Below are 57,671 nucleotides of genomic sequence, written 5' to 3'. Positions count from 1 at the left end.
GCAGTCAGCCTATCTTCCAATCGGGGAACGGTTTGTATGGTCCGGGTCATCATTCCTTTACGAAATCGCCTGACGGGACTGAGGACTGGATCATGTACCACACAGCGAAATCCAATAATTCCGGATGGAATCGTGAGATTCGCTTACAGAAGTTCACCTGGAATGCCGACAATACCCCGAACTTGGGTGCGCCGGTGAATCCCAACGCACCTATTGCTCTACCTTCGGGAGAAAAGTCAATCGTTCGATATGAAGGAGAGGAGGGAACCTTTGGTGGGATCGCTTATGCATCCCAGAGTCCTTCTGGTTCAGGCGGCATGAAAGCTGGTCATATCGATACGGCGGACAGCTATGTAGAATTTAACGTCAATGCAACAGCTGCAGGGCAATATATTCTCCTGGCAAGGACGGCGAATGGTACAGCAGGTGGGAATTGGTCCAACCTGCTGCTGAGTGTGAATGGAGGTACAGCCAGCCCATTCTACATTACGAACAAGGGATGGGAGAACTGGGGACTGTCTACAGCAAGAGTTCAGCTAAAGGCTGGTGTGAACAAAATTCGTTTCTCCAAAGGGGAAGGATATGGAGAACTGGACTTCTTTGATATCAAACCTGCAAATTAGAGAATGATAAATCCGATACGAACCCTGCTGGTGTCCATTTGGACCTTGGCGGGGTTTTGTGATTTGAAATTGAAAACTTTCCGATTCCATTCATATTCAGTTCATAAAAGTACGATATTCTTCCCCTATAAACGATATGGGAGGAACCACAATTGACAAACATACAGCAAAAAACAACAGGTAATGAACTTGGAGATTGGGCCATTGAAGCAGAGGGGCTTGTAAAAATCTTTGGAGATAAGCGTGCAGTGGATGGTGTGAATCTAAACGTGAAGGCAGGTACAATCTACGGTGTACTGGGCCCGAATGGAGCAGGGAAAACAACAACAATTCGGATGCTGGGTACACTGCTACGGTCCGATGGAGGATCAGCCAAAATATTTGGGCATGATGTGGTGAAGGAGTCACATATTGTACGCCAGCTGATTGGACTTACAGGACAATACGCATCGGTTGACGAGTCACTTAGTGCCAACGAAAATTTGATGATATTTTCACGGCTCCTGGGTCTAGGCCGCGCAGAATCGAAACGCAAGACCGCTGAGCTGCTCGAAGAATTCGGCTTGACGGAGGCGGCGAAACGTCCGATCAAAGGGTTCTCGGGAGGCATGCGCCGCCGTCTGGATCTGGCAGCAAGCCTTATTGCTCAGCCGCCGCTGATCTTTTTGGATGAACCGACAACTGGACTTGACCCACGGACACGTGCACAGATGTGGAATACGATCCGCCAATTGGTCAAGACTGGTTCAACAGTGCTTCTGACCACACAATATCTTGATGAAGCGGATCAACTGGCAGACCGCGTTGCCGTAATTGATCAGGGTCATGTTGTGGCCGAAGGTACGGTAGATGATTTGAAAGCTTCCGTTGGCACTGCCTCCCTTCAACTGCGCATCCAGGAACCGACACGGATTGAACACGCCCGTCAGATTGTGGAGCAGATCCTTCGGACAGATTCCAGCGTATCAGCGGAAGCAGGGAAGATTACTGCGCCGATGGCTAATGCGAATATTGCAGCAGATCTGCTGATTGCCTTTCGTTCCGCAGGCATTGATCTGGCAGAGATGAGTGTACAGAAACCTACACTTGATGAAGTATTTCTTACCATTACGGGCCAAGATGCGAGTGGCAATACGTCTCATACGTCTCAAGAATCAAAAGCAGTGGAGGAGTTGCAAGTATGAACAGTACAATAGCGAAACAAAACCCAAGCCGTAAGCTGAGAAAATACACAAGCTTTGGGCAAACCGTCCGGAATTCCTTAACGATGGCTTATCGCGGGATCTTGAAGGTTAGACGAACACCAGAGCAATTATTCGATGTTACCCTACAGCCGATCATTTTCACATTGATGTTTACGTACATTTTTGGCGGTGCAGTCTCGGGAAACATTCAAGCTTATTTGTTGGTCATTATTCCGGGTATACTTGTGCAGACGGTAATTACAAGCTCAGTCGTTACTGGCGTGCAATTGCGTGAGGATATGGATAAAGGGGTATTCGACCGATTCAAATCATTGCCTATAGCACGTATTGCGCCATTGGCCGGAGCATTGCTGGCGGACACGATCCGATATACCATTGCAACAATCCTTACCTTTGCGATTGGATATCTATTGGGATATAGCCCTGCAGGTGGATTGGGTCATGTCGCCTTGGCAGGATTGCTGGTTATTGTGTGCGCTTGGGCGATCAGTTGGATTTTTGCTTTTCTCGGTGTTATTGCACGTACAGCGTCCAGTGTACAAGGGATTTCCATGCTCGTATTGTTTCCGCTCACCTTTGCTTCGAACGCTTTTGTTCCGGTAGATACGATGCCAAATTGGCTTCAGTGGATTGTTAATGTCAATCCGATATCCCATTTGGTCTCAGCTGTACGGGATTTGGCGAATCAAGGGACAATGGGCACAGATTTGGTGACTAGCCTTGCTGGAGCGGCAGTTATTGTAGCCATTTTTGCACCATTAACAGTACGGGCATATATGCGCAGAACGTAATTGGAAATCATAAAATTTTCTAAAAATGTGGAGTTATCAGGAAAGAGACGTTATGCCAGGTCTTCTTCTTGACAGAATGTGGAGTATAAGGCAAGGTTGAAAAAAATGGAGGTGGTCACGTTGACAAGCATATTGGTCGTTGATGACGACCCGCATATCCGAGAGCTGGTAGGACATTTTTTACAGCAGGAGGGTTTGCATGTAATTGAGGCTGTTGACGGTTTGGATGCACTGCGATTACTCGCTGACCATAAGGTCGACCTCGTCGTTCTCGATATTATGATGCCAGGCATGGACGGATGGGAATTGTGCCGCCAGTTGCGGCAGCAGACGGATCTGCCGCTCCTGATGTTAACAGCCAAAGGGGAAACCTCGCAGATCATCAAAGGTTTTACCCTTGGGACGGATGATTATCTGGTGAAGCCTTTTGATCCGCTGGTGCTGGTTGCACGAGTGAAGGCTTTATTGAAACGATATCGGATTATGACTTCACAAGTGATCCTGCTTGGTGAACTGGTCCTGCGGGGGGATACGTTTGAGTGCAAGAAAGGCGATCAGGATATTGTGTTGCCACGTAAGGAATTTGAACTGCTTTTCACCCTTGCGAGTTACCCTGGCAAGACCTTTACACGTGATCAGTTAATCGAAAAGATCTGGGGTTATGATTACGAAGGGGACGAGAGGACAATTGATGTGCATATCAAGAGGCTTCGTGAACGGTTTCCGGAGGAAGAGCATGCTTTTGTCATTCGTACTATGCGAGGTTTAGGCTATCGCCTGGAGGTACGGCAATGAAGCAGGAGGCTGGATTTCTTCATATTGCCAGAAACGTCATTCTGGTATCTCTGGCCCTGTTTGCCTGCTGGACAGCAGCTTTCTACCTTACGAGATATGTGTATTCCTTTGTCCCCTGGGAACCGCATGAATTGCTTGCTTTTCTGATCAATGCCATGCTTGGGTTCATTTTCTTCGGGATATGCATTTCAATCATCGGTCCGCTGGTTAAAGGCAGGCAGTATGAATTTTTTAATGAGATGATTCAAGCATTGAAAAGCATTTCCCGGGGGGATTTTCGTGTGAATCTGGATGCGGAATTTGCCAATAGAAACGGGAGACAGAGAAATCCCCATCCATTTGTGCAGTTAGTTGAAAGCATCAATGACATGGCGGCAAATCTCAAAGTGATGGAAGATTTGCGTCAAGAATTCATATCGAATGTATCACATGAGATCGGATCGCCGCTCACGTCAATCAGCGGGTTCGCCAGAGCGTTGAAAAATAAAGATATGGACCAGGAGAAACGGGAAAAGTATCTGACGATCATTGAGACGGAATGTGTTCGTTTGTCCAGACTGAGTGATAATTTGATGAAGCTCGCTGTTCTGGATTCATCCGAGCATGCATCACATAAAACATTTTACCGATTGGATCGGCAGTTGGTAACTCTGGTTCTGGCCTGCGAACCCCAATGGGATGACAAAAAAATAGATATGAACGTAGAGCTGGAAGAAGTTGAAATCTTTGCTGATGAGGACTTGATGATTCAGTTATGGATCAACCTGATTCATAATGCGATCAAGTTCACGCCAGAAGGCGGCAAAATTGATGTTTTCCTTACGCAAGGTGAAGGCAAGGTCAGTGTGCGTATTACTGACAGTGGACCTGGCATCACCAAGCAGGATCAACTCCGTATATTTGAACGCTTCTACAAAGCAGATCAATCCCGTACACGTGCCTTGGGCGGCAGTGGGTTGGGTCTGTCCATCGTGCATAAAATTGTGGAGATGCATGGGGGTACTGTCTCCGTGTTCAGTGAACCAGGAGAAGGTGCGACATTTACTGTACAGTTACCTGTCCATTCAGAATAATAAAAAGGGTAATTGATGGACGTTGTCCTCAATTACCCTTTTTATTTCAATTAATTCGGCTGTTATTGTACAAAATAAGGTATATAATCGATAAGCTACAGGGTAGCCAATACATAAGGCCGTAAGGAGTGTGCAGTCTGCTGATATCTTCCACTCACCAACAACGTCTGATTGATGTGATGAATTCATTACCGGTACAACCAAAGTACTCCAAAGCAGAGCTGCTGATTAATGATCTGAAATTAAGCTCAGCGGGAGAGGTGGAGATGTTCTACTCTCCACATAATGAATATATCAATCCTTCTGCAAAAGTCATGCTTGTGGGCATCACACCAGGTTGGCAGCAAATGGAGATTGCATATAGAACGGCTATCCAGGCTTTGAAAGCACACAAATCATATGAGCAAGCCTGTAAAGAAGCCAAAATAGCAGCAAGAATGGCCGGCTCCATGCGTAGCAATTTGATTCAGATGCTCCAGGAAATAAGCTTGCATGAATATTTAAAAGTGCCCCATGTGCAAAGGCTGTTTGAAGCAGATTGTATATTGTTACATACAACTTCTCTGGTTCGATATCCGGTCTTGGTGAATAAGCAAAATTACAATGGACATCAGCCTTCTATTACTCAAAATAAATTTTTGTATCAAGATGTACTTGAATCATTTCTGCCTGAAGTTGAACAGTTAAAGCATCCTCTTATTATTCCATTAGGAAAGTCGGTGGAGGCTGTACTCCATCAATTGCTAGATGAACATCGGTTAGTTGAAGGGAAAATTTTATGGGGGTTCCCTCATCCATCTGGTGCCAACGGCTCTCGTGTGAAACAGTTTCTTCATAACAAAGCGGGGATGCAGAGCATTCTGAGGGGATGGCGTGATTAAATTTCTTGCGTGTTTCTTGCTTTTTACAAATTCAATAATAGTATAATGATTACGACTACATGACATGGAAACAGGAAAAGAGGAAACAAATGCCTACAATACTAGTTGCTGACGATGATCCGAACATTCGTGAACTCGTCTGTTTATTTTTGAGAAATGACGGATTTGAAACGGCTGAAGCTGCGGATGGGAAGGAGGCACTGACCGTTTACGGCTCAACACATGTCGATCTTGTTGTGCTTGATATCATGATGCCTATCATGGATGGTTGGACGTTATGCAAGGAGCTACGAAGAGCCAATCCTGATCTTCCGTTGCTCATGCTGACGGCGAGAGGGGAGACCTGGGAGAAAGTGAAGGGATTCGAACTGGGAACCGATGATTATCTGACGAAACCGTTTGATCCGTTGGAGCTCACGGCTCGTGTTCGAGCATTACTGAAACGATACAAAATCGGCTCCACGCAGACGATCCATTTCGGCAACGTCATCCTGGATCGACAAACCTACAAGGTGACGAGCGGAACAGAGTCGCTTACGTTGCCGCTGAAGGAGTTCGAATTGCTCTATAAACTCGCTGGAACACCCGGACAAGTCTATACACGTGAGCAATTGATCGATCAGATCTGGGGCATTGATTACGCCGGTGATGATCGAACAGTAGACGTACATATTAAACGCCTGCGTGAACGATTCGCAACAACACCCGATTTTCGGATTGAAACGGTGCGAGGTCTGGGGTACCGGCTTGAGGTTTACGAATGATTAGATCGTTATATATCCGTGTGGTCCTGACATTTCTAATCTCCGTCATCGCCGGCACGGTCATTTCTTTTTTTGTGTCCACGATGATATTCGAAGATCAATTGAATGAAAATGCTCAAATTAACATACGTAACTTCGGCCAGGATATCGTGCAGATTTACAAGACCCTTCCATTAAGTGAAGCAGAATCGTACGTTAGTGGAATGAAGCTACTGAATTCATATCATATTCGAATTTACGATGCAACGGGTCAGTTCCAGTCGTATGGAAAGCTTAACGGACATAAATCGGCCACGGTGACGAAAGAGCAACTAAAGAAAGTGCTAGATGGAGGCGTAGTTCAGGACAATCCGAATGGTATTGCAACAGTTCTTTTAGGTTTGCCGGTGAAAACGGAAATGGGAGCGAAAGCCATGTTTTTTGAGACACTCACTCCCCCTTCTTCCTTGTTTGTCGTCCAATGGGCTTCGATCTTTGCAACCTGTTCATTGATTGCGGGAAGTATTATCATTCTGATTGCTTCCATATTTTTGGTTAGACCGATCAAAAAACTGACAAAAGCAACGAAGCGGATCGCTGCTGGAGATTTCAACGTCAAGTTGAATATTAAGCAAACCGGAGAACTGGGCACACTGGCGCGCAGTTTTGAAGAAATGATTCATGATTTGCAGCAGTTGGAGCAGATGCGCAGGGAATTTGTAACGAATGTGTCACACGAGGTTCAATCTCCGCTGACTTCGATATCCGGTTATGCTCAAGCACTGAAACAAGTAAATCTCTCAGAGCAAGAACGAAGCCGATATCTTGAGATTATCATCGCTGAGGCGAAGCGGATGTCCAAAATGAGTGATAATCTGCTCAAGCTAAGTATGCTTGAATCGCAGTCGCAGCAACCACGACTTAGCACACTTAGCCTGGATGAACAGATCAGGCGGGTCATTGTAACTCTCCAGCCGCAATGGTCTGCTCGCAACATTCACTTTGAGCTCGATCTCCAAGCTGTTAAAGTATTGGCTGATCACGACCAGCTGAACCAGGTATGGACAAATATTCTCAGCAACGGTATTAAATTTTCCAAAGATGGCGGCGTAATTCACGTCAGCACCAAGCAGGATATCAAGAACGTGACTATTCGAATCTCCGACACAGGTATCGGTATCCCCCTTGAAGACCAGAAGCGCATATTCGAACGATTTTTCAAGTCGGATCGTTCTCACAGTCGCAAGTATGATGGCAGTGGTATGGGACTTGCTATCGTTAAACAGATTGTATCGCTTCATCAAGGGGACATACGAGTAGAAAGTGAACCTAGTCAAGGAACGACCTTTATTGTCACGTTGCCCATCACTCCACCAACGGAATAGTTAGGCTTATAGGATAAGGTGAATGTGTAGAATATTCATCCGATTGTCTAAATCATATTTTCAGGCCACGTTTCACATGCAAGCTCCCTCGCATGTGAAACGTGGTCTTTTTTTGTTAGTTCATATTCCGTTCATATTGTCGTCATGATGAGGACATCTTTGTTGGTTAGTCTTGAATTAAAGGCTTGTTACAGCCATTAAACAGATGAGGACAGGAGCAGATGAGTGTGACACAAGAAACCGAGAAGAAACAGTCGGGTCGATCCAAAACAAAGAAAGTATTAAACATTTTGCTTAAAGTATTTGGTGCAATCGTTATAGTCATCCTACTTTTCGTGGCCACCGTGTATAGCGTTAACAAAATCAGCAGTCATTCGGAGCAAAAAAGAATGGAAACGTATGGACAGCGCGTATCTGTAGATGGAAAACAGATGAATGTCAGCATTCAAGGAAAAGGAGAAGAAACGATCGTCCTTTTACCAGGGTTTGGAACAGCGTCACCCGCACTTGATTTTAAGCCACTTATTTCAGAACTATCCCCCTATTATAAAGTCGTCGTGGTTGAACCTTTTGGTTATGGATTGAGTGATCAGACCGAAAGGGAGCGCAGTACAGCAAATATCGTAAGTGAAATCCACGAAGCGCTGCAAAGTCTTCATATTGATCGGTATATTCTCATGGGTCATTCCATTTCCGGGATCTATAGCCTGGATTATGTGAACAAATATCCAAACGAAGTAAGTGCATTTGTCGGACTGGATAGCAGTGTTCCAACGCTTAGTGAACAAAAGATTGATTCGTCAGATACACAACCGATTAAATGGTTCCGTAACTTAGGTTTCGCGCGATTACAATTAAAACTGAGTGCTGACCCTTATGATGGACTGCCTTATGATGAGCAGACTAAAGAACAATTGAACATTTTGATCCGAAAAAATATGTATAATACCACTCAATTAAATGAGGCAGAGAGTATGTATTCCAACTTTAAAGCAGCTGAACAGCTAACGTTCCCTGTTAATCTGCCGGTGCTTTTCTTTGTTCAAAAGAATCATCCGGCAGCGGAGAATTGGATTCCCGAGCATGAGAAGCTAATAGAGAACACTGTGCATAGTGAAGTGGTGCTGCTGGAAGCGAATCATTATTTGTATCGTTCCCATGCCAAAGAAATTGCGGAAAACTTTATGGGATTTATGAAGGAAATCCAATAATGTGTTCACGGAAATTTATCCGACAATGACGTCTCCGTAAATTTATTAATTTATTTGCTTGTTCATATTCAGTTCATATTGATGTCACGGGGAGTACATTTTCATTGGTTAAGATTTCATTAGCAGCAAAGAAGAAAGCCGAACTAACAGTTCAAGACAGGAGAAGATGAGAGTGACACAACCAGAGGAAAAGAAAGCGAAGAATGGATCGAGGGCCAAGAAAGTACGGAATATTATACTTAAAATACTAGGAGCAATCGTAATCGCCATTATTTTGTTTCTAGGTATTGTTTATATCACGAATGTGATCAGTAGCAATTCCGAAGCGAAAAAGATTGAGCCTTATGGTCAGCACGTATCTGTAGACGGGAAAAATATGAATGTGCTCATTCAAGGTGAAGGCAAGGAAACGATTGTGCTTCTGCCTGGTTTTGGAACAGCAACACCAGCGCTTGATTTCAAGTTGCTTATTGATGAATTATCTCCATATTACAAAGTTGTTGCAGTTGAGCCTTTCGGTTACGGATTAAGTGATGGAACAGAAAAAGAAAGAACCACAGAAAATATCGTAAGTGAAGTTCATGAAGCTCTGCAGCAACTTGATATTCATCAGTACATGCTCATGGGTCACTCTATTGCAGGCATTTACGGCATTGATTATGTGAACAAATATCCGGATGAGGTAACTGCCTTCGTCGGTATTGACAGTAGTGTTTCCACCCAACCAAGTATTACAGATGCGAAGTTCCCATTAAAAACGTTTGCTCTTCTCAGAAATACAGGTCTCTTAAGATTAATGATGAAAGTGAGTGCAGACCCCTATGAGGGACTTGCATTTAATGGTCAGACGGTTGAGCAGATGAAAATGATCTCGAATAAAAACATGTATAATCCCACGTCATTAAACGAGATGGATCATATTTATTCCAATTTTAAAGGTGCTCAAGGTTTAACCTTCCCTACAGACCTTCCACTTCTTCTCTTTGTACAAGCAAATAATGAAGGTGTAGAAGGATGGATACCGCTGCATGAAGGGCAGATCAAAGATTCGGTACATGGGAAAGTAATCACAATGGATGGTTCACATTATTTACACCATACTCAATTCAAAAAAATTGCTGAAGACGTTAGAGCTTTTATGAACGAAGCAAAATAAATATGGTGTAAACGTACACGCTTTGACTTAACAGGTGTGTATGAACGAATATGAAAACCGTCCTGCGGGGCGGTTTTTCCATAGTTAGTAAATCCAATTCGGATGATGTCCGTGATGAAAGAGAGGATTCAAATGAGATTATTTGAAATACTTTTAGTTTTATCCTGTTTCGCTTTACTGGTAGATCTATTGTTTATTAAAAGAAGTGCAAAGAAAATAGGCTTGGGTTTGGGTATAGGAAGCAGCGTTATATTATTAGTTCAATTGTTTGTTGAGGGATACAGATGGCAGCTACTTTTGGTATATTTCATGACGACGCTGTTCATACTCATCGTTTTATTCAGACATTCCGAAAAGATGGTGAATCTAAAAATAGGGAAGTTTTTGAAATATAGTTTATCTTCATTGATCGTCATTTTACTTGTGATATCTACTGCCTTGTCTGTATACTTACCTGTCTTTAATTTGCCGAAGCCTGATGGTCCAGAGAAAGTGGGTACTCAAACCTTTCATTTTACAGACCAGAATAGAGCTGAAGTCTTAACTGAAGATCAAAGCGACAAGAGGGAGTTAATGGTCCAATTCTGGTATCCTACTGAGAACATGAATAACAACAAGCGTGACACGCTGTTTCCAAATGATAAAGAAATGTTCAAAACGTATATTAAGAGCTTCTCTGCTTCTTTAAAACTGCCCGAATTTTTGCTCGACTACTTGAAGTATAGTCAAACCAACTCTTATGAAAATGTAGAAATATTACCTTCCACAAGTCCTTATCCCGTGGTACTGCTATCTCATGGTATGGGAACCAGTAGACTCCTACAAGCATCACAGGCAGAGAATCTGGCCAGTCATGGGTTTATCGTTGTGACAATCGATCATACGTATAGCACCTTTGCGACCCTTTTTCCGGATGGCCGTGTAACGGGCTATACAACAAAGATGACAACCATAGATGACCGCAGAGAAATTGGGGATATATGGACAAAAGACGTGGAGTTTGTAATCAATCAAATCGAAAAGCTGAATTCAGGTGTAATTGAAAGTCAATTCAAAGGGAAAATGGATTTAAATAACATCGGTGCGATGGGGCATTCTTTTGGGGGGGCCACGGCGTTTAATGCAACGTATTTGGATCCTCGAATCAAGGCCGGGGTTAATATGGACGGGTCACTGAATGAAGTAGAAAATAGAGATGATATAAACAAGCCGTTTATGTTTATCAGATCGGGAAATTTTGAAGACTGGTTAGCCAATTTTGAAAGTGATAGAAATTCGGATGACGAAGTAACTAAGTTTCTTTCAGATGAGCTGCACATTATGAAAACGGTTATCAATCAGGGGGGAAATGTGATTTATATAGAAGGAACCCAGCACTTCAATTTCACGGATCTTCAATTCTATTCGGAGCTGATTAAACTGTCCGGAATTACAGGAGACATCAATGGTAAAAGAGGGTCAAACATCGTAAATCAATATGTGCTTGATTTCTTTAATAAGCAATTGAAAGGAACGGGCGGAACTCTAATTCAGGGGCCGAGCGACTTGTATCCAGAGGTGAAATTTATAGATCCAAAAGAACTCTAATCAACCAAAACATTTAAATCAGGAGATGATGTGAATGGGACGACAAAAGGGAAAAAGAACTTCAATCACCGCCTTAACTCTGGCGTTAATGATGTTATCTCCAATGTCAGTACTGGCCGCACCAGCTACGAGTAACAACAGCGATCTGACGTATGAACCAACCAAGAAAACAGTAGCGGAGAAAGCCAAGATCCTTACCGAGACGTACGGTACGACCAGTGTACAATATGCATTAATCGATGGTGGAGAGATTGTGGTGTCCGGTCAAACGGGCAAAAACGATATCAATAACAAGGTGCCTCTTACTTCGAACACGATCTATGGCATTGGTTCAACCAGTAAAATGGTACTTACCACTGCTGTAATGAAACTGGTTGACGATGGCGAGATTGATTTGGATGTGCCTGTTGTGAACTATATCCCTGACTTTAAAATGAAAGATAATCGCTACAAACAAATCACACCACGCATGCTGTTAAATCATTCTTCCGGTCTGTTGGGCAGCTCCGGCAGCAATGCCACATTGTACGGGGATAATGACACGTATTCACATGACACTTTTCTAGATCAATTGGCGATACAGACTCTAAAAGCCGATCCAGGAGAATACTCCGTATATTGTAACGATGGTTTTACATTAGCGGAGATTCTAGTCGAAAGAGTTAGTGGCATGGGCTTTACTGCATTTATACACAAATATATTACAGAGCCTCTGGACATGAATCACACCAAAACACCACAGGATGTGGTTGAACCAGTAGAAATGGCGGGAATCTATTCCCCTTTGTATGATGGCCAGCTCCCGCAAGAAAATTATAATATCATCGCTACTGGAGGTATTTACTCTACCGCTGAAGATCTAGTGAAATTTTCACAAATCTTCACGGGAGAGGTTGAAGGCATTCTTTCCAGTAAGTCGGTAGAGGCCATGGAGCAAGAAGAATACAAAAGAGGCATATGGCCGGAGGATAGCGATACGTCTATATCTTACGGGCTAGGGTGGGATAGTGTAAATTTGTACCCATTCAGTGAGTACGGCATCAAAGCAGTAACGAAAGGTGGAGATACCATATCGTATCACTCATCATTAGTCGTACTGCCGGAATACAATCTGGCTGCAGCCGTTACTTCATCTGGTGGGACAAGTGCCAAAGATCAGTTCATTGCGAGTGAATTATTACTCAGCGCACTTGAGGAAAAGGGTATCATTACAGAACGGAAGCCAGAAAAGTCATTTGGGGTACCCGTGAAGGCAGATATACCTAAAGAAATATCCACGTATGCGGGTATGTATGGCGCCAATAATTCGGTTAATAAGATTGAAATGAATCAAGCTGGACTAATGACTGTATCCACTCTCGCAGCTCCGAGTGATTCGGCTCAAAAGTACACATATACAGCAGATGGCACGTTTGTTAACGATAAAGGCACAGAAAAGTTGAAATTCGTTACGGAGCAGAATGGAAGTACTTATCTGTGGTCTCGATCTTATGTATCCTTGCCAGGACTTGGGCAGTTGGCTTTCTCAGAATACACCGCAGAGAAGATGGAAGCCAATGAATTATCCCGAGATATTACGGCTTCGTGGGAGAAGCGTGAAGGTAAAAGATATTACGTGGTGAATGAGAAATATACATCAACGGTTTATCTCAATTCATCACCAATCCTCCCTATTATCTCTAATAAAGAGACACCAGGGTATATATCCAATAATAAGATTATTGGAGCAAACGAAGCAGTCACTGATCTGCAAATCCCTGGCATGGCTGGACGTGATACCAAGGAGATTTATTTCGCCGAGAAGAACGGAGTGGAGTACATTACAACCGTAGGTAGCGTATTCGCCAGTGAGGAACTTGTAAAACCACTCTATTCGGGTAAACAATCCGCTACAACCATTCAAGCAGACGGATATGCCAAATGGTTTTCGGTACCCGCAACTGTGAAAGGAAAAGTTATGACGGTTAAGATGCCTGCAAATGGAGCCTTTGCAGTATATGACCAGACGGGTATTTGCATTAATCACACCGTGGTCAGCGGTAAGAATGAGGTTGTTTTACCAGAAAACGGCCGCATTGTATTTGCAGGTGAGGTCGGTTCTATATTTGAAATTTCATTGAAATAATGAACTTCAGGAAGTTTATGAACGAAGTAAAATAAACTTAGAACAAACGTAGTATCTTTCAGAATTGATTTCGGAAAGAATGAAACGCCCGTTCCCCAGTAGAACACCGGGGAACGGGCGTATTTTCCATGCTCATTATTATTGATTTGTTAACGAAATTTCGAACCTTGAATCAGCTTCACCAGCAAATACAATCGTACCGTTTTCAGGTAAGGTAACTTCATTCTCGCCACTAACCACGGTATGGTTCGTACTGATACCTGTCTGGTCATATACAGTGAAAGCGCCTTTCGAAGGCATCTTCACTGTCATCACTTTACCTGCGGCTGCTGCCGGTATCGAGTACCATGTCGCATAACCGTTTGTTTGAATCGTTGTCTTCGATTGTTTCCCTGAATAGAGTGGTCTCACAAGTTCTTGACTGACGTAGACCTTTCCTCCTGCTGAGACGTATTCCACGCCGTCTTTCTCAAAGAACTTATACTCCATCGTGTCGCGCCCAGCCAAGCCTGGAATTTGCAGTTGGTTCACAGCCGAATTTGCATCAATAATTTTATTGGTATACACATACCCTGGTGCTTCATCGAACATATGAATAGGGATGATCGGCGTTGCACTGTCATATACCGTTGAGGTGTATTTTTCATTCACCAGGTAATAAATGTTGCCTTCACGCTTCTGCCAAGCGGCTGTTACATCTTCGGGTAATGTATTGGTTTCGAGCTTTTCTGCCTTGTATTCCGAGGAGGCGATCTGTCCAAGCCCTGGCACAGACTGATACGAACGGGACCACAAGTATGTATTCCCGTTATCTCCTTGGGCGAATTTCAATTTTTCTGTACCTTGCTCGTTCACGAAAGAGCCATCTTCAGTATACGTATACTTTTGTTCGGTACTGTTCGGCGACAATAGCTGGGACATCGTCAACTGTCCTTCATCATTCACTTCCAACTTCAATAACGAGCTGCCAACAGCCCCATAAATGCCAGCATACTGCGTTAGTTCCTTCGGCATGGTTGTTATTACAGGTACGCCAAATGATTTTTCCGGCTTGCGTTCTTCAATCATATCTTTTTCCTCAAGTGCGCTAAGCAACAGTTCGCTCGCAATCAATTGGTCGGTTGTGCTTGACCCACCTGAAGAAGTAACGGCTGCAGCCATATTGTATTCCGGGAGCACAATTAATGACGAATGATAGGCAATCGTATTCCCGCCTTTGGTAACTGCCTTGATGCCGTATTCGTTAAATGGGAACAAGTTCACACTATCCCAACCTAACCCGTACGAAATCGATGAATCGCTGTCCTCTGGCCACAGGCCACTTTTGTATTCTTCCTGCGTCATGGCTTCTGCTGACTCACTGGAAAGAATACCTGTGACCTCTCCCGTAAAGATTTGCGAAAATTTGGCCAGGTCTTCTGCAGTAGAGTAAATGCCTCCAGAGCCAATCATATTCGTGTTCTCTAGTGGAAGTTGTTCCTTATTCAGCTGCGAATAAGTTACCGCCATTTGGTCAGGATCAACCAGATCCTGCGGCGTTTTGGTATGGCTCATACCCAAGGGTTCGGTGAAATTCTGTTGGATGAAATGGCTAAAGCTCATGCCACTGACCTTTTCAACCAGAATCTCCGCTAACGTAAAGCTATCGTTACTATACACCGAGTAGGCTCCCGGATCTGCCTTCAAATTTTGCTCGGCCAATTGATCCAAAAATGTATCATGTGCATAGGTATCATTGTCCCCATACAGTATGGCACTACCGCTTGAGGTTCCAAGAATCCCAGATGAATGATTCAGCAACATCCGGGGTGTGATCTGTTTGTAACGGTTATCTTTCATTCTAAAGTCAGGGATATAGTTCACAACTGGCACATCCAGATCGATCTTGTCTTCGTCAACCAGCTTCATCACAGCGGCTGTGAGCACCATTTTACTGGTTGAACCGATGCCGTACATTGTATTAGAAGAAAGGGGGATACGGCCCTCCGGGTCGTTTTTGCCTACTTGTCCGGAGATCACGATCTCTCCCTCATCCATGAGTGCGTACTGCACACTTGTTGTACCATAAGTTTCGGTAAGGAGCTTGGCCTTCTCCATCACCGCTTTTTGGGTCATATCATACGTAAGGTTAGTGCTGTTACTGGTTGCCGGTGCGGCGAGAGCAGTCATTGGGGCTAACATCGTTAAAACCAGGGTTACGGCGGCGAATGAAGTTCGTTTTTTCAGTGTCAATCTCATCTTCTCCTGTCTTATCTGTGAATTGGGGATCTCTGTGGTGGTACGTATGTTAGTGTACTCTAGGACGGTGAACTGAATATGAATTGACCCGGATAAAATGGAAAAATACGGGTTGACAGAAAAATCCCTTACGTATACAATCGTATACATAAACAATTTGTATACATATGTATACGAAAATGGAGGTGCTTCACAAATGAGAGAAAGACATATAAATGTGAACGAACAACCTGATCGCCATGGAGAGCAGTCCAGACGCGGTCGTGGAGAAGATGAGCAACAAGGTGAACGTTCAAGACGTGGGAGAGGGCATGGAGAGCATCACGGAAAACGGGGTAATGGGGCACAAACGTTTCGTCGTGGAAGAATTCTAGTCTTTTTGGAACAAATGCAGAATCGAAGAGCTACGTTGGCTAGACAGCTTGGTCAGGAGGAGTTCCGTAATATACATCAGATGATCAGTGGTGAGTTGAAAGCGATTGATCAGGTCATTGATGAATACATCCAACTTTTTGAATTACAACATGAAGAAGAAAGCCCTAATCAGGATCTGGAGAGTGAATAAGAATGGTTCGTCGTTTTTTCTCGTATTATCGTCCTTACAAAAAACTGTTTTTAATTGATTTTGGTTGTGCCGTAATAGCTGGTTTACTAGAGCTGGCATTTCCACTTGCTGTAAGCAAGTTCATTAATGAGTTGCTGCCAGGTCAAGATTGGCCACTCATTATCCTCGCATGTATTGTATTGCTGTCGATCTATGCGCTGAATACCGTCTTGAATTATGTCGTGACCTACTGGGGACATATGCTTGGCATTAACATTGAGACCAACATGCGTTCGAAGATGTTTGCTCATTTGCAAAAGTTATCCTTCCGGTTTTTCGATAATCGTAAAACGGGTCATCTGATCGGTCATCTTACGAATGACCTTAACGATATTGGCGAGGTGGCTCACCATGGACCAGAGGATGTTTTCATCGCAGTGATGACATTAATTGGATCTTTCTGGCTCATGGCGAACATTAATTTAGAGCTTGCACTGATTACCTTTATCATTATTCCTATCATGGCCTGGGTCATTATCGTGTTCGGTGGGCGCATGACGAAGACCTATCGGCGCCTCTTCGGAGATGTGGGGAATTTCAATTCCCGTATTGAAGACAACGTAGGCGGAATTCGTGTCGTTCAATCATTCGCTAACGAAGAGCATGAGAAAAAACTATTTTCCGTAGACAACGAGAACTTCCGTAAAACAAAGCTGCTTGCTTACAAAACGATGGCGAAGAGTATATCGGTCAGCTACATGATGATGCGTCTGGTTACTGTGTTCGTTATGATTAGCGGTGCCTGGTTCTTTATCGATGGCAGAATTGATATGGGTGATTTCATGGCATTCCTGCTGTTATCCAACATCTTCTTCCGTCCGATTGAGAAAATTAACGCCGTAATCGAAAGCTATCCTAAGGGCATAGCAGGATTCAAGCGTTATCTGGAAATCATTGATACTGAACCGGAAATCGCTGATGTGAAAAATGCCGTTGAACTAAAAAGCGTCCGTGGAGATATTCGCTTCGAAAATGTCTCATTCGGTTATGAGGAAAATCGACGCATTCTGAATAATATCAGTTTGTCCATCAATCCAGGGGAAACCGTTGCATTTGTGGGTCCTTCCGGTGCAGGTAAAACGACCATTTGCAGTCTGCTTCCACGATTCTATGAAGTAGAGGAAGGTCGGATCACCGTTGATGGAGTTGATATTCGTGAGGTTCAGCTGGAATCATTGCGTAGACATATCGGTATTGTTCAACAAGATGTATTTCTCTTCTCAGGCACAATTAAGGAGAATATCGCTTATGGCGATTTAACGGCTACAGACGAACAAATCTGGGATGCAGCCCGTCGTGCCTCTTTGGAAGAGTTGCTTCTTACTTTGCCAGAAGGTATCGATACGATCATTGGTGAGCGTGGTGTCAAACTTTCCGGAGGTCAGAAACAGCGCCTGTCCATTGCTCGTATGTTCCTGAAAAATCCACCGATTCTCATCCTGGACGAAGCAACGTCCGCTCTGGATACCGAAACCGAAGCATTAATCCAGAAGTCCTTGGCGGAACTGTCAGTGGGTAGAACAACACTTGTAATTGCACACCGACTGACAACCATCAAAAATGCAGATCGCATCCTTGTAGTCAACGCGGATGGCATCGCTGAGCAGGGGAACCATGAGGAACTGGTCGCTGCCGGAGGCATATACAGCAGACTTCATCAGGTGCAATACAGCCATTCCTAATAGCCAAAAAACAAACCGTGCATTTGCGCGGTTTGTTTTTTTGTTTTTAAATAAAGTGGGCATTCATTTAAACTATAAAGCTCATCGATATTATATTGTTGACAACGTCCACTAAACTGATTAATATAATGTTGACAATGTCCACTAAAAGGGAGGGTTCCACATCGACTCTCAACAAATAAATGCAGATATGTTGACTGAAATGCGGCGTTTTAACCGTTTTTATACCAATATACTCGGTGTACTCGATAAGCATATCCTGGGAACGGGTTACTCCTTCGCTGAAGCAAGGGTCATTATTGAAATTGGCATTCAAGGGGAGAGCATTGCGAACAATCTGGTGGATACACTGACCATTGATCGCAGCTACATGAGCCGAATTGTAAGTAAACTGACCAGAGAAGGGCTGCTGATGAAAGTGGATTCAGCTGCTGACAGCCGGGTTAGTTTGATTCGCCTGACTGAAAAAGGGCAGGAGCTTTACGGTGAGTTGAATGAACGTTCAGATCAGCAGATTGTGAAGTTAATGCAAGGTTTGGAAGAGGAAGAGATCAGAGAAGTTTACGCTTCAATGATGAATATTCAGGATAAGTTGAACAAAAGAGCAGGAGAGACAAGACGATGATACGATTCGAATGTGATTACAACGAAGGCGCGCATGAGCGCATTTTGCAAAGACTGATTTCAACGAACATGGAACAAACGAGCGGTTACGGTAAAGATGCCCATTGTGATCGGGCGAGAAGCCTTATTCGACAAGCTTGTGAAAATGAAAAGGCAGATGTGCATTTTTTGGTTGGGGGTACACAGACCAATACAACGGTTATCGCCTCCATTTTACGTCCGTACCAAGGCGTGATTGCAGCGACTTCGGGCCACATCGCAGTCCATGAGACGGGAGCAATCGAAGCCACAGGTCACAAAGTAATCACGGTACCAAGCGAAGATGGGAAGATCACGTCAGATCAGGTCAAAGCGGTCTATGATGCCCATTGGAATGATGCAGCACCTGAACATTGTGTCCAGCCCGGAATGGTTTACATATCCCAGCCTACTGAGAACGGTACGATGTACAGCAAGGCAGAGCTGCAAGCATTGTTTGATGTGAGCCAACAGTGTGGTCTCCCGTTATTTATTGATGGGGCACGTCTTGGTTATGCTCTTGCTTCCCGGAATTGTGATATGACTCTCGCTGATCTCGCTCGCCTATGTGATGTATTCTATATTGGCGGAACCAAGATCGGAGCAATGATGGGGGAAGCAGTAGTCATTTTGAATGAAAAACTCAAGCCAGATTTTCGTTATATGATCAAACAAAAAGGCGGCCTGCTTGCCAAAGGAAGATTGCTGGGAATTCAATTTGAAACGCTATTTGAAGATGGTCTGTATCTTGAAATTTCCCAGCATGCGGTGGACATGGCCATGTTGATTCATGATTCGCTTGTGGAGCAAGGTATTACTTTCCTATATGATTCACCAACCAATCAGCAATTTCCGATTCTGCCAGATGATCTGCTTCAGGATTTACGCAGCCGTTACTCGTTCACATTCTGGGAAAAGGTGTCCGATACACACAGCGTCGTTCGTTTTTGTACCAGTTGGGCAACCCAGCGGGAAAATGTGGACTCACTGATTCGGGATATTTCCCAGGCTCTGAACAAATTGAAAGCTTGTGTGTAATCATTAATCCCTAAAGATAGTACATCGGCGGAGTAAAACGCCAAAGAAGAAGTCGCCATGTTAATGGCGACTTCTTTTTTTGTTTACTGCTAAATGCTTCATGAATGTACTTCTAAAATTGAATCACGACCATTTGATGACAGGACCACTCCGGTATCGTGTAGGTCACAAGGCCGTTCACCTGACTGAATGGGAGACTAAGGTTCTGCGGCGCCAGATAGACATCTTGTACTTGTTCGGCAGCCGCAACCGTTACCTCTGTATTGATAAGTGGAGGGATATCCTCGATAACTTCCACACCTTGTCCTCTACGTACTGGAGAGGCATACAGTAGATGATTCACCCAACGGTTCGAGTTCTTCTGAATCTGCAGCGTGGTAACCCCTTGGGCAGGTAGGTTGGTTATCAGCGACTTATTGTTACTCAGTAAACGGTCCAACGCGTAACAGATGATTTCCTTGACAGCCAAGCTCCCCTTCGTCGCATAATCTTCAAAAACATTCCACGCGATATAGATTCCATCCTGACCTTCAGCCATGCCAGTTCCCGATTCCTGCAGATCAGAAGGGGTATGCTGGTGAGAGCAGAACGTGAACAAGTCACGGTTAAAATATGAATTTTCCTTACTGCCAAGTACGATGCCGTCTGTCGTGGGCACTGTGTTCTGTCCTTCGGTGTACATGACGAAAGAGGCTGTACGCAGCGAAGGAAGCTCGAAATTCGGACGGAAATAGGAGGGACGGAATGGGGAGACATCCTGATATTCTACGCCCAAATCGAATTCAAAGCCCGTTCCATCCGGTGAGAGACCGGAACGTCCAGTGGCCAGAATTTTGCCGCCCCCTGCAAGAAAGGCTGTCAGTTTGGTTTTGATTAACTCTGTAATGCTAATGGCATCCGGCAAAATAACAACTTTATATTTGGACAGATCAGCCAGCAGATCGACCACATCGAAGAGAAAGTGGCCTTCCAGCAAAACTCTTACAGCTCCGGTATCGTGGTGGTGCATGTGCTGGTTATGAGGATCGCCTCCGGTTTCCCATAAGGCTGCCTCCACTGACAGCAATGCGATATCAGCCATAGCGGTAGTATCTCGACACCATTCTTCCTTCGCTTCTACCTCACGATAAGCTTCCCCGATCAACGAATACGTGGCATGATCCATCTGACCGCCCGGATGCAGCTGATCTCCAATGGAGCAGCGTGCCCCGTTCGCAATGCTCAGTGCAGTTTCATAGCGCAGCGCGTTGGGGTGCTTGTATCCGCCGAATTCGCCCCAGGAGGTATGGAATTTTCCGGTCATGCCGAGGAAATCCATGCCCAATGTCTGCGCATAACGTGCAGAGAGCGGGAAGTGGTCGTACCCCCAGCCGCCCGTTGGTAGCGATTCCAATTCCAAATGGGTATTCACATGAGCGAGATCCCGCCGCCCACGGTCGACGTGACTGCTGTTGTGGAACACTGGTAGTCCGGGTTTCACTGCATGCACAGTCTCATTCATTCGATTAGCATAACGAGCATACGTCTGTTCCCACAGTTTTTTCATATCTTGAATGTTTCGTGGATCGGAGCCCTGTGAGCGAATCTCGGCAACACAATATTGACAATAACATTCCCGAACACCAACGATATCGAGGAAGATGCCGTCCACATCATATTTCTTTACGACTTCCTCTACCTGTAGGGTGAGAACGTCAAGATAAGGGGTATTCATGCAAAATTGATGATAGCCTGGCGTCATGAAGTCGGCTGTCCAACTGATCTGCTCCTGCTGATTGCGGATGAGCCATTGTGGATGTTTGCGGGCGAGTCGCTCATCCAGGCCAGCGGAGAGATAGACCGGAGTCTTCACACTTATCTCATGAGCAGCCTCAATCTGGGCACCCAGAAGATCGAAATTCAGATGTGGATGCATTTGATTGGCGGTAGTCGGATGATAGGCCCAGCCATGATGGCACTTGGAGAATATGGTGATGGAATCGACATGCCCGGTTTTGAGCATCTCCTGAAATTGCAGCTTCGAAAAATCACGGCCAATGCCTTCAATGGCTTCTGACGTATGAAAATCGAGATGAACCTGACGAAATTTCATGCTTGCTTCCCCCTGGTCATTAAATGATAGAATCATATTATATCTACCACTCTAATCGATCATTAGCTTCGATACAGCTGACAATCACGACTATATATAGCACATTATCTACATTTTGAACAAAGGAGGGATCTTATGCTTGTACTTGAACTTCAAGTTCCGCCGTTTCCGCTATTAGCAGCCATTGGGCACACCGAATGGCAGCCAGGGATGCAGCATGCCCAGCGTAGCTTTGATGTGTTCGATCTTATTATTTGCGCCAAAGGAGCGCTGTACATGGAGGAAGATAGCCTCCGTTACGAGATTGCGGAAGGTATGATGCTGGTTCTTGAACCTGGCAAAGACCACCGTGGCTATAGACCAACGGATGTGCAGACGGAAGTATACTGGATTCATTTCCAGCTTCCCTCTGTGCAAAAGATGATTTTGAAAGAAAAGACGACTTGGGAGCAGCCTTTGCTTCAACAAACAGACCAGGATATTGAGGCTCCCCCAGGAGTCATTGAAATTCCCAAATTCGCCGCGGTGGATCTACGTAACCTGGAGCCGATACTGAAAGAAATGCTTGAGCTGCACCATGTACTCACCCGTCAGCGTTCCTTCGAGCTTCATGTTCTGTTGGGCCAATTCCTGCTGCAATTACAGAAGGGAATGAGACAGAACAGCCCGCAGGCTCGCTCCTATTTTCTAAGCGAGAAGGTGGCAACTTATCTTGGTCAACGCCTCGAGCAGCCGTTTGATTCCGGACAGATGGAGCGTGATCTGCTTTATCATTTTGATTACCTGGCTCGCTGTCTGAAGCAGTATACGGGGATGAGCCCGCTTCAATACAGGCATCACCTGCAAATGGAGAAGGCCAAGCGGTTATTGGCACATTCGGAGCTTCCGCTGAAGCGTATCGGCGAGTTGTGTGGACTGCAGGACCATAACTATTTTACACGGTTATTCAAGCGTCAAACTTCCCTCACGCCTGGAGAGTACCGCAAGAAGCACCAGTTGTATTTCATGGAATAGACATGATCAAACAAAAAAACCGCCCGAAAGGGCGGTGGATGATGACGTATTCAATGTCCCAGAATTTCAAATGCTTAAGCTTTAAAGTCCTCGCTTCGTACAGGACTAGCATTCGATAAGGCCTGCCGAAGACTGTCCGCTCCGTGCTCCTGGTAACTGGGAGTCCCCGGTTGTTGGCGCCAGGATTCGTCCAATCCGCCGGCGTCTATGGCGTCAAATCCCAGCTCCTCGACAAGTTGAAGTACAATTTTCTTTGTATCAGGATCATCACCAGCTACCGGGAGAGCAAGTCGATCGGATGAACCGGCAGGCAGTCCACGTTCAAGCAGATTTATAGCGGAAATCCCATTAAAGGCTTTGTTAACAGGATGTTTCAAGTATTGCTCAACCCATCGGCTTTCAGGTAAGCCACCTTCGATCTCGGCAATCAAGCCGTCACGCTGACGGGGGTAATAGTTCCCGGTGTCAATAATCGCAGCACCAGGTGCAATGTGGTCTAAGATACCATCAGGGAGATCCGGAATATTCTTTTGTGGAATCGTTACAATGACCAGCTCGGCTCCATGGGCGACTTCCGTTACTTCAAGTGGTTTTGCGCCTGTCTCTTCAGCCAGATCCGTCAAGGTATGAGGACCACGTGAGTTAGCAATCGAGACATCATGACCAAGTTTGGTGAGACGACGGGTGAGATTACCACCGATATTTCCGGTTCCAATAATTGCGATTTTCATTTATTCCGACTTCCTTTCCCGATTTAATATGGTATGACATTTTTACTGTAACAGAGAACAATGAAGCTGTAAACAACTTCTTGACTGAACGTTACAAATTACCTATACTAAGATTTATTATTTCGTTGAGAAGGGAGGGAATGCAGTGACCAAAGGTGGAAGACCACGAGAATTTAAGGATACGGCTGTAATTGACGCGGCCATGGATGCCTTTTGGTTGAACGGATACGAAGGGTGCTCTACTGAGGATCTATGTAAACAGACCGGTCTCGGAAAGGGCAGTTTATATAATGCGTTTGGCAGCAAACATGATTTATACGAAAAGGTACTCCAGCGTTATCATGAGGAAGGGATACGGGAGCAAAGCCAGATTTTACAGAGCTCCTTACCGTTGAAAGAAAGATTACGCGGCCTGCTGGAGTGGGGTATACAGGAGGATTTTTCGGAATCAGGGCGAAGAGGCTGTCTCCTAATTAATGCAGCAATGGAACGGGCAAGGGTTGATCCTATGGTTGAGCAAGTGGTAACACGTCATATCGGATTTTTGGAGGATGCACTTTGTGATCTGATGGAGCAGGGGGCGCAGACAGGAGAGATTACTTCAGGGAGACCAGCCAAAGAACTGGCAAGCCTGTTTCTAAGCAGCTATTACGGACTTCGCGTGCTTAACAGCTCTTCACAGAACCGTGATCTGGCAAAAAGTATTGTAGAAGGTACATTAGCAGCTATTTACTAGCCGGGTAATCCGGCACTTTTTTTGCATTAGTTTTGTACCGTTCATTACAATAGTGTGGATTTATAACTCATATGAAAAGGGGAATTGAAGATGCCATTGGCAATCTATGTGCTTAGCTTAGCTATTTTTTGCATGACTACCTCAGAATTTATGGTAGCTGGAATGATGAATACACTTGCGGGGGAGTTTGGAGTATCTGTCTCGCAAGTAGGATATTTGATTACAGCCTTTTCAGCGGGGATGGTCGTGGGAGGTCCCTTACTAACCGCTGCTCTGCTGAATATGCCTAGGAAAAAAGCGTTTATTATGCTTACCGGACTATTTCTCGCTGGACAGTTGCTTGGCGCGATCGCAGGTAGCTATGAGGTTATGATGGCCTCACGCATCATAGCAGGTGTTGCTTCCTCGGCTGCTTTTGGCGTATCAATCTCGATCTCTGCTTCTCTCGTGGAGGAAAATCAGCGGGGACGGGCGGTGTCGATAATCTTCGGGGGTCTTATGATCGCCACAGTTCTGGGTACACCTGCTGCAACATGGGTGGCCGATGCTTATGGCTGGCGTTTCAGTTTTTGGGCGGTCGCCATTCTTGTTCTACTGTCAGGAGTAACTGCATTGCGGCTGATCCCCGTATTATCCAGACCGGAGCCCACAAGTTTGCGTCATGAAATGAAATCTTTTCGCAATCGCAAGCTCTGGGCGGCTTACCTGACAAGTTTTCTTATTATAGGAGCCACATTTGCAGCATTCAGCTACTTTGCTCCAATTTTTACAGAGCTGACGGGCTTTTCAACGTCCGCGGTGCCGCTATTGTTTGTCGTGTATGGAGCTGCTACGGTTGCTGGAAATCTGATCACTGGTCGACTGGCGGACCGATACACTATGCTGATTCTAACGATAGGGCTTGTTCTCTTGACGTTTGGTCTTCTGACATTCGCCATTGGCGTACATACAGCTGCCGTGGTTATTCCTGCCGTAATCATCATCGGGTTGGCCGGGGTTCCAATGAACCCGCCTATGGTCGCGCGAGTGATACGTACGGGAGGAAGTGGTCTGATGGTGAACACCGTTCACACCGCAATCGTCACCTTTGGTGTAGTGGTAGGGTCTTCAGTTGGAGGTTTGGCCATTAGTGCAGGTTATGGTCTGGTTGCACCGATCTGGGTCGGGGTTGTATTGGCTTTGGTGGGTGTAATTTCACTGCTTCCGTATATGCGAGGAATCTTCAAAGTTAAGGTTGTAGATATGGATATAAAACATTAAAAAGTGCTTGATTAGTGGGTAGTCTTTCAAAACATCGTGTTCAGCAATATGAATAAAAGCAGCCCAGATACGATAAAAGTACTGGACTGCTTCTATTTTTTTTGAAATGTGCCCCGTGACATTTCTTCGTATTATTTATGATCCTAATAGATTATTCTTCTGAGATAAATCTTTTGCCAAGCAACCACATTACGCCGCTGATGATTAGAAAATATAAAGGCATCATCAGCAATGAACCGTTATGCAGAGCACCCATTCCCCATGTCGTAAGGCTTACCAGCAAGTAGTAGCCTAAGCTGAATATCGCACCTGCTGTGCCAATTACATCTTGAAAATGAACAAGCGCAAGACTTAGACAATTGGGCAGAGCAATACCTGCGCCAATCAACAGAACAAACATGGCAGTTAACATGCAGATAATCTGCAAAAGATTGGGCAGCATAGACAAGCTGCTTCCAAGGGTTAAGAGCAGAGCTCCGCTGGTCATGACCAGACAACCCAAACGAATGATCTTTTCCGGTGCGTAAACGGTCAATAATCTTTTGGAGATCATTGCACCGACCACCGATGCCAAAGCCACAATAATGCCCAGAAAACCATAAACGCCAGGCGACAGATCAAAGTGTTCTATGAAGATGAAGGGAGCTTCGGCATAATAACTGAATAAAACGCCGTTAATACCTCCGATCAATACGCCAAACACCATTACGCGCGGCATAGTGAGCATCTTTTTAACAACCGGAAGTATAGCGACTTTGGAACGTAAAGAAACGTTCGTTGTCTCCGGCAGTTTAAGAAAAGCATATATGAACAACAAAACGCTCATTAGTACTAACGCCAAGAATACCGATCTGAAGCCAAGGGCCTGATCAATCCAACCACCAATAAGTGGCCCAACTGCCGGCGTAAATGCAATGACAGCAGAGATTTGGGCAAACATCGCATGTCTTCGATCTCCCGATACACTTTCTCGAAGCATGGTTTGGGTGATAATCGAGCCAGTTGCGGCACCGAAAGCCTGTACGAAACGGCCAACGAGAAGCAACTGAATCGAATCCGAATAAAAGCACATCAAGCTTCCGATCCCATATACGATGAGACCGCCCAGCATTGCAGGCCTACGACCAATCAAGTCGGACAGCCAGCCCCAGCAGAAGACGCCTAAGGCAAATCCTATAAAATAGATGCTTAACGTGAATTGTACGGAACTATTAGATACACTCAGTGCTGCTGCGATATCTGGCAGCGATGGAGTGTAGATGGTCTCGCTAATTTGCGGAAAAGCGATAAGAACAATCATTAAAAGCAAAGATGGTACTGCATATTTCTTCATAATATATTAGCCCTCCTACAAGCTTATACTCTGTTATGACAACAAGAATATGAGCCTAGCTAGGGAAAGGGGGGCATCATGATGGCGAGACGACTATAAATCATCATTTGTTGAATTACCTTTCATCATTATAAGAGTAGGAGGGTTTGACAATCATTGCTAATACTCGGCCTAGGTTAACATGCTTGATATGGCAAGTCAACTAGCTCGGGCTAATCGTACGATTAAGCGGTTTTGTCCCAAGCTCTGAACGTACTTGATTTGGAATTATGAAATTTAATGAAGCTAGCTATTCGCCAAATGGCGATATAGGATAAGGCGACTACATTATTCAGGAATCCAAGAGTTTTGGGATCAATGCCTGAGATGAACAAGAAGTCAAAGAATCGGATCGAGAAGATAACAATAATTAAAACATAAAGAGATACGTTTCTTTTATAATACATCTTGCCATCCGATTTTCGCTCGAATTGCGTCACCAGAATTAATGGGATTGATAGAATTGCACCTATAACAATTGAACTGATCATTCTGCCAGATGTAAGCACCAACGTTGGGTCGAACAACTCAAACAAAGATGTGGAGATATAAAGGATCGGAATTAATAGTTTCCGCCCAGATTCATGAAGTGGTTTCTTGCTGCCCTGGATAACGCCCCTCAAAATAAGTACGACAATTAACAATGAGATTGTTAAAGAAATTGGATTCATGGTAAGCACCTCGTCTGTTTTTTTTGTGTAACCTAAGTATCGAGGATATTTAAAATTTATATCAGTGTACAAAGTAATTCGTTTAAGGTGACTTTTGTCATTTTCCCAAAACAAATAGGGCGACCTCTCCCCAATTGAATTCCGGGAAAAAGTCGCCGCTTCAAAATCTTTTTTATTGTCTATGTGACAGGGCTATGACCTCGGAAGGCACCTGTCTGCTATTGAATGATCTGCTCATATCTCCCTTGAATCATCTATACGCTGTAAAATTACTAGACCAGCTCTTGCGATGGGCAGCTCATGTAAACCGTCCTGAAGCTCAATTTGACGATGTAGAACAACTTGACCGCAGCAATTTTTTACAGTTAGATCGTAACGACCCTGATGGTGGCAACGCACAACTACTTGTTCGTTATAAGTGCCGTTGGCTACAATGAATCGGTCATATGTAGCGTCCATTGGGACAACAATATTAGCGTAAACAGCGACAATTTTCGTACCTGCTCTTTGAGCACTGACAAGTGGGTAAAGTAGCTCGGGTTGTTCCGGAACTAACTTACCTTTCAGCAGAATGTCACTGTTCTCCTTACAGAAGGAGAGCCAAAAGCGGATCATTCCAGCGTACGTTTCTCCAATCTCATCGAGACGAACAGAGATTTGAGGCACGGAGAAGAGAACGTTGATCAGCTGCATGGCTGCGCTTTCGACCGATTCTTTAGGGTTGAACATAATCATGTCGGAATGGACGGCTGTATTCCCCGACAATAGTCGCAGGTCGAGCGTACGGATGCGATTCTGGATAGAGTCGTTCGGGCAATCGTTGGCCCGGAACATGTTGCCGTATTTTCGCATTAACGGGCCGATGTACGTTTGGCGGAATTCGATGAGAATATCCGGCTTGATGGCTCTCAGCCGCTCCATAACATCGGAGAGCAGGCGGTCCACCGCTTCAGGCACTGATTCATAATCCCGTCCTTTCGCCGTTCCCTCCTTCTGATCCGGGCTCAGTCTGAAGCTATCCACGAAATCCAGCTTTAGACCGTCAATATCCCATCCGGAAACGGCCTGTTCATAGGTGTTGATCAGGTATTCCCGCACATCCGGGTACCTGGGGTCCAGCACTCCCGCATTCAGCTTCTCATCTACCCGCAATAGTTTATTCTCGAACTTGCTCCATACCTTGCTGCGCTTCCCTACAAATGGCACGGAGTACCATAACATATATTTCATACCCAGTCGATGTACGGTATCCACATGAGCTCTCATGTCCGGAATCTTGCCCGCATAGACTTCCCAGTCCCCGGTATACGCATAACCCCGGTTGTTGTCGTCCGTCTGCCAGCCATCATCAACGATAATAGTGTCACAGCCAAGTTCCTTTGCAAGTCTGCATTGTTCCTCCAATTCGGTAGCGGTCAGTTTCTGATGATAGGAATACCACGTGGAGTACATGGGGCGGAGGGCCACATCAGGAACTGTGGCGGGTTCATAGCCGGGAAGGCCTTCCCACCACTTGGTTACATCTTCAAGCGCCTTATAGAAGGGGATATCTCTACGGTCGATTCGAAGCGTTGCTTCGTAATGATCGAGTTTCGGCATTGCTTCTTCAAACAGGGTAACAGAGCATAGGAAGGTGGAATCCTCTTCATGAATACCAGCTTTTATCGACACGTTGTTCAATGCATCAGTAAAAGCGAAGGTCATTCGATTTCGTCCCTCTAGATTATATAGAGAGGCCACAGGTGCGAGAGAAGTGCTTTTGGATTGGAAACCATCACCCCAATCCACTTGAAGGGCTTTATTGCGGTCTGTTCCCGGATGCCATAAAGATTGGATGTCTACGGCGGGAGTAGACCACTCGATCCGGCACACTGGCGGCTGTTCTTTTTTCGCAGCTGTTAGTCGGATATGGACCAGAAAAAGGTTCTCCGAAATGGTTTCGATGTTGGTGAAGCTCTCAAATAAGGCGCTGTTACTGTTAATAATTACAGTGGGACAATCGTAGTTGATTAAAGTTTTCATAATACCTCCTGCTTGTAAAATAGATAATGGGAGTAACGATACCTAGTTTAGAGTATAATATTTACGAAAAGTTTAGTAAACAAATAAAATAAAAATGCGTAAAGTGAGATATGATCGCTATTTTGAAGTAAAAAAAATAGTTGTAAGCGATGACAATGAGGTATTGTCAAACAATTTGATCTCTGATATATTGAAAACACGCATTAGTTCACTAATGTTTAGTAAACAAAATACAATATGATTGGCAAGTGGTTAGCAAAACTATAAAATGATTGTGAGGGGTGTTTCCCAAATATGAAGTGAAAAGGTGATCAGTAGTGCCAACAATTCGTGATATTGCAAGTCTGGCCGGTGTTTCTCCATCTACAGTTTCCCGTGTACTGAACGGGGATCCTTCTTTATCGGTATTGGAGGAAACAAGAAGAAAAATTCTTTCTGCTGCAGAACAGCTGCAATATAAAGTAACCCAGCGTCGTCATACCAATCAAGCGGCACAGTTGAAAGATTATAAAATTGGGTTGGTGACCTTCTGTTCGGAGCAATTTGAGTCGGAGGACCCGTACTACCTGACTATAAGGTTGCAAATCGAGAAAGAATTCAATCTGCTCGGGCTTCATATTACTCGGACTATTCGCTGGGTGAACCATGATTCATATGAAAGCCTGTCGGGGCTAGATGGCCTGATCGTGATTGGCAAGTTCGAATTTGATCCATACAATTTGTACTTCAGCCGAATACATAACATTGTTTTTGTCGACTATTCGCCGGATGAGGACCGCTTTGATTCCGTCGTCGTCGATTTTGACAAGGTAACTCGGATGGCTTTGGATCATCTTACCGGACTGGGCTATACAAAAATTGGCCTGATCAGCTCACGTGATTTCATCAATCGTTTTGGTTCCAACTCTGGTATCGATTCAGTGGATCAGCGGCAAAGCAGTTTTGAATCTTATATGAAGCAGAAAAATCTGTACCTGCCTGAGCATGTCCATATCGGTAATAATTTCTCCATGTCTACCGGGTATCAGCTCATGAAGGAAGTGATTGATAAGCAGGATTTACCGGAAGCTTTCCTGATTGGTTCGGACCCCATGGCGATAGCCGCTGGGAGGGCATTAAAGGAAGCCGGTTTAAAGGTTCCGAAAGATATCGCATTGGTCGGAATCGATGATATTGAAATGGCTTCTTACGCTAATCCACCGTTAACCACGGTTAAAATCTACACTGAACAAATGGGGCAGAGCGCGGTGAAAATGCTGCTAGAACGGATCGGTGGCAGAGAAGTACCGTTAAAGATCGTGATTCCGTCAAAGCTGGTTATTAGAAGCAGCTGTGGCGCGGAAATCAGGTCCATCGGGGACGTGGAAGAATGACCTTTATTCAAATATTCGATTCAATAGGGGGAAAAATGATGAAAAAATGGTCTTTGATTATTTTATCTCTACTTGTTGTAATTGCATTGTCGGCGTGTTCCGGAAATGAAGGGAACTCGTCGGAAAGTCAGGGCGGCACGAAAGACAAGGGTAAAATAACATTTGCCTTCTGGGGAGCTCAGTCAGAAGCTGATGCGATCAAGCAAGCCATTGATAACTTCGAGTCAAATTACCCCGACATTCAGGTTGAGAGCCAGTGGATTCAGAAGGATTACCTCACCAAACTACAGACGATGATTGCTGGAGGGACGACTCCTGATGTTATGCTGATCTCAGGAGGGGATTTGCCTGGTTTTGCAAACGCTTTCCAAGAATTGAAATTGGATGAATCGCTCTTCAGTTCACCTTCCCTCGTCGATTCCATGAGTGTGGATGGTAAAGCCTATGCAGCACCATTTATTATCAAGCCTAAAGTTATGGCGATTAACGTCGATCTTTTTGAGAAAAATAACATTCCGCTTCCAAGCAAGACTGAACCGATGACGGTTGAACAATTCAATGACATCGCAAAGAATCTCACATCTGGAGAAGGGGCAACAAAGATTTTTGGTTCAGAGCCACTGTGGCTCGGTAACTGGATTTATGCGTTCGGTGGTCAATTTTACAGTGATGATCTGAGTAAGTCGGCACTAGATTCACCTGAAGTCATAGCCGCTGCCGAGTATATTGTCTCTAGCAAACAAGCCGGCATCGTGCCGAACGATAGTGAGAAGCAGGGACAAAGCATGATGAACTGGTACCTGGGTGGAAGAATTGGCATGTTCACCGACTTTGGTCCTTGGTATTTGCCGCAAATGGCTGATGTGCAGAAATTCAAATGGGATATTGTTCCTTTCCCAGGGAACGGCGGTTCCAAAGAAGTTAATGGACTGGCTCTAAGCAAGGACAGCAAGAATGCTGAAGCTGCCAAAACGTTCATTAATCACCTAACACAAAACGAAGAGGTGCAAAAGATCATCGGAGGAAACAAGAATGCCTATGGGGTTCCGGTTATTGCCAGTGCAACAAGTGCGTTTGAAGAGGTTTCCCCCGACAAGAACCTGAAAGCCTTCGTACTTGCCGCCGAGAAGCAGCATACACAGGAAGCCCAGAAGGGTACGAATGAAATCAACAACGAGATGAAAGCTATCGATGATACAACACCAATCGGAATTGGAAACAAGGATGTTAAGGAAGTATTCCCGCAGGTGGCAGAGAAGATAAACAAGATTTTACAACAAAACTAACGGGAGCAAACTATGAATGGAATAATAGAAGGGATCTACAATTTCTATGAAGGAATAGGGGCACCAGCAGCATTGCTGCCTCTACTCCCTTTTCTGACCGTTATCGTGCTAATATTTGCTATTATATATACCATTACCAGAGTTCTTGTGAAGAAGAGGATTATCCATACCAAAACGGCAAGTTTTTATTTGTTCGTCTCAGTCTGGATTATTGGCTTTCTGTTATTTACGGTAGGTCCGATGATTTTCTCATTCTATATCAGCTTCAACAAATGGGAGGTCGTCAGTGACCCGAAATGGATCGGTTTGGATAACTATCGCATGTTGTTCAAGGATACCATGTTTTATAAATCGCTGACGGTGACCTTCTATTACACACTCGTAAGTGTACCCTTGCAGGTCATTCTCTCTTTAGCGATTGCCTTGCTGATGAATTTGAAGCTGCGCGGGATCTATTTTTTCCGTACCATCTATTATTTGCCAACGCTCGTGCAGGGTGTTGCACAAATGGTGCTGTTTATCTGGATCTTTAACCCGAATGTCGGTCTGGTCAATTCATTATTGCGTTTGATTGGTATCGAAGGCCCTGGCTGGTTCTCCAGTCCAGATTGGTCAATGCCGGCGGTCATTATCATGAGTCTTTGGACGGTCGGAGGCAATATGATTATCTATCTGGCCGGTCTTTCGGATATTCCACAAAGCTTGTATGAGGCGGCTGAGATTGATGGAGCAACGGCAGCAAGAAAAGCCTGGCATGTGACGCTACCACAGATTTCACCGATATTATTTTTCAACACCGTTACAAGTATGATTGGGGCATTCCAGACCTTTACCCAAGGTTTCATGGTTAACGGCGGACCTGATAATTCGTTGTTATTTTATGCCTACTATCTATATCAAAATGCCTTTATGTGGTTCAAAATGGGTTACGGTTCGGCCCTGGCTTGGGTACTCTTTGTAATTATTCTCCTGTTCACTGCGCTCGTATTCCGCAGCAGTGCATTATGGGTTTATTACGAAACAGAGCAAACCGGAAGGAGGAAGCGTCGTGTCCGTAAAAAAAGAGCGTAAATCTGCTCACAAAAAGGTGCATTGGCTGGCCTATATATTGCTGCTGATCGGAGCCGTTATGTTCCTGTATCCCTTTCTGTGGATGGTTTCTGCCTCTCTAAGGAGTCTGGAAGAGGTTGCAGTTTCAGGAATGAGTATATGGCCTGATAACTGGCGCTGGGACAATTATGCGAAGGCGCTTACCGCGTTCCCGTTTGGTCGTTATCTGGTCAATACTGTGATTACAACAGTATTCCCTATCATTGGTACGGTTCTTTCTTCATCTATTGTGGGCTATGCCTTTGCCCGTTTGAAGGTGAGGGGAAGCGGAATCTTGTTCGTACTGGTGCTGTCAACCATGCTGTTACCGGGCGAGGTTACGATGATTCCGCAATTCATTCTGTTCAAGAATCTGGGCATGCTGGATACGCTGTACCCGCTAATCGTTCCGACCTTCTTTGGATCGGCGTTCTATATCTTTTTGCTACGTCAGTTCTATTCCCGGCTACCCGTCGCATTGGAGGAAGCAGCGATCATTGACGGCTGCGGTTACTTTAAAATTTGGTGGAAGATTTTCCTGCCGCTGTCCAAACCGGCTCTGATGGCGGTTGGCGTCATGGTCTTTATGGGCTCCTGGAACAACTTCATGGGACCGCTGATTTATATCAACAGCGACAAATGGAAGACACTCACGCTTGGTTTGGCGGGGTTTCAGGGTACTTATGCCACAGATACCAACTTGTTAATGGCGGCGGCTGTTGTAATCACTTTGCCGTGTATCCTATTATTCTTCACGGCGCAAAAAGCGTTTATGGAAGGTCTGACCTTCTCAGGTTCCAAGGAAAGTTAAACCGAAAAAGGACAGGAGTGACTTTGACATGCCTTATGAGAGAGAGATAGAATCCCAGGCTGGTGCAGTAACTTTTCAATCTTCCGATAAGGAGTTGAATGAAGGTTTTGTTTGGGCCAAACGGCAGGCGCTGGAATATGCCCACTTTGGTGAAGATCCCGTCGGGCTATGGTACGAAGCCGCTCTTCCAGCCAGAGAAGCATTTTGCATCCGTGATGTCATGCACCACAGCACCGGAGCTGCTGTTCTTGGGCTCCGTCTCCATACCAAGAACATGATCATGCATTTTGCCGAAAATATTGCCGAGTCGCGTGACTGGTGTACGTACTGGGAGATCAATAAGGACAATGTTCCTGCCCCAGTCGATTATGAAAGCGATAATGATTTTTGGTATAATCTCCCCGCGAATTTCGACATTATTGACGCCAGCTTACGTCAGTACTTATGGACAGGAGATACTTATTATTTAAATAACAGTAAGTTACTGGATTTCTTTAGTTTAACTTTAAATGAATATACGAACACCTGGGACAAAGACGGAGACGGAGTATTGGAATATTATCCCGAATACGGTCGCAGGGGCCTGGCTACCTTCAACGAGGCTGGACATCAGCCTTTGATAGGTGGTGATATGATCGCCGCTCAAATTGCCGGTTACCGTGCATTTGTTCATCTTGCCCGTCTCAGGGAGCAAACGGAGATAGCGGAAGTGTACGCTATCAAGGCGCAAGACCTGAAACAGCGTTATGAGCAGGAATGGTGGAACGAGGAGGAGGAGCGCTTCTTCGGAGCCAAGCTGCAAGATCATTCATTCCTAACAGGCTATAATGCAGAAGGGACATTTCTCCCTCTCTATTACGGGTCGGTCAGTGACCCGGAGAAACTGCATAAGGCGCTTGAGGATGTCAAGATCCATCGTGTTGCTAACGTTGAAGGAAAGACTTACTTGCCGGATATCTTTTACCGGTACGGTCAAAATGAAGAAGCCTTTAGTGAATTGAAAGAGCTGGTAGATCCATCATTGGAGCGACGGGACTACCCGGAGGTATCTTATTGCGTGATAGGTTCCATCGCCGCCGGTTTGATGGGAATTAAGGGAAACGGAGCATCCGTAATCAGCACCTTGCCAAGACTTACGCATTCACTGGAATGGGCGGAAATGGGGAATATCCCTATCCTTGATCGGAACATTATGGTTAAACATACTGGGAATACAGAGAGTGAAGTGACGCTGCAATCTGGAAAACCTTTTGTCTGGAAGGCTGCTTTCCCTGTAAATACCGAGACGTTATACCACAACGGCATAGCCGTTGCTGCCGAGCAGGAAACAACCGAAGGTGGAGAACAGATCAGCTTTATTTCTGTAAAAGTGGCTGAAGATGAGATACACCGTGTTTCCATTGCACAGGAAGGTTAAAATTCAAGATCTCTAACATGCTTTTGCCATAAGACAGAGAATCATAAAATGCTTATCATTAGAGATGTGTGCCTCAATTTTGTGGGGGTGCATATCTCTTTTTTTTAATGTTTTTTTCTGGAGGTATGTCTATTCATTCATTGCAGTGCTGGAGTGCGTTAAAAAATATCAAAGGGTCGCATCATTTCGTAGTCTTCATGCTCAAGCATGTGACAATGCCATACATAACGCCCGGTAAAGGGGCCGAAACGAGCAATAATCGTTGTAACGTAACCGAAGGGGGTTGCTACAGTATCTTTTAATCCCATTTCATAAGGATTAGGAGGAGTGGGCGGACCTGTGTAAATAAGTTTTCCGGTTTTCTGAAAATGAGAAATATCAAAAGGTTGACGATTAAGAATTTGAAAATCAACCAAATGAATATGAATGGGATGAGGATCATCATCAATGATATTGATGATGTGCCAGATTTCAATCGTATTTACTTCAATTCTTTCGGAAATACGATCCATCCACATTTTTCCATCCAATAAATTTAAGGAGCGACCATATTGATCCTTCACTCTGACAAGTGTTAAATATCTTGTTCTCTTTGCCATACTTTTTGGGAGTCGTTCGAATGCTCCTAAATAAAATGGAAGTGAGCTGGTATCTATACTTTTTAATGGGACACTTATTCTGAATTGCAAGATATCTATTGTTTCAGGGGATGCACTCTTGGTGACATTTTTGAGAATAATAGTTTGACCATAGTATTGAGAAAAATCAATGATCACATCTATACGCTCGGCACTTAAAAGTACAAATTCGTTTATTCTTATTGTTGTCTCAAGAAAGCCACTATCGGTTCCAAGTTGATAAAATGGTTGATTAGATTCCATTCTTAATGTAAGGATTCGACTATTGGATGCGTTTAAAATGCGAAATCGGTATTTTCTTGGCTCTACATCCAAAAAGGGATAAACCATGCCGTTTATCAGAATAGTATCTGCGTCAAAAGGAGGAACAAGGGAAGGATGTGGTAAGACTGCATCGTTTTGATCCGGTTTGCTGGGGTAGTATAGAGATCCGTCCGGATTGAAAGATCGGTCCACGATGAGTAGAGGGATTTCATATTTTCCTTTCGGAAGATTAAGGGATTGTTCATTTTGATCTCGAATGAAATAAAATCCCGCGAGTCCTGCGTAGACGTTCAATCTTGTAATGCCTACTGTATGATCGTGGTACCATAACATTGTAGCTCGTTCAATATTTGGATACGTATAAACCTCTCGTTCAAACAAAGGCCCCGTTTGCTCAAAATTTCTCGTAAACCAAGCTTCGGGGTAGCCATCACTATGAGCTGGCGTTCTTCCTCCATGTAAATGCACAACGCTCCTACCCTCTGGAACAGTTATTTCTGAACCATGAATCGTAGTATCAACGGGAAGAAAGTGCTTATTGGGCAGGTCGTTCATCCATTTAACAAACACGGTTTCATTCTTCATCACTTCAAATGTAGGACCTGGAAATGTTCCGTCATAACCCCACAAACGGGTAGGCCCGAGGTCTCTATGCAACTTCTGAGAAAACTCCTTCATAGTCACTTCGTAATAAGAACTATTACTGCTTCGCTTCTTAGGAGATAACGTGTTTGGAATAGGCAGTGCATCCACGAATTTTTGCAGTTTTATCTTTTCAGGCATAAGAATGGGCGCCTCCCTACGGTTAGGATCACTATGTAATTTTATGATCTTGAACTTGTTCATTATGTTAGTTGTATATAACTATTGGGTATGCATTCTATTTGTATGTCGTTTATACAGACGAGTAAAACGATAGTGATTTCCGCAATCTTTCACTATATGATAAAAGAAACGGATGATTTCAATGAAAGGGAGCGTAGCTTTGGATCGGAAAATTGGAACAAACACTCTTGGAAGGGCTTTGGATATTTTATTTGCGTTATCTGAGGCGAATGGAACATTATCGGTTAGTGAGATCGCAGAAAAGGTCAGCATTCCAGAAAGCTCAACCTATCGTTTTTTGCAAACGCTTGAAAAGAACGGGATTGTGGAACGTAGGGGCAAGAATCAGATTGGACTTGGTTTGCGTATTCTGGATTTAGCTCGTAGCTTGAATCAACAAATTCATCGTGAGTTGTTGTCACTTGCATTGCCTATTATGATCGATCTGATGGAGTCTACACAAGAAACTTCGTTATTGTTCGTTAGAACTGGAAATGATGCTGTATGCATTCAACATGTGAAAGGCCGAGGTCTTATTCAGTTTGTAATCGAGAACGGTAGACGTTTGCCTTTACATCAAGGCGCTTCTGGAAAAAGTATACTGGCTTTTGAAAATGAAAAGACGATTGAGCAGGTTGTAGCAAATATTACAACCGATCGGAACCGATCGGAATTGATTGATAGTTTGAAAGCTGTCAGGGAACAGGGCTTCGCTTGTACTGAAGGAGAATACGATCCCGATGTGTTCGCTATTGGTGCACCGGTATTGGATAGTCATGGTCTTGTCGTGGCAAGTCTATCTATTGCGGGTCCTTTATTTCGCGGGACCAAAGAGAGGATACCCGAAATGATTCATAGCGTCATGGAATCGTCCAAGCATCTCTCCAATCTACTTGGAGGGGAATAGAAAAAAATCACCGATCACAATTAATCCCGATAGAAATAGTGGAATTAATGATTGACAAAAGAATGTTCTTGGTAATATTATTGAAATAAGAAATCGAATTATCGCATGTTAATAATAAATGGCTGACCATAACAGTGGAGGTCTTGTTTTTCGCCTATTGGCGAGAAATAAGGCCTTCTTCTTTTTTAGCAAGAGTTCGCAATATTAGTTAAATGTGAAGTAAGGAAGTAAAAAAATTTATTTATTTATCCGAGTTAACAAATTTGTTTACTGTATTTTGGAGGGAGAGGAAGAACGATGACTGAAGCAGTGGCAGTTGAGTTCCAACATGTAAATAAAAATTATGGCTCGGGTAGTGTGCTGCATGATTTTAATCTTACGGTACCGAAAGGTCAGATTGTAACTATTATTGGGCCCTCGGGTTGCGGCAAAACTACACTGCTCAAAATGATCAACCGCCTTGAAGAGCCGAGTCAGGGAAGGGTTCTCGTGGAAGGGCGGGATGTAGGAGCTGCAGATGCAGTCCAACTCCGACGCGATATCGGATATGTGATTCAACAAATTGGATTGTTTCCACATATGACCATAGAAGAGAATATCGGTATTGTTCCGCGGCTTAAGGGAGCGAAAAAGGAAGAACGAAAAGAGAGAGTGGATCTATTACTGAACCTGATCGGTCTTCCAGCTGAACAATATAGCAAACGTTATCCCCATGAGCTTAGTGGCGGGCAGCAGCAACGGATCGGTGTAGCCCGTGCACTAGCGTCAGACCCTTCCATTATTTTAATGGACGAACCCTTTAGCGCACTTGATCCCATCAGCCGGGTCCAGCTACAAAAAGAACTGATCCAGCTGAATCAGCGGCTGCATAAAACGATAATTTTTGTCACCCACGACATTGAAGAAGCGCTGAAGATCGCTGATCGGATTATTCTACTGAAGGAGGGTGAGGTAATTCAGAACAGTACACCTGCGGAGCTGCTGGCCCATCCGGCAAACGACTTTGTGATCGAATTCATCGGTCAGGAGAGGTTTCGTCCTTCTTTTCCAAGTGAGATGGCACAGCATATTATGATTGACGGTCTCTCGATAAGTAATATCTCAACAATGGTAGAGGCACTTGATCTCTTGCGTTTGAATCAGGCTGATGCCCTTGCTGTGACCGGGAATTGGGGAGAGCTGCTGGGTATTGTAGGAATTGAAGAAATCAGTGAACATCTGCAGCATGACAGCAAAATGAAAGTCGGGGATATTGTGAAAAATGGGACTCCCGCCCTCTTTGAGAACACACCAATTTCTGATGTATTCGAACTGATGCAAAGTCAACGAATATTGCCTGTCGTGGATGATCAGAACCGCTTAATCGGTACGGTAACCCGCTCAGGTGTTATTGAAGCCATTGGGAGACATTTTCACCGAGAGGAGACCAGTGCATGAACCATGTATGGGATACGTTAGTTGCTGACTGGCCGATGATCGTTGAGAAAATGGGAGAGCACATGTATCTGTCCCTCATTTCCGTCCTCATGGCGGGAATTATTGCAATCCCCCTTGGTATTTATCTGACCAGCCGTAAGCGGATGGCAGATACGATCATTACTGTAGTTTCTGCCATCCAGACCATCCCAAGTTTGGCCTTGTTTGGATTCATGATTCCGCTGGTAGGTATCGGCACAACACCCGCCATTATTGCATTAACCTTATACGCCGTGCTTCCAATGCTCCAGAACACCTATGTCGGCATTAATGGTGTTCATCCTTCTCTGATTGAGGCAGGAACCGGAATGGGCATGACCAAATGGCAGATGATGAAGATGATTCAGCTGCCAATTGCGCGCAGTGTCATCATGGCCGGCGTAAGGCTCGTCGCGGTACAAACGATCAGCCTTACGACAATTGCGACCTATATTGCCGCAGGAGGCCTAGGAGACATCATCACAAGAGGCATTGCCATGATTAACACAGTTACTATTATGGAAGGGGCTATCCCCGTCTCGCTACTGGTAATCTCCGTTAACTTCATTTTGCTGCTGCTTAACAGGGCACTTACCCCGAAAGGTTTGCGGCATTTGAATAAATTTTAAGCTTTTACTTAGGGAGAGGGGAAGCAATCATGACAACCACAAACAAAAAAAGATGGAGTGTAATCAAAGGAGGCAGGCTACTTATCACCCTTGGGCTGGTGTTGACGACCGTGCTGACAGCAGCGGGGTGCTCGAATTCCAATGCGTCCGGGCGCAACGATACCATCGTACTGGCCACAAAAGGATTCGCAGAGTCGGATATTTTGGCCAACGCCTTCAAAATTTTAGTTGAGAATGACACGAAGCTGAAAACTGAGGTTAAGAAGCTGGATAACACACTGCTCTGGAATGCCATTGACTCGGGAGATGTGGATGCTTATGTAGAGTACAGCGGGACGGCCTTGATCAACATTTTGAAGCAGGAACCAGAATTTGATCCAGATAAAGCATTCAAAACAGTCGTAACCCAGCTCAAGGAAAAGAGCAAATTGATTGCGCTCGACCCACTAGGGTTCAACAATACCTATGTCTTTACGGTACCCAGAGAAACCGCTGAGAAGTATGGGCTAAAGACAGCTTCTCAACTTGCTGAGAAATCAGGTGAACTGGTTTTTGGAGCCAGTGAGGAGTTTCTGAATCGCCCAGATGCCTGGCCTTATGTAGAGAGCATATACAAACCAAAGTTCAAGGAAACGAAATCCATTCAGGACCCTTCCTTGCAGTATCAGGCGATAAAGCAAAAGCTGATTGATGTGAAGCTCTCGTATTCAACGGACAGCCAAATCCTGGCGAATGACCTCGTAGCGTTGGAGGATGACAAGCATGTGTTTATTCCGTATGATGCATTTCCAGTGGTTCGTGAGCAGACGCTGGAAGAACATCCGGAGTTGAAAGAAGTCCTCAACAAGTTGGCAGGAAAACTGGATGAGAAGGCAATGCAAAAGTTGAATGCAGAAGTGGAACAGGATCAGAAACCGGCACTTGATGTTGCGAGGGACTGGTTGAAAGCCCAAGGGCTAATCAAGTGAATTTCTACATGATAGATCAATAATTAATAGCAATTACGTTGTCTAACAACGAGTTAACAAGAGAGGGTGATGCGTTGTGAGTAATGATAATCGTCAGCTTGCGCTGGGAGCAATGATGTTTTTTCCGGCGGGTGAGCATATTTCAAGTTGGAGACATCCTGGGTCTGAAGCAGAGGGGCTTCTTGATTTCAATTATTACAAAAGAATTGCGCAGACGGCGGAGCGTGGAAGATTTGACATGTTCTTCTACGCCGATGAACTGTATGTCTGGGACCGATTCGAATCGGGTATTAGCCATGCAAATAGCATTCGGCCGGAGCCGTTCACACTACTTTCCGCACTGGCGGCGGTAACGTCCCATATTGGTTTGGCGGCGACCATCTCGACGACTTATAACGATCCGTATCATATTGCGCGCAAGCTGGCGACGCTGGATCATTTCAGTGGCGGGCGAGCCGCGTGGAATATTGTGACGTCTCAAACGGACGAAGAGGCGCGGAACTTCGGTAAGGAACGCCATCTGCAGCATGAGCTGCGATATGAACGTGCGAAAGAATTTGTAGAGGCAGCGCAAGGACTTTGGGATAGTTGGGAAGAGGATGCACTGCTGTTCGACAAGGAAAGTGGGTACTTTGCAGACAAGAACAAGCTGCACAATCTAGATTACGAAGGTACTCATTTTAAAGTAAAAGGACCCCTAAATATCTCCCGTCCACCACAAGGGTATCCTGTTTTGATCCAAGCCGGAGCTTCGGAAGCCGGTAAAGAGGTAGCCGCGGCAACGGCCGAAATTGTATTTGCCCCTGGTGGCACATTCGCAGAAGGGAAAGCGCTGTATGAAGACATCAAGGGAAGGCTTGCCAAATATGGCCGTTCTCCCGATGAGATCAAGATATTGCCTGCCTTGATGCCCATTATTGGGGCTACTGCGGAAGAGGCAGCAGAGCAGCTTGCTATTGTCGAGAATCTTACTCCAGACCGACTGGCTTTGGACTTGCTATCACATTACATCGGGGTAGACGTTTCCGGCTATCCGCAGGATGAACCGCTGCCTTTTCTACCTGAAGAAGAAGGCTTTAACCAGAGTAAAAGTGGTTTACAACGTATCCGGCGTATCCTCAAGGAAGAAGATTTGACGCTGATTCAGCTTGCCAAACGGATTGTAAGCAAACGGGCTTTTGCCGGAACTCCCGAGCAGATTGCTGATCATATCGAAGAATGGTTCAGCAATGGTGCGGCGGATGGATTCAATATTGCCTTTACTCACCTGCCTGGTGCTCTGGATGATTTTGTAGCAGAGGTAGTACCCATTCTTCAGCGCAGAGGTTTGTTGCGCCTAGAATATGAAGGCACTACACTGAGGGACCATTTTGGACTCAGCAAGCCAGAGAACCGCTATTCACAAGAAAAGATTACTTCAGGAACGGCAGAAAGATAAGAAAGCGAGGAGTGACTGTGAAAAGGATTGTTGCTGAACGAGGCGGAGTGCTGCGGTGCAAAGGCTGGCGTCAGGAAGCGTTGCTGCGCATGCTGGAGAACGTACTTGAGAACGGTGAGAACCAGAAGGAGCTGATCGTCTATGCCTCCCTTGGAAAGGCAGCCCGTAACTGGCCTTCCTATCTGGCAATTGTCGATACCCTAAAGCAATTGGAGGAAGACGAAACACTGGTCATTCAGTCAGGCAAACCGATTGGTGTATTCAGAACCCATCGGCAAGCACCACTTGTCGTAATGGCTAACTGCAATCTGGTCGGCCGATGGGCAACCAGCGAGAATTTCTATGAGTTGCAAGATAAAGGTCTGATCATTTGGGGCGGCCTTACTGCGGCTGCTTGGCAATACATCGGATCACAGGGTGTCATACAGGGAACCTATGAAATCTTCCAAAGTATCGCTAGGCTGCACTTCGGCGGCGATTTGCGAGGACGTTTCATTCTAACAGCTGGCTTGGGAGGTATGGGGGGCGCGCAGCCTTTAGCAGGTTATATGGCTAATGCGGCAATCCTTTGTGTAGAAGTTGCGGAGGAGAGAATAGACAAACGAATCGCTTCCGGTTATTTACAGCGAAAGACTGATAGCCTGGATGAGGCATTGCTATGGATTAATGAAGCTGTAGACACTGGCACAAGCCTGTCCGTTGGACTGCTCGGAAATGCTGCGGATGTTTATCCTGAGCTGCTTCGGAGAGGTGTCCAGCCGGATATTGTGACTGACCAAACATCTGCACATGATTTGTTATACGGTTATATTCCAAGCGGATATTCACCTGAAACCGCTGGTGTGGCACGACGAGAACATCCGACGGAGCTTCAAGCCGCTGCCGGAGCTTCAATTGCGAATGAAGTAAAGGCGATGTTGGAATTCAAACAACGGGGCGCGGTTGTTTTTGACAATGGTAACAATATCCGTTCACAGGCAGTGCAATATGGAGTTACGAATGCTTTTGAGATTGATATATTTACGGAAGCTTTTCTTCGTCCTCTTTTTGCGCGGGCTATCGGTCCTTTCCGCTGGATCGCTCTTAGTGGAGAGGCAGAAGATATACGAATCATTGACGATTATATACTGAAAGAATTTAGTGATAATGACATCGTGTCTAATTGGATCAAACTCGCGAATACGTATGTGCCGTTTGAGGGATTGCCGGCCCGTATAGGCTGGTTTGGGCATAAAGACCGCAGCAAGCTGGCACTGGCGGTTAACCAATTGGTACGAGAAGGAAAACTTGCAGGACCAGTCGCCTTCTCCCGGGATCATCTGGATGCAGCTGCTATGGCTCATCCCAACATTATGACCGAACGGATGAAAGACGGAAGCGATGCGATTTCCGACTGGCCGTTGTTGAATGCCATGCTCAATTGTTCTTCCATGGCTGATCTGGTGGCGATTCATTCTGGCGGAGGGGGCTATTCCGGTTATATGACAAGTGCGGGAGTCACCATTGTAGCCGATGGGTCAGAGGCAAGTGATGCACGTCTTCGTACAGCGCTTGACAATGATACTGGTCTTGGCGTACTCCGTTATGCGGATGCCGGTTACGAGCAATCGTTGGCCGAAGTTCAAACCAAGGGGATTGCCCGAATTGATACCCATCAATATGAAACCATTTCATCCACTGTGAAATAACAACGGGAAATGCTACAACGAAATTTCAATCAGGAGGAGATTTTATGCGGGAATTAACAAGAGATGATGTAAATGCTGCTGTCAAAGGTGGCTCTGTATTTGCCAGCGGCGGGGGAGGCTGGGTGGATCATGGACTGGAGATTGGACACGCGGCCCTGAGCATCGGACGACCGAAGCTCCTGTCGGTAGATGAACTGCCAGATGACGCCATTATATTGACCTGTACCGCAATCGGTGCACCTGCCGGACGAGACTGGCAAATGCTTGGGAAGGACTACATTAAGGCTGTTCAGCTAATCATTGAAAACTATGATGGCAAAATAGCCGGGGTCATGACTCCGCAGAATGGCATGTCCAGCACCATTAACGGTTGGCTGCCGGCAGCAGCCCTAGGTCTTGCTGTTATTGATGCCACTGGAGATATCCGCGCACACCCAACTGGCAAGATGGGCTCACTTGGCCTCGCGTCTTCTATTGATTACGAGACGATACAAGCAGTGGCTGGCGGCAAACCAGAGATTGGCAGCTACATGGAACTTGTGGTTAAGGGAACTCCGGCACGGACCTCCAATATACTGCGTACTGCTTCGGACATGGCGGGTGGGTTTATTGCTGCCGCACGACACCCGCTCCCGATCAAACATATTAAGAAGCATGCTGCGATGGGTGGCATCTCGATAGCGATTGAGTTGGGTCGTGTCATTCAGAAGGCAGAGCCAGATGGACCGGAAGCGGTGCTAGAGGCCGTGGTACACAAAACCAATGGAAGAATCCTCGGTAGAGGGACGGTGACAACAAAAAATGTTCGTTATTCAGGTGCTTTCGATGTGGGTACGATCGAAGTATCCATCCCCAACAGTAGGCTTACACTTCATGTGATGAATGAATATATGGCTGTCGAGGACAATGAAGGTACACGTCTGACCACCTTTCCGGACGTAATTACTACGTTTGACCTGAAGAATGGTCTGCCTGTGAGTGTGGGAGATGTTGAAGAGGGGATGGAAGTAGCTGTCTTCGCCATTGATAAATCCAAGGTGCCACTGAGCTCTAGTGTAAAGGACCCCAGTGTATATCCAGAGGTAGAAGAAATGCTGGGCATCGATTTACAGAGTTATGCTTTTGACAAGGAGAAAACAATCTATGCTTGAGGAGAGCACTCTCTCGCTCAGCTCTAACCAAATTGTATTGGACGGAAGCCGCTTGACCATTGAGGATGTGGAGAGTATAGCTCGTTCGCGGAGATCGGTGGTGATTGCCGATGAAGCCTGGGAACGACTAGTTACGGCACGAAGAGTAATTTATGAATTAGCTGCAGAAGGCGTTCCTGTCTATGGACTGAATCGTGGTGTAGGCTGGAATAAGGACAAGGTTATCGGAGATGATTATTTTGAAGACTATAACCGGAATTTGTTGTTATCTCACAGTGCTGGGGTGAAGCCGGAGGCCACAGAAGATGTCGTTCGTGCGGTGATGCTTGCCCGTCTCAATAGCTTACTTGCTGGAGCAACTGGCGCTCAGCCCGATATTGCCAAACGTTACGCAGATTTTCTCAATATGGGTATTCACCCGGTTCTCCCGCTTCGCGGATCTGTGGGTGCGGCGGATATTACCTCGATATCGCATATCGGCCTGGCCATGATTGGTGAAGGTGAAGTGAACATGGCGGGCAATCGTATACCAGCGAGCGATGCATTAATGGCAGTGGGTTTAGAACCCCTGCGCCTTGGTCCCAAGGACGGTCTGGCTATCGTCAGTTCCAATGCTCTTTCTGCCGGAAACGGAGCACTGACGCTCTTCGACATAGAAGAGTTACTGGATACCGCAGACTCTGTATACGCGCTGTCTTTGGAAGCCATCCGGGGTAATATTAGTCCATTGGATGAAGCGGTTCATCTCAAGCGTCCTTTTCCCGGGCAGTTAAAGAGTCTGGCTATGGTCCGGCGTAGTCTACGTGGCAGCGGACTCTGGAATAATTTTAATCCAGATTCGCTGCAAGATCCGCTGAGCTTCCGTGATGCATGCCAGATTCATGGCGCCGCAAGAGATGCTTATGTCTATGCACGCCAGCAGCTCGAAGTTCATCTCAACAGTTCAGACGATAATCCCTGTGTACTGACGGAAGAGCGGAGAATTTTATCCTGCGCTAATTATGATCCCATAACATGGACACTAGGTTTCGAGATGCTTGGAAGTGCGCTGCATCATGTATCCAAAAGTTCATGCTATCGCATAATCAAGCTGGGTGACCCGGACTTTACAGGGTTAAGCCGCTTCTTGACTTCTGATCCGAGCCGCTCTGTCGGCTTCTGCACGGTTCAGAAAACAGCAACCTCACTGGATGCAGAAATTCGTCATCTGAGTAATCCCGTTTCATCTGACTATTTCTCACTGGCGGGAGACATGGAGGATCATGCTGCCAATTCTCCTTACGTGGTAAGCAAGGCAAGAGAGATTGTTGATCGTGTTACTTATATTTTGGCGATTGAAGCGCTCCATGCTGCTCAAGCTATCGATCTGCGTAGGGATATGACTCTGGGTGAAGGGACAAGAGCAGGTTATGAACTGTTGCGTTCCGAGGTTCCTTTTTTGTCCGAAGATCGTAATCAATCTATAGATATAGAGCGTGCATACCTTCTGCTTAAGGAAGGGAAATGGCTAAGGGCAGTTCGTGGGAAGATGAATGAATTCTCTAAATAATGATCAAAAGAGGAGGACGTACAATGGCACATGTTGATCCCCAGTGGTCTTTAAGGGACCATTCCCAAGAAGGGTGGCAAATTCGTGCGGAAGTCTGTCCGAAGTGGATTCGCGTAAAATTTGATGGACGGTTTATCGCAGATAGCAAGCAAGTTCTCATCGTTACCGAAACAGGTAGACTGCCCGTTTATTATTTCCCGAAAAAAGATGTGAACCTTGACGTATTCAAACCTTCGGAAAAGCAAGTGAATGATCCGAATAAAGGAAATCAATTGTTTTGGCATATCAGCAGCGGTGGGCACACGGTAGAGAATGCGGTATGGAGCTATTCGGGTGCGCATCAAGAAGCGGTATATTTGCAAGATCATTATTCTTTTTCATGGAACAAAGTAGATGCCTGGTATGAGGAAGAGGAAGAAATATTTGTTCATGCACGGGACCCGTATTCCAGGGTGGATGCAATTCCGGCCTCACGTCATGTTCAAATCGAATTAGATGGAGTAATTGTTGCTAATAGCAAGCGACCTGTGATTCTCTATGAGACAGGATTGACCCCGCGTTATTATCTTCATCAGGAGGATGTGCGTCTGGATTTGTTGAAGCCCGTAGATTTAACCACACGTTGCCCTTATAAAGGAGTAGCCAGCTATTGGACAGCTTCAGTGAATGGAAGAGAATACAATGATCTTGTTTGGAGCTATAAGAGCCCATTACCGGAAGTTCATGAAGTTGAAGGACTGTTGTGCTTTTATCATGAGTCTGTAGATGCGCTCTATGTAGATGGGGTAAGGTGGTCCCTATCTGCTGATGATCGCCTTCCTTACCGCAATATAGAAAGGGGATAATGTGAAATGGTAAATCATCTGAATTCATCTATTGCCTGTTCTCTGCGTCAGGAAGATAAACTGATGTTGAAGGCAGATCTAAACCCGCGTCGGGTTCACGTCACGTTTGCGGGTGAGATTATTGCGGACAGCACACGGGTTATTACACTTCATGAGCGCGGCAAGCTACCGGTTTATTATTTCCCACTAGAAGATGTGATGCAGCAATTTCTGGTGAAGACCGAGTTACAGACCCACTGCCCTATTAAAGGGGACGCCTCTTACTGGACCATTCAAGTTGGTGAACGTATTTCTGAAAATGCAGTTTGGGGTTATGAGAATCCACTTAAGGATATCGAATCGATCAAAGGTTTTGTGGCTTTTTATTGGGACAAGGTGGACGCTTGGTATGAAGAAGAAGAGCAGATCTTTGTTCATCCACGTGACCCATACAAGCGAGTTGATGCGATCCATAGTTCCCGGCATGTTCAGATCGTTCTAGATGGAATCAAGCTTGCAGATAGCCGCCGCCCGGTGATCGTATTTGAAACGGGCGTCCCCGTTCGCTATTATCTTCCGATGGAAGACGTGGATCAGAATGTGCTTACCGCAAATGACAAGCAGACATCCTGCCCTTATAAAGGGGATGCATCCTACTGGACGGCTGTCCTCAATGGACAGACCTATGAGAATATCGTGTGGAGCTATCTAAATCCAATCCCCGAAATCCCAAAGATTGCTGGATTGATGTCGTTTTATAACGAGCAAGTTGATGTCTATGTGGATGGGGAGTTACAGCCTAAACCTAAATGGTACTATTCTGCACTTGAATTCTTTAATGAAACTGAAGTAAGTGCATAAGACAATGATCAGTATGATGATGGGGTTTCTGTCTGCTGCATAAGCGGATAGAGCCCTTTTTTTGATGATTGCCTCAAAAGCCTTGTCAATACACAAAGAGTTGAATACCTTATGACATAACACAAAAGAGGAGGAGATTACATGAGTGAAGTAGGATATGGAAATGTTGGAGGTCTTGGTGGATACGGTGGTTTCACATCCATCGGCGCAATCCTTGTTCTGTTCATCTTGTTGGTCATCATCTCTAAAGCTTTCCTGGTTTAATTCCTTTAGCATAATAACAACTCTGCTGGCATTACGCTGGCAGGGTCTTTTTGTCATGATCACAATTTGAAAGCGTTTGACATATTGAATTATCAATCTATACTTATGGAGTTATGCATTCAACATAGAATGGATGAAGTTAAGGAGAATAGGTTGGAATGACACTTAAAAAAAGAATCTTTTTGCTGTTTTTTCTCAGTGCGTTTATTCCCTTCATTAGTATAGTTGCGATTTCCTATTACACCATTGATTCCATTTTTGCGAACAAGATCGATGATGGCATTCGGAGCAATTTACAGCAGGTGACTTCCTCACTGGAGAATTCGATCACCAACCTGAATCATGTTACTCAGCAATTATCCTACAGTGGAACATTAGGCAAAAAGTTGGATGAGGTGTTGAAGCCATCCTCCAATATATTTGAATTGATTGAAACTCGGGATGAACTAAAGAGCGAATTAAATGTCGTAACGTTTACCAACCCGAATATAGGTTTGACATTGTATTATTTTCAGAAGGATGGCTCCACACAGTTTGGGAATTTTCCCATAAAGGATCGTTTTGCACCCGAATCTTTGCCTGTACTCTCCAAAGCATATGGGATTACCTACTATGGTCCTCATGTCAGTATGAACCGGTTTGATGATCAGCTCGTCTTATCCGCCATGCGGAAGGTAAAATTACCCCAGAGGGACGATGTGTATATTTACGTTGAATCCGGTTTTCACCTTGCACAGGATATATTGGGTTACAATCAGTACAAAGGAGATTTATCCCACTTGATCCTCGATGGAGAGGGGAATATTGTGTATAGTGAGATTCCGGAAGCGATGAAAGTCGGGGAGAATTTCTCCAGCTTATCGAATGGTGCAGCATCCGACGGAATAGCTCGCGATTATCATTGGTTCAGACAGGGGTCCACTCAGAACTGGAGCGTTGTGTCGGTGATCTCGCAGGCTAAGTATCAACAAGAAAAAAACCAGTGGTTGCTTCAAATATTGCTGGTCGCTTTATTTTTCCTGGGCTTTACGGTATTTCTGGCTTGGCTGCTGTGGAAGATGGTTTATAAACCTCTCGGTCTGTTCCACTCGGAGATCAACGGCATGTCTCAAAATCCTCAAACAACTGGTAACCAGACCCGCACGCAGATTCCGGAATTTGATTTTCTGTTAGGCGAATTCTCGAATATGCAGCATCAAATCGGTGACCTCTTTAAAGAGGTGCAGCAGAAAGAGAAAATTCGTGCAGACCTTGAAGTAGAGAAGCTGCTGTACCAGATCAATCCTCATTTTTTGATGAATACGCTGGATACGGTCCACTGGCTGGCAGTAATGAATGGACAAGGGGAGATCGACAAGCTGGTGCAGTCCCTGAATAAGCTGTTGTATTACAATTTGGGTAAATTAGGACAGGTTTCCACGATGGAAGAGGAAATTGACGCGCTTAGACAGTACTTGATCCTGCAGCAAATTCGCTATGATTTTGAATTTGATGTGCGTATTTCGGCTGATGAACAAGTGCTTCAAATACCTGTACCTCGTTTTATTCTACAGCCACTGGTAGAAAATTCACTTTACCATGGACTGAGCGACGAAGGTTTTATTCAAATTGAAGTGACACGCAAAGAAACGCTGAACATTATGATTCAGGATAATGGAGCTGGCATGACGGAGGAAGCGATTGAAAGACTTCTGAACAATCGTGTAGCAGATCATCAAAAAGTAGGGATGGGCATCGGGCTCAATTATGTTCACCGCATGTTACAAGCACAATACGGGGATCAAGCTCAACTGGTGATTGAGAGTGAACTGGGAACTGGCACAAGCATATTACTTATACTTCCGATCAAAGGAGAAGATATCTCGGCATGATTAAGGTATTGATTGTGGATGATGATAAATTGGTGCGAAAAGGAATAAGCTCCGCAATGCCATGGAACGAGTTCGGCATGGAGGTTGTTGGAGAAGCAAGTAACGGGGCTAAGGCGCTGGATTTTCTGGAATCCAACTCGGTTGATCTGATGCTAACGGATCTTGCGATGCCCGTGATGTCAGGCATTGAACTGATGCGCGCTGCAAGGCAGCTATACCCGGAACTTCATATTGTCGTGCTTACTCTTCATCAGGATTTTGATTATATCCAGGAAGCGCTTCGGCTGGGAGCGATCGACTATATAGCCAAAGTTCAGCTTGAGAAGGAACAATTCGAACATGTACTGAATCGAATACATACCCGGATTGGTGAGCTCACGAATACAAGACGAAAGCTGCCGCAGCTAGGTGAAACTAACGTCCATTATCGTAAAGTGTATGCACTTGTTTCACTGGACCGAAAATCTGGTCAGATCTGGCCCATTGGACTCGAATCCGGTACAGATGAGCTCCAATTTGAAGTGGAACGGAACAGCTGGATGTGGGCGGTACCTCAGGGTGAAGAGGATCAGCTATTTGATAGATTGAAGGGATATTTGAATCAAGTTCCTCAAGGTGCGCTACTGGTGTTGTCTGATGTACAGGAACGGACATGGTCGCAAATTCAAAACTGGATTATAAACTATACAGAATCGTCCTTATTTTATGCGTATGAACCCCAAGATCCGGTTATTGCCGTTTCCATGAATGAAGAGGATAAAGCTCCAATAGAACCTCGGGATGAGGACATGGATCGTATTAAACGAAGTTGGTTTCTATCTCCGTGGACGCATAATGATAATTATTATAACCAGCTTGTTGAAGAGTTTAGATCTCTAAGGCTGCAAAAAGGGCAGCTGATGGGATTACTGTACTCCCTGGTCATGGAGTGGAACCATCTTTTCGCACAGACTACACTGGGCAGAATCTCAATGATCCATTCCTTTCAATCCTGGTACGAGGTGGAACAGTGGATCAAGCTGACCTCTGAGAGTATTCGAAAGGCGGATGAACAGGTTTCTTATTCTCAGGAAATGATAGATGGAGTGAAAAAAGCCGTGATGATTATGCAGAATGATCTGGATCAGGCATTTACAGCTTCAGGGCTGTCCCAGCAACTCAATATTAGCAGAAGCTATTTCAGCCAATGCTTCAAGGACATCATGGGAAAAACCTTTAATGATTATTCCCGATATATACGAATGGAGAAGTCTAAAGAGTATTTATTGAACACAAACAACACGATTTTCTGGATTGCAGAGCGGGTGGGTTATACGGATGAGAAATATTTCAGCCGAATCTTTCGCGAACTGACAGGCGTGCTGCCTAGTGAATATCGACAATTAGGCAGAGCGGACAAATAGTGTACGCTCCACACAACCGACTGACAATCCGGTGAAAGAAGGGAAAGCAATGATCAAGAAGATGGCTGTGTGTGTTGTTGTCGTCAGCTTGATTGCAGGGATCGTATTTTTCAGTATTTCATACTTTCGGGAATCGCCAATTGGTCCAACGACAACCGCTCCTGACACAGCTGCCACCGAGCCATTCGGTAAATATGAACATCCCGTTTCCATCCGGTTGGGATATGTGGTTGACCCCACAGGTACGGATCTCTCCGAAGGAGAGACATTAGAAAAGAATATGTGGAAAACGATGATTAAGCAAAACCTCAACATTGATGTTGAGGTCATGTGGCAGGTATCCAAGGAGAATTTTGGACAGAAAATTGATTTGGCTATTGCCAGCAATGATTTGCCAGATGCGATGATCGTTAATCAAGTTCAGTTGAATGAGATGGTCAAAGCGGGAGAAATTGAAGATCTGACCAAGGCATATGCAAGCAGCGCTTCACCTGAGATGAAGAAAATTATCGATAGTACCAATGGATTGGCTCTGGAACAAGTGACCTTTGAAGGGAAAATGATGGCTGTTCCGTCCGTGACGGCGGAGGACTTCAGTATGCTCTGGATCAGGCAGGACTGGCTGGATCGTCTTGGATTAAAACCACCGAAAACAGTGGACGAATTGGAAGCTATCGCGAAGGCCTTTGTGGAGCGGGACCCGGACGGGAACGGAAAACGGGATACGATCGGGCTTGCCTCAAGCACAAGTCTGTTTAACGATTTCAACAACAGCGCTTTTGCCTTTGATCTAACACCGATCTTCGCGGCTTATGGAGCTTTCCCCGGATATTGGCTCGAAAAAGATGGAAAACCTGTATACGGTTCGATTCTACCAGAGACAAGGAACGCTTTGGTTAAACTTCGTGATATGTATGCCAAAGGTCTCCTTGATCCCGATCTGGGCATTCGCAAAGAACCCGAGGAAACTGTCATTAGCGGACAGGCAGGGATGTTCTTTCAAGGTTTCTTTGCAGGATACTGGCCGCTTCCAAGCGCTTGGCTGAAAGATTCCAAGGCAAACTGGCAGGCTTACGCGCTCCCGCTGGATGCAAACGGAGCATTTCGTGTGAAGGTGGATAATCCCTCCAGTTCTTTCCTGGTGGTAAGAAAAGGGTATGCGCATCCCGAAGCGATTATTAAGATCAACAATCTGTACCTCCGTGATGAGTTCAAGTATGGGACGAGTTTTATGCTCAGTCGCAATTTCTTTGCTCCGGCAGATGAAGCACGATTCGAATCCAAAGCCGTGCAGGAGATTCTGGCCGGAACCAAAACCCCAGCCGATTTCAAGGACAAGTCCGAATATAAGCTGCTGGAAAATACGGTTTCGACGATCAAACAAACCAAGCTAAAGCCTTATGATCAACCGGGCATTGCGTATTGGGATCAGCAGAGCGAGAACTTTATGCGTGGTTATTCATTGCTCGTCGGTGGAAGAAACTTCTTTGATCCGAATATTCGTAAAGTCCGAAGCATCACCTACAAACGTACGCCAGCAATCGAGAGGTCATGGAGCAGACTGTCCAAGCTGGAACATGATACGTTTTTGAAAATAATCTTGGGCGCTGCACCGATCGATTCATTCGATCAATTCGTACAAGAGTGGAAAGAACAGGGAGGCGACCAAGTGACTGCCGAAGTGACTCCTCCACAGAATCAACGCTGAATTGCTAACATATCTCAAAGAATCCCCACGTTTAACTCAATTCGATCATTCATAGCCGGTAGACTCCTGTTTAGGGAGTTTGCCGGTTTTTCTTTGTGCCACACTTGCTGTGCTACCCTCACTTATTAACGAGGATAGACAAATGTAAGTCAGTAGGTGAGATAAATGTTCACAACCTCCATGTTGTTCGTTGATCCGAGTGAAAACTGTATACATTTCTCTATCCAAACTAGCGTTTAATCCCTATCTCGATGAAGCTTCTCTAAGTTTTATAATGAAAGCGCAAACAACATGATAGAGAAATAATCAGAACGAAGGGGAGTTGAATTTGATGAGAAATAATTGGTCAATAAAAAGCAAACTGTTGACGAAACGACTGGCAGTGCTGTCCATGTCCGCATTGATGGTTTCCGTCCTTGCAGCCTGTGGGGGATCTTCGAATCCGCCGACTGCTGAGGATGCAGGCCAATATGAGGTAACGCCTGGAGATCCGTTCAGTGCTTATAAAGACGAAGTGACGGTAACGATGGGGCGTGTTACGACGGCGAACCCGAAATTACCGGCTGGTGATACATATGAGAACAATGCGTATACCCGTCTGGTTAAAGAATCGTTTAACGCACAAATTAAGGACCAATTTGAGGCTAATGGTGAAGATTACAGTCGTCAGGTCTCTCTTGCAATCGCTTCCGGGGAACTGCCCGATATGATGCGTGTCGATTCCAAGGATGAACTTAAAGAACTGGTTGATAATGATCTAATTGAAGATCTAACGGAAGTATACAAACAATATGCCACCGATAATATCAAGCAAATTTATGACTCCTACGATGGCCGTGCACTGGACAATGCCACGATTGATGGCCGACTGATGGGCCTTCCAGCGACCTCTCTGGACTCCGCACCAACTATGGTTTGGGTTCGTCAGGATTGGCTGGATGTGCTGGGAATCAAACTCGATGCTGACGGAGACGGTGCCATCAAGCTGGAAGATGTAGAGAAAACAGCAGAAGAGTTCCTGAAAAAAGATCCTGGGCAAACTGGGAAACCGGTGGGCATTCCTTTTGTAAACACCTTGAATACGACGGACTATAACGGTTCTGCCTATACCATGCTGGGTGTTGCTTCAACCGAAGGCGCGTATCCTCAATATTGGATGAAGGGTGAAGACGGCAGCATCGTTTACGGTTCGACTACAGAGGAAACCAAGCAGATGCTGGGCGTTATGGCCGACTGGTTCAAGAGAGGTATCATTGACCCGCAATTTGGAACCCGTACATTTGACGATATCACTGCACTGTACACCAATGGTCAGAGCGGAATTGCTTTTGGACCGTGGCACATTCCAGACTGGGGACTTAGCAGTGTGAAACAGATGGATAAACATGCAAAATTCACGGCTTACACGCTGGAGGATGCAGACGGTAAGGTAAACGTGGCACACGCCAATCCATCCGGTCAGTTTATCGTTGTGAGAAAAGGGTATGAACACCCGGAACTCGCGATCAAAATTGTTAACCTGTTCTACGATAAACTGGCCAATGACAAGGATGTGGCAACGTCCATGCCGGAAGCGGCCAAGTATCTGGAAAGCGGCGTAGACGGTTCAACCAGACCTTTTAATATTGAAGTTAACTCGGCAACATCATTGCTGGATGATTACTCCGACGTTGTTCGTGGAATCAAAGGCGAGATCAGTTTGGATGAGGTCCGTACAACGGAATCGAAGAACAATATTGGCAGTATCCAAACGTACCTGAAAGATCAGGATACGGATGATCTGACCGCTTGGTCGAAGTATCACTCCCGTATGAACGGAGTAGGGCTGATCGACAAGTTGACACAGGAAGGCAAATTCAACTGGATGACGCCAGCATTCTCCGGAACTACACCAAGCATGAAACAGACGTGGGCTAATCTGACCAAAATGGAGCAGGAATCTTTCATCAAAATCATAACGGGTGCGGAACCGCTGGATTACTTCGAAACATTCGTCAGCAATTGGAAGAAACAAGGCGGCGACCAAGTAATCCAGGAGATCGAAGCCGAGACCTCATCTCCAAAATAATGAAGCGAATACTGCGGACAGGCTGCGCTAAGCAGCCTTTCTTCAAGGAAGGGGTTCATCCATGAAGCAGGAAAAATATAAAGCAAGAAACCGCTTGGGCACAGGTGCCATGTATCATATGATGATGCTGCCAGGCATTTTATTTTTGCTGGTATTCAGCTACATTCCCATGGTGGGTGTCATTACGGCGTTTCAGGATTACGTACCAGCCAAAGGTATGTTTGGTTCCGAGTTTGTGGGGCTCAAGCATTTTATTTATATGTTCAAGCTGCCGGATATCGGCCAGGTAATTAGCAATACGTTGGTGATTGCCATTGCCAAGATTCTGCTCGGCACCCTGATGGCCATCATTTTTTCCATTTTATTAAACGAAATCCGCTTTAAATTTGTTAAAAAATCCGTGCAGACCATTGTCTATCTGCCTCACTTTTTGTCTTGGGTCGTTCTGGCCTCCGTGGTTGTTAACATGTTCAGCCTGGATGGAAGCGTAAATCAGATTTTAGCCTTTTTCGGCTTGGAAAATATTAATTTTCTCGGAAGCAACACCTGGTTCCAGCCGCTGATTATCGGGACGGACGTATGGAAGGAATTCGGTTATAGCTCCATCGTTTATTTGGCTGCAATTACCTCCATTGATCCCGGTCTATATGAAGCGGCGGGTATGGATGGAGCGAGCTGGTGGAGAAAAGTGTGGCATATTACGTTGCCGGGCATGCTGCCTATTATTCTGCTCATGGGGGTCATGAGTCTGACCAATATTTTAAGCGCAGGCTTCGATCAGATCTACAATCTGTATAACCCGGTTGTCTATGAGTCGGGCGATATTTTGGATACCTATGTATACCGGATTGGTCTCGTTGGCAGACAGTATAGTTTCGGTACGGCTGTTGGGTTGTTTAAGTCAGTGATCGGTATTGTTCTATTATTATCCGCCAATGAATTGGCGAAAAAATACACCGACAGAAAAATATTCTAAGGAGGCGAAACTGGTGTCTTATTCCGCAAGCCTGAAAGACCGAATGGGCCGGTTTGTCATCTACGCCATCGTTATATTGCTGGCTTTGATCTGCCTCCTTCCATTATGGAATATCGTTGCGATTTCATTCAGCAGCAGCGAGGCCGTGTCGGCCAATGCCGTAGGTCTGTTACCTGTTAAGTTTACAACAGCCGCTTATTCGAAAATTATTGATGATGCACAGTTCTGGCGATCCTTTGGCATTTCCGTTCTACGTGTCGCTCTATCCCTTGTGCTTAACATGATTCTTATTGTTTTGATGGCTTATCCGCTGTCCAAATCGAAAAGGGAGTTTAAGGGCAGAAATATATATATGAATATCATGATTTTTGCCATGCTATTCAGCGGAGGCATGATCCCCAGTTATCTGTTGATCAAAAACCTGGATATGCTCAATACGATATGGTCGCTTGTACTGCCAGGTGCTGTTCCGATATTCAGTGTCATCCTTGTGATGAATTTCTTCGCGGCAGTACCGAAAGCACTCGAAGA

The 57,671-nt window shown here is 45.2% G+C and carries 48 protein-coding genes (2 of these 48 only partly in view); 41 read left to right on the top strand and 7 right to left on the bottom strand.

Annotation, left to right across the window (positions count from 1 at the left end; translation table 11 throughout):
• The 12 genes from ACR1R9_RS13110 to ACR1R9_RS13055 all read left to right on the top strand — a co-directional run.
• On the top strand, positions 1-623 hold the 3' end of the coding sequence (locus ACR1R9_RS13110; RefSeq protein WP_433923476.1) for a family 43 glycosylhydrolase. 778 nt of this gene lie to the left of the window's left edge; only the last 623 of its 1,401 coding nucleotides appear in the window; its start codon lies beyond the left edge, outside the window; the stop codon is at positions 621-623.
• A gap of 152 nt (positions 624-775) precedes the next feature.
• Positions 776-1,807, top strand: coding sequence for an ATP-binding cassette domain-containing protein (locus ACR1R9_RS13105; RefSeq protein WP_433923477.1), 1,032 nt, complete (start codon positions 776-778; stop codon positions 1,805-1,807).
• A complete protein-coding gene (locus ACR1R9_RS13100; protein ID WP_076288394.1) occupies positions 1,804-2,619 on the top strand; it encodes an ABC transporter permease in 816 nt (271 codons plus the stop codon). Before ACR1R9_RS13105 ends, ACR1R9_RS13100 begins: the two co-directional genes overlap by 4 nt.
• Before the next feature lie 120 nt (positions 2,620-2,739).
• Complete coding sequence (locus ACR1R9_RS13095; protein ID WP_099854353.1) at positions 2,740-3,414, top strand: response regulator transcription factor; 675 nt, start codon at positions 2,740-2,742, stop codon at positions 3,412-3,414.
• Entirely contained in the window at positions 3,411-4,487 is a 1,077-nt protein-coding gene (locus ACR1R9_RS13090) for a sensor histidine kinase (RefSeq protein WP_433923478.1), read from the top strand. The genes ACR1R9_RS13095 and ACR1R9_RS13090 overlap by 4 nt, the downstream gene beginning before the upstream one ends.
• 266 nt (positions 4,488-4,753) lie before the next feature.
• On the top strand, positions 4,754-5,368 hold the full coding sequence (locus tag ACR1R9_RS13085; protein ID WP_433948964.1) for a hypothetical protein: 615 nt from the start codon (positions 4,754-4,756) through the stop codon (positions 5,366-5,368).
• An 89-nt stretch (positions 5,369-5,457) separates the two neighbouring features.
• Positions 5,458-6,132 (top strand): response regulator transcription factor, encoded by a 675-nt coding sequence (locus ACR1R9_RS13080; RefSeq protein WP_024634376.1) that lies wholly within the window; start codon positions 5,458-5,460, stop codon positions 6,130-6,132.
• Entirely contained in the window at positions 6,129-7,496 is a 1,368-nt protein-coding gene (locus ACR1R9_RS13075) for an ATP-binding protein (protein ID WP_433923480.1), read from the top strand. Before ACR1R9_RS13080 ends, ACR1R9_RS13075 begins: the two co-directional genes overlap by 4 nt.
• Positions 7,497-7,717: 221 nt before the next feature.
• A complete protein-coding gene (locus ACR1R9_RS13070) occupies positions 7,718-8,707 on the top strand; it encodes an alpha/beta fold hydrolase (RefSeq protein ID WP_433923481.1) in 990 nt (329 codons plus the stop codon).
• A 172-nt stretch (positions 8,708-8,879) separates the two neighbouring features.
• The gene (locus tag ACR1R9_RS13065) at positions 8,880-9,863 is read left to right on the top strand and encodes an alpha/beta hydrolase (RefSeq protein ID WP_099854347.1); all 984 of its coding nucleotides are present in this window, start codon (positions 8,880-8,882) and stop codon (positions 9,861-9,863) included.
• 102 nt (positions 9,864-9,965) lie between these two features.
• On the top strand, positions 9,966-11,450 hold the full coding sequence (locus tag ACR1R9_RS13060; protein WP_433956449.1) for an alpha/beta hydrolase family protein: 1,485 nt from the start codon (positions 9,966-9,968) through the stop codon (positions 11,448-11,450).
• Positions 11,451-11,484: 34 nt separating this feature from the next.
• Positions 11,485-13,575: a serine hydrolase domain-containing protein gene (locus tag ACR1R9_RS13055; RefSeq protein WP_433923483.1), complete on the top strand. Its 2,091-nt coding sequence runs from the start codon at positions 11,485-11,487 to the stop codon at positions 13,573-13,575.
• Positions 13,576-13,713: 138 nt separating this feature from the next.
• Here the strand turns inward: ACR1R9_RS13055 and ACR1R9_RS13050 are convergent, their stop codons facing one another.
• The gene (locus ACR1R9_RS13050) at positions 13,714-15,813 is read right to left on the bottom strand and encodes a serine hydrolase domain-containing protein (RefSeq protein ID WP_433923484.1); all 2,100 of its coding nucleotides are present in this window, start codon (positions 15,811-15,813) and stop codon (positions 13,714-13,716) included.
• A gap of 196 nt (positions 15,814-16,009) precedes the next feature.
• On the opposite strand from ACR1R9_RS13050, the gene ACR1R9_RS13045 reads away from it, so the two are divergent.
• From ACR1R9_RS13045 to ACR1R9_RS13030, 4 genes are all read left to right on the top strand, one after another.
• Positions 16,010-16,378 (top strand): hypothetical protein, encoded by a 369-nt coding sequence (locus ACR1R9_RS13045; RefSeq protein ID WP_433923485.1) that lies wholly within the window; start codon positions 16,010-16,012, stop codon positions 16,376-16,378.
• Between the two features lie 2 nt (positions 16,379-16,380).
• The gene (locus ACR1R9_RS13040) at positions 16,381-18,099 is read left to right on the top strand and encodes an ABC transporter ATP-binding protein (RefSeq protein ID WP_433923486.1); all 1,719 of its coding nucleotides are present in this window, start codon (positions 16,381-16,383) and stop codon (positions 18,097-18,099) included.
• A gap of 190 nt (positions 18,100-18,289) precedes the next feature.
• Positions 18,290-18,724, top strand: coding sequence for a MarR family winged helix-turn-helix transcriptional regulator (locus ACR1R9_RS13035; RefSeq protein ID WP_433923487.1), 435 nt, complete (start codon positions 18,290-18,292; stop codon positions 18,722-18,724).
• Positions 18,721-19,779 carry a threonine aldolase family protein gene (locus ACR1R9_RS13030; RefSeq protein WP_433923488.1) on the top strand — a complete coding sequence of 353 codons (1,059 nt, stop codon included), beginning with the start codon at positions 18,721-18,723 and terminating at the stop codon, positions 19,777-19,779. Before ACR1R9_RS13035 ends, ACR1R9_RS13030 begins: the two co-directional genes overlap by 4 nt.
• A 112-nt stretch (positions 19,780-19,891) precedes the next feature.
• On the opposite strand, the gene ACR1R9_RS13025 is transcribed toward ACR1R9_RS13030, so the two are convergent.
• On the bottom strand, positions 19,892-21,871 hold the full coding sequence (locus ACR1R9_RS13025; RefSeq protein WP_433923489.1) for a family 10 glycosylhydrolase: 1,980 nt from the start codon (positions 21,869-21,871) through the stop codon (positions 19,892-19,894).
• A gap of 135 nt (positions 21,872-22,006) precedes the next feature.
• Here ACR1R9_RS13025 and ACR1R9_RS13020 point away from each other — a divergent pair, with 135 nt between their 5' ends.
• A complete protein-coding gene (locus ACR1R9_RS13020) occupies positions 22,007-22,885 on the top strand; it encodes a helix-turn-helix transcriptional regulator (RefSeq protein WP_433923490.1) in 879 nt (292 codons plus the stop codon).
• Between the two features lie 74 nt (positions 22,886-22,959).
• Here ACR1R9_RS13020 and ACR1R9_RS13015 read toward each other — a convergent pair whose 3' ends face one another.
• Positions 22,960-23,616: an NADPH-dependent F420 reductase gene (locus ACR1R9_RS13015; protein WP_433923491.1), complete on the bottom strand. Its 657-nt coding sequence runs from the start codon at positions 23,614-23,616 to the stop codon at positions 22,960-22,962.
• 145 nt (positions 23,617-23,761) lie between these two features.
• Here ACR1R9_RS13015 and ACR1R9_RS13010 point away from each other — a divergent pair, with 145 nt between their 5' ends.
• Together ACR1R9_RS13010 and ACR1R9_RS13005 are read left to right on the top strand one after the other, a co-directional pair.
• Positions 23,762-24,352: a TetR/AcrR family transcriptional regulator gene (locus ACR1R9_RS13010; protein ID WP_433923492.1), complete on the top strand. Its 591-nt coding sequence runs from the start codon at positions 23,762-23,764 to the stop codon at positions 24,350-24,352.
• A gap of 90 nt (positions 24,353-24,442) precedes the next feature.
• Positions 24,443-25,612 carry an MFS transporter gene (locus tag ACR1R9_RS13005; RefSeq protein WP_076288409.1) on the top strand — a complete coding sequence of 390 codons (1,170 nt, stop codon included), beginning with the start codon at positions 24,443-24,445 and terminating at the stop codon, positions 25,610-25,612.
• Between the two features lie 151 nt (positions 25,613-25,763).
• Here the strand turns inward: ACR1R9_RS13005 and ACR1R9_RS13000 are convergent, their stop codons facing one another.
• The 3 genes from ACR1R9_RS13000 to ACR1R9_RS12990 form a co-directional block, all read right to left on the bottom strand.
• Positions 25,764-26,945 carry a multidrug effflux MFS transporter gene (locus tag ACR1R9_RS13000; RefSeq protein ID WP_433923493.1) on the bottom strand — a complete coding sequence of 394 codons (1,182 nt, stop codon included), beginning with the start codon at positions 26,943-26,945 and terminating at the stop codon, positions 25,764-25,766.
• Positions 26,946-27,169: 224 nt separating this feature from the next.
• The gene (locus ACR1R9_RS12995) at positions 27,170-27,655 is read right to left on the bottom strand and encodes a CcdC protein domain-containing protein (protein ID WP_433923494.1); all 486 of its coding nucleotides are present in this window, start codon (positions 27,653-27,655) and stop codon (positions 27,170-27,172) included.
• 234 nt (positions 27,656-27,889) lie between these two features.
• Positions 27,890-29,677, bottom strand: coding sequence for a glycoside hydrolase family 36 protein (locus ACR1R9_RS12990; RefSeq protein WP_433923495.1), 1,788 nt, complete (start codon positions 29,675-29,677; stop codon positions 27,890-27,892).
• Positions 29,678-29,994: 317 nt separating this feature from the next.
• Here ACR1R9_RS12990 and ACR1R9_RS12985 point away from each other — a divergent pair, with 317 nt between their 5' ends.
• The 5 genes from ACR1R9_RS12985 to ACR1R9_RS12965 are packed head-to-tail and all read left to right on the top strand — an operon-like array spanning position 29,995 to position 35,653.
• Positions 29,995-31,050 carry a LacI family DNA-binding transcriptional regulator gene (locus tag ACR1R9_RS12985; RefSeq protein WP_433923496.1) on the top strand — a complete coding sequence of 352 codons (1,056 nt, stop codon included), beginning with the start codon at positions 29,995-29,997 and terminating at the stop codon, positions 31,048-31,050.
• A gap of 35 nt (positions 31,051-31,085) precedes the next feature.
• A complete protein-coding gene (locus tag ACR1R9_RS12980) occupies positions 31,086-32,336 on the top strand; it encodes an extracellular solute-binding protein (protein ID WP_433923497.1) in 1,251 nt (416 codons plus the stop codon).
• Between the two features lie 12 nt (positions 32,337-32,348).
• Positions 32,349-33,407: a carbohydrate ABC transporter permease gene (locus tag ACR1R9_RS12975; RefSeq protein ID WP_433923498.1), complete on the top strand. Its 1,059-nt coding sequence runs from the start codon at positions 32,349-32,351 to the stop codon at positions 33,405-33,407.
• Positions 33,385-34,236: a carbohydrate ABC transporter permease gene (locus ACR1R9_RS12970; RefSeq protein WP_433923499.1), complete on the top strand. Its 852-nt coding sequence runs from the start codon at positions 33,385-33,387 to the stop codon at positions 34,234-34,236. Before ACR1R9_RS12975 ends, ACR1R9_RS12970 begins: the two co-directional genes overlap by 23 nt.
• 28 nt (positions 34,237-34,264) lie before the next feature.
• Positions 34,265-35,653, top strand: coding sequence for a hypothetical protein (locus tag ACR1R9_RS12965; protein ID WP_433923500.1), 1,389 nt, complete (start codon positions 34,265-34,267; stop codon positions 35,651-35,653).
• Between the two features lie 158 nt (positions 35,654-35,811).
• On the opposite strand, the gene ACR1R9_RS12960 is transcribed toward ACR1R9_RS12965, so the two are convergent.
• Complete coding sequence (locus tag ACR1R9_RS12960) at positions 35,812-37,338, bottom strand: multicopper oxidase family protein (protein WP_433923501.1); 1,527 nt, start codon at positions 37,336-37,338, stop codon at positions 35,812-35,814.
• A gap of 202 nt (positions 37,339-37,540) precedes the next feature.
• Between ACR1R9_RS12960 and ACR1R9_RS12955 the strand changes: the two genes are divergently transcribed.
• The 17 genes from ACR1R9_RS12955 to ACR1R9_RS12875 all read left to right on the top strand — a co-directional run.
• A complete protein-coding gene (locus ACR1R9_RS12955; RefSeq protein WP_433923502.1) occupies positions 37,541-38,287 on the top strand; it encodes an IclR family transcriptional regulator in 747 nt (248 codons plus the stop codon).
• Positions 38,288-38,584: 297 nt separating this feature from the next.
• The gene (locus tag ACR1R9_RS12950; RefSeq protein ID WP_433923503.1) at positions 38,585-39,724 is read left to right on the top strand and encodes an ABC transporter ATP-binding protein; all 1,140 of its coding nucleotides are present in this window, start codon (positions 38,585-38,587) and stop codon (positions 39,722-39,724) included.
• Positions 39,721-40,371, top strand: a complete 651-nt coding sequence (locus ACR1R9_RS12945; RefSeq protein WP_376034207.1) for an ABC transporter permease — start codon at positions 39,721-39,723, stop codon at positions 40,369-40,371. Before ACR1R9_RS12950 ends, ACR1R9_RS12945 begins: the two co-directional genes overlap by 4 nt.
• 29 nt (positions 40,372-40,400) lie before the next feature.
• Complete coding sequence (locus ACR1R9_RS12940; RefSeq protein ID WP_433923504.1) at positions 40,401-41,339, top strand: glycine betaine ABC transporter substrate-binding protein; 939 nt, start codon at positions 40,401-40,403, stop codon at positions 41,337-41,339.
• Between the two features lie 76 nt (positions 41,340-41,415).
• Entirely contained in the window at positions 41,416-42,777 is a 1,362-nt protein-coding gene (locus tag ACR1R9_RS12935; RefSeq protein WP_433923505.1) for an LLM class flavin-dependent oxidoreductase, read from the top strand.
• A 17-nt stretch (positions 42,778-42,794) separates the two neighbouring features.
• Positions 42,795-44,465: a urocanate hydratase gene (locus ACR1R9_RS12930; protein ID WP_433923506.1), complete on the top strand. Its 1,671-nt coding sequence runs from the start codon at positions 42,795-42,797 to the stop codon at positions 44,463-44,465.
• A 44-nt stretch (positions 44,466-44,509) separates the two neighbouring features.
• A complete protein-coding gene (locus tag ACR1R9_RS12925; RefSeq protein WP_433923507.1) occupies positions 44,510-45,616 on the top strand; it encodes a DUF917 domain-containing protein in 1,107 nt (368 codons plus the stop codon).
• Entirely contained in the window at positions 45,609-47,165 is a 1,557-nt protein-coding gene (locus ACR1R9_RS12920; RefSeq protein WP_433923508.1) for an HAL/PAL/TAL family ammonia-lyase, read from the top strand. Before ACR1R9_RS12925 ends, ACR1R9_RS12920 begins: the two co-directional genes overlap by 8 nt.
• 23 nt (positions 47,166-47,188) lie before the next feature.
• The gene (locus ACR1R9_RS12915) at positions 47,189-48,010 is read left to right on the top strand and encodes a DUF427 domain-containing protein (protein ID WP_433923509.1); all 822 of its coding nucleotides are present in this window, start codon (positions 47,189-47,191) and stop codon (positions 48,008-48,010) included.
• A gap of 6 nt (positions 48,011-48,016) precedes the next feature.
• The gene (locus ACR1R9_RS12910; RefSeq protein ID WP_326064306.1) at positions 48,017-48,850 is read left to right on the top strand and encodes a DUF427 domain-containing protein; all 834 of its coding nucleotides are present in this window, start codon (positions 48,017-48,019) and stop codon (positions 48,848-48,850) included.
• Positions 48,851-48,991: 141 nt separating this feature from the next.
• Positions 48,992-49,114 (top strand): sporulation protein YjcZ, encoded by a 123-nt coding sequence (locus ACR1R9_RS12905; protein WP_079697598.1) that lies wholly within the window; start codon positions 48,992-48,994, stop codon positions 49,112-49,114.
• 158 nt (positions 49,115-49,272) lie between these two features.
• Positions 49,273-50,985 (top strand): sensor histidine kinase, encoded by a 1,713-nt coding sequence (locus tag ACR1R9_RS12900; protein ID WP_175382739.1) that lies wholly within the window; start codon positions 49,273-49,275, stop codon positions 50,983-50,985.
• Positions 50,982-52,388, top strand: a complete 1,407-nt coding sequence (locus ACR1R9_RS12895; protein WP_433923510.1) for a response regulator transcription factor — start codon at positions 50,982-50,984, stop codon at positions 52,386-52,388. Before ACR1R9_RS12900 ends, ACR1R9_RS12895 begins: the two co-directional genes overlap by 4 nt.
• 49 nt (positions 52,389-52,437) lie before the next feature.
• Positions 52,438-54,096 carry an extracellular solute-binding protein gene (locus tag ACR1R9_RS12890; RefSeq protein WP_433923511.1) on the top strand — a complete coding sequence of 553 codons (1,659 nt, stop codon included), beginning with the start codon at positions 52,438-52,440 and terminating at the stop codon, positions 54,094-54,096.
• Between the two features lie 331 nt (positions 54,097-54,427).
• The gene (locus ACR1R9_RS12885) at positions 54,428-56,164 is read left to right on the top strand and encodes an extracellular solute-binding protein (RefSeq protein WP_433923512.1); all 1,737 of its coding nucleotides are present in this window, start codon (positions 54,428-54,430) and stop codon (positions 56,162-56,164) included.
• 61 nt (positions 56,165-56,225) lie between these two features.
• Positions 56,226-57,140, top strand: a complete 915-nt coding sequence (locus ACR1R9_RS12880) for an ABC transporter permease (protein WP_062319870.1) — start codon at positions 56,226-56,228, stop codon at positions 57,138-57,140.
• A 13-nt stretch (positions 57,141-57,153) separates the two neighbouring features.
• Positions 57,154-57,671 carry the 5' portion of a carbohydrate ABC transporter permease gene (locus tag ACR1R9_RS12875; RefSeq protein ID WP_113054902.1) on the top strand. Its footprint extends 376 nt past the window's final position, so the window shows 518 of its 894 coding nt (coding positions 1-518); its start codon is at positions 57,154-57,156; the stop codon falls past the right edge of the window.

The organism is Paenibacillus taichungensis, assembly GCF_050994985.1.
GTDB classification, from domain to species: domain Bacteria; phylum Bacillota; class Bacilli; order Paenibacillales; family Paenibacillaceae; genus Paenibacillus; species Paenibacillus taichungensis.
Note: the sequence above shows the minus strand (reverse complement) of the source record. Positions and strands in the feature narration are given on the sequence as shown.

Excerpts from the sequence above, each read along its gene's own strand:
- ACR1R9_RS13100 (WP_076288394.1), top strand. The coding sequence starts at position 1,804 with ATGAACAGTACAATAGCGAAACAAAACCCAAGCCGTAAGCTGAGAAAA.
- ACR1R9_RS13090 (WP_433923478.1), top strand. The coding sequence starts at position 3,411 with ATGAAGCAGGAGGCTGGATTTCTTCATATTGCCAGAAACGTCATTCTG.
- ACR1R9_RS13085 (WP_433948964.1), top strand. The coding sequence starts at position 4,754 with ATGTTCTACTCTCCACATAATGAATATATCAATCCTTCTGCAAAAGTC.
- ACR1R9_RS13080 (WP_024634376.1), top strand. The coding sequence starts at position 5,458 with ATGCCTACAATACTAGTTGCTGACGATGATCCGAACATTCGTGAACTC.
- ACR1R9_RS13075 (WP_433923480.1), top strand. The coding sequence starts at position 6,129 with ATGATTAGATCGTTATATATCCGTGTGGTCCTGACATTTCTAATCTCC.
- ACR1R9_RS13070 (WP_433923481.1), top strand. The coding sequence starts at position 7,718 with ATGAGTGTGACACAAGAAACCGAGAAGAAACAGTCGGGTCGATCCAAA.
- ACR1R9_RS13060 (WP_433956449.1), top strand. The coding sequence starts at position 9,966 with ATGATGTCCGTGATGAAAGAGAGGATTCAAATGAGATTATTTGAAATA.
- ACR1R9_RS13055 (WP_433923483.1), top strand. The coding sequence starts at position 11,485 with ATGGGACGACAAAAGGGAAAAAGAACTTCAATCACCGCCTTAACTCTG.
- ACR1R9_RS13050 (WP_433923484.1), bottom strand. The coding sequence starts at position 15,813 with ATGAGATTGACACTGAAAAAACGAACTTCATTCGCCGCCGTAACCCTG.
- ACR1R9_RS13045 (WP_433923485.1), top strand. The coding sequence starts at position 16,010 with ATGAGAGAAAGACATATAAATGTGAACGAACAACCTGATCGCCATGGA.
- ACR1R9_RS13040 (WP_433923486.1), top strand. The coding sequence starts at position 16,381 with ATGGTTCGTCGTTTTTTCTCGTATTATCGTCCTTACAAAAAACTGTTT.
- ACR1R9_RS13035 (WP_433923487.1), top strand. The coding sequence starts at position 18,290 with ATGTTGACTGAAATGCGGCGTTTTAACCGTTTTTATACCAATATACTC.
- ACR1R9_RS13030 (WP_433923488.1), top strand. The coding sequence starts at position 18,721 with ATGATACGATTCGAATGTGATTACAACGAAGGCGCGCATGAGCGCATT.
- ACR1R9_RS13025 (WP_433923489.1), bottom strand. The coding sequence starts at position 21,871 with ATGAAATTTCGTCAGGTTCATCTCGATTTTCATACGTCAGAAGCCATT.
- ACR1R9_RS13020 (WP_433923490.1), top strand. The coding sequence starts at position 22,007 with ATGCTTGTACTTGAACTTCAAGTTCCGCCGTTTCCGCTATTAGCAGCC.
- ACR1R9_RS13015 (WP_433923491.1), bottom strand. The coding sequence starts at position 23,616 with ATGAAAATCGCAATTATTGGAACCGGAAATATCGGTGGTAATCTCACC.
- ACR1R9_RS13005 (WP_076288409.1), top strand. The coding sequence starts at position 24,443 with ATGCCATTGGCAATCTATGTGCTTAGCTTAGCTATTTTTTGCATGACT.
- ACR1R9_RS13000 (WP_433923493.1), bottom strand. The coding sequence starts at position 26,945 with ATGAAGAAATATGCAGTACCATCTTTGCTTTTAATGATTGTTCTTATC.
- ACR1R9_RS12995 (WP_433923494.1), bottom strand. The coding sequence starts at position 27,655 with ATGAATCCAATTTCTTTAACAATCTCATTGTTAATTGTCGTACTTATT.
- ACR1R9_RS12990 (WP_433923495.1), bottom strand. The coding sequence starts at position 29,677 with ATGAAAACTTTAATCAACTACGATTGTCCCACTGTAATTATTAACAGT.
- ACR1R9_RS12980 (WP_433923497.1), top strand. The coding sequence starts at position 31,086 with ATGATGAAAAAATGGTCTTTGATTATTTTATCTCTACTTGTTGTAATT.
- ACR1R9_RS12975 (WP_433923498.1), top strand. The coding sequence starts at position 32,349 with ATGAATGGAATAATAGAAGGGATCTACAATTTCTATGAAGGAATAGGG.
- ACR1R9_RS12965 (WP_433923500.1), top strand. The coding sequence starts at position 34,265 with ATGCCTTATGAGAGAGAGATAGAATCCCAGGCTGGTGCAGTAACTTTT.
- ACR1R9_RS12960 (WP_433923501.1), bottom strand. The coding sequence starts at position 37,338 with ATGCCTGAAAAGATAAAACTGCAAAAATTCGTGGATGCACTGCCTATT.
- ACR1R9_RS12950 (WP_433923503.1), top strand. The coding sequence starts at position 38,585 with ATGACTGAAGCAGTGGCAGTTGAGTTCCAACATGTAAATAAAAATTAT.
- ACR1R9_RS12945 (WP_376034207.1), top strand. The coding sequence starts at position 39,721 with ATGAACCATGTATGGGATACGTTAGTTGCTGACTGGCCGATGATCGTT.
- ACR1R9_RS12940 (WP_433923504.1), top strand. The coding sequence starts at position 40,401 with ATGACAACCACAAACAAAAAAAGATGGAGTGTAATCAAAGGAGGCAGG.
- ACR1R9_RS12925 (WP_433923507.1), top strand. The coding sequence starts at position 44,510 with ATGCGGGAATTAACAAGAGATGATGTAAATGCTGCTGTCAAAGGTGGC.
- ACR1R9_RS12920 (WP_433923508.1), top strand. The coding sequence starts at position 45,609 with ATGCTTGAGGAGAGCACTCTCTCGCTCAGCTCTAACCAAATTGTATTG.
- ACR1R9_RS12915 (WP_433923509.1), top strand. The coding sequence starts at position 47,189 with ATGGCACATGTTGATCCCCAGTGGTCTTTAAGGGACCATTCCCAAGAA.
- ACR1R9_RS12910 (WP_326064306.1), top strand. The coding sequence starts at position 48,017 with ATGGTAAATCATCTGAATTCATCTATTGCCTGTTCTCTGCGTCAGGAA.
- ACR1R9_RS12905 (WP_079697598.1), top strand. The coding sequence starts at position 48,992 with ATGAGTGAAGTAGGATATGGAAATGTTGGAGGTCTTGGTGGATACGGT.
- ACR1R9_RS12900 (WP_175382739.1), top strand. The coding sequence starts at position 49,273 with ATGACACTTAAAAAAAGAATCTTTTTGCTGTTTTTTCTCAGTGCGTTT.
- ACR1R9_RS12895 (WP_433923510.1), top strand. The coding sequence starts at position 50,982 with ATGATTAAGGTATTGATTGTGGATGATGATAAATTGGTGCGAAAAGGA.
- ACR1R9_RS12890 (WP_433923511.1), top strand. The coding sequence starts at position 52,438 with ATGATCAAGAAGATGGCTGTGTGTGTTGTTGTCGTCAGCTTGATTGCA.
- ACR1R9_RS12885 (WP_433923512.1), top strand. The coding sequence starts at position 54,428 with ATGAGAAATAATTGGTCAATAAAAAGCAAACTGTTGACGAAACGACTG.
- ACR1R9_RS12880 (WP_062319870.1), top strand. The coding sequence starts at position 56,226 with ATGAAGCAGGAAAAATATAAAGCAAGAAACCGCTTGGGCACAGGTGCC.